Source organism: Streptococcus infantis, from assembly GCF_047464415.1.
Classification (GTDB): domain Bacteria; phylum Bacillota; class Bacilli; order Lactobacillales; family Streptococcaceae; genus Streptococcus; species Streptococcus infantis_AE.
In genome coordinates, this window is the sequence record NZ_JASHBX010000007.1 from 1 (window position 1) to 57671 (window position 57671).

The 57671-nt window shown below is 41.5% G+C and carries 54 protein-coding genes and 1 other annotated feature; of the genes, 47 read left to right on the top strand and 7 right to left on the bottom strand.

Translation table 11 applies throughout. From position 1 onward, the window contains the following. From QM460_RS05220 to trpA, 9 genes are all read left to right on the top strand, one after another. On the top strand, window positions 1–800 hold an 800-nt coding region (locus QM460_RS05220), incomplete at its 5' end, for a UPF0236 family transposase-like protein (RefSeq protein WP_414289442.1). A gap of 382 nt (window positions 801–1182) precedes the next feature. Further along, window positions 1183–1413, top strand: a binding site (T-box leader). Between the two features lie 161 nt (window positions 1414–1574). Continuing rightward, the gene (gene trpB / locus QM460_RS05225) at window positions 1575–2750 is read left to right on the top strand and encodes a tryptophan synthase subunit beta (protein WP_414289443.1); all 1176 of its coding nucleotides are present in this window, start codon (window positions 1575–1577) and stop codon (window positions 2748–2750) included. A gap of 296 nt (window positions 2751–3046) precedes the next feature. Continuing rightward, a complete protein-coding gene (gene trpE, locus QM460_RS05230; RefSeq protein WP_414289444.1) occupies window positions 3047–4408 on the top strand; it encodes an anthranilate synthase component I in 1362 nt (453 codons plus the stop codon). Next, on the top strand, window positions 4405–4971 hold the full coding sequence (locus tag QM460_RS05235) for an aminodeoxychorismate/anthranilate synthase component II (protein WP_049528083.1): 567 nt from the start codon (window positions 4405–4407) through the stop codon (window positions 4969–4971). Before trpE ends, QM460_RS05235 begins: the two co-directional genes overlap by 4 nt. A 10-nt stretch (window positions 4972–4981) precedes the next feature. Continuing rightward, on the top strand, window positions 4982–5986 hold the full coding sequence (gene trpD / locus QM460_RS05240) for an anthranilate phosphoribosyltransferase (RefSeq protein ID WP_414289445.1): 1005 nt from the start codon (window positions 4982–4984) through the stop codon (window positions 5984–5986). Next, the gene (trpC, locus tag QM460_RS05245) at window positions 5983–6750 is read left to right on the top strand and encodes an indole-3-glycerol phosphate synthase TrpC (protein ID WP_000076570.1); all 768 of its coding nucleotides are present in this window, start codon (window positions 5983–5985) and stop codon (window positions 6748–6750) included. Before trpD ends, trpC begins: the two co-directional genes overlap by 4 nt. Next, the gene (locus QM460_RS05250) at window positions 6737–7336 is read left to right on the top strand and encodes a phosphoribosylanthranilate isomerase (RefSeq protein WP_000169930.1); all 600 of its coding nucleotides are present in this window, start codon (window positions 6737–6739) and stop codon (window positions 7334–7336) included. Before trpC ends, QM460_RS05250 begins: the two co-directional genes overlap by 14 nt. Beyond that, window positions 7314–8537, top strand: coding sequence for a tryptophan synthase subunit beta (gene trpB, locus QM460_RS05255; protein WP_000331308.1), 1224 nt, complete (start codon window positions 7314–7316; stop codon window positions 8535–8537). The genes QM460_RS05250 and trpB (QM460_RS05255) overlap by 23 nt, the downstream gene beginning before the upstream one ends. Then, a complete protein-coding gene (trpA, locus tag QM460_RS05260) occupies window positions 8530–9312 on the top strand; it encodes a tryptophan synthase subunit alpha (RefSeq protein WP_001127038.1) in 783 nt (260 codons plus the stop codon). Before trpB (QM460_RS05255) ends, trpA begins: the two co-directional genes overlap by 8 nt. On the opposite strand, the gene QM460_RS05265 is transcribed toward trpA, so the two are convergent. Beyond that, a complete protein-coding gene (locus tag QM460_RS05265) occupies window positions 9281–9943 on the bottom strand; it encodes a prepilin peptidase (protein WP_075228171.1) in 663 nt (220 codons plus the stop codon). The genes trpA and QM460_RS05265 overlap by 32 nt on opposite strands. Before the next feature lie 70 nt (window positions 9944–10013). Between QM460_RS05265 and QM460_RS05270 the strand changes: the two genes are divergently transcribed. From QM460_RS05270 to QM460_RS05305, 8 genes are all read left to right on the top strand, one after another. Beyond that, window positions 10014–10469 (top strand): GNAT family N-acetyltransferase, encoded by a 456-nt coding sequence (locus QM460_RS05270; protein WP_414289446.1) that lies wholly within the window; start codon window positions 10014–10016, stop codon window positions 10467–10469. Between the two features lie 86 nt (window positions 10470–10555). Then, on the top strand, window positions 10556–11305 hold the full coding sequence (gene truA, locus QM460_RS05275) for a tRNA pseudouridine(38-40) synthase TruA (RefSeq protein WP_049503446.1): 750 nt from the start codon (window positions 10556–10558) through the stop codon (window positions 11303–11305). Continuing rightward, entirely contained in the window at window positions 11295–12068 is a 774-nt protein-coding gene (locus tag QM460_RS05280; RefSeq protein ID WP_414289447.1) for a bifunctional hydroxymethylpyrimidine kinase/phosphomethylpyrimidine kinase, read from the top strand. The genes truA and QM460_RS05280 overlap by 11 nt, the downstream gene beginning before the upstream one ends. Further along, on the top strand, window positions 12046–12507 hold the full coding sequence (locus QM460_RS05285) for an ECF transporter S component (RefSeq protein ID WP_000814958.1): 462 nt from the start codon (window positions 12046–12048) through the stop codon (window positions 12505–12507). Before QM460_RS05280 ends, QM460_RS05285 begins: the two co-directional genes overlap by 23 nt. Window positions 12508–12575: 68 nt before the next feature. Beyond that, window positions 12576–12800 carry a YqgQ family protein gene (locus QM460_RS05290; RefSeq protein WP_000646475.1) on the top strand — a complete coding sequence of 75 codons (225 nt, stop codon included), beginning with the start codon at window positions 12576–12578 and terminating at the stop codon, window positions 12798–12800. Window positions 12801–12805: 5 nt separating this feature from the next. Continuing rightward, complete coding sequence (locus QM460_RS05295; protein ID WP_000259322.1) at window positions 12806–13186, top strand: rhodanese-like domain-containing protein; 381 nt, start codon at window positions 12806–12808, stop codon at window positions 13184–13186. 91 nt (window positions 13187–13277) lie between these two features. Next, window positions 13278–13505: a hypothetical protein gene (locus QM460_RS05300; protein ID WP_000660082.1), complete on the top strand. Its 228-nt coding sequence runs from the start codon at window positions 13278–13280 to the stop codon at window positions 13503–13505. 115 nt (window positions 13506–13620) lie between these two features. Then, window positions 13621–13848 carry a hypothetical protein gene (locus QM460_RS05305; protein WP_001156564.1) on the top strand — a complete coding sequence of 76 codons (228 nt, stop codon included), beginning with the start codon at window positions 13621–13623 and terminating at the stop codon, window positions 13846–13848. A 43-nt stretch (window positions 13849–13891) separates the two neighbouring features. Here the strand turns inward: QM460_RS05305 and QM460_RS05310 are convergent, their stop codons facing one another. After that, a complete protein-coding gene (locus QM460_RS05310) occupies window positions 13892–14617 on the bottom strand; it encodes a pseudouridine synthase (RefSeq protein ID WP_414289448.1) in 726 nt (241 codons plus the stop codon). 161 nt (window positions 14618–14778) lie between these two features. Here QM460_RS05310 and typA point away from each other — a divergent pair, with 161 nt between their 5' ends. The 3 genes from typA (at window position 14779) to QM460_RS05325 (ending at window position 22829) form a co-directional block, all read left to right on the top strand. After that, on the top strand, window positions 14779–16620 hold the full coding sequence (gene typA, locus QM460_RS05315; RefSeq protein ID WP_060956097.1) for a translational GTPase TypA: 1842 nt from the start codon (window positions 14779–14781) through the stop codon (window positions 16618–16620). A gap of 19 nt (window positions 16621–16639) precedes the next feature. Then, complete coding sequence (locus QM460_RS05320; protein WP_045763157.1) at window positions 16640–16885, top strand: DUF3165 family protein; 246 nt, start codon at window positions 16640–16642, stop codon at window positions 16883–16885. A 367-nt stretch (window positions 16886–17252) separates the two neighbouring features. Further along, complete coding sequence (locus tag QM460_RS05325) at window positions 17253–22829, top strand: G5 domain-containing protein (RefSeq protein WP_414289449.1); 5577 nt, start codon at window positions 17253–17255, stop codon at window positions 22827–22829. 130 nt (window positions 22830–22959) lie between these two features. Here QM460_RS05325 and QM460_RS05330 read toward each other — a convergent pair whose 3' ends face one another. Both QM460_RS05330 and sstT read right to left on the bottom strand, forming a co-directional pair. Continuing rightward, window positions 22960–23934, bottom strand: coding sequence for an aromatic acid exporter family protein (locus tag QM460_RS05330; protein WP_414289450.1), 975 nt, complete (start codon window positions 23932–23934; stop codon window positions 22960–22962). 64 nt (window positions 23935–23998) lie between these two features. Then, window positions 23999–25204 carry a serine/threonine transporter SstT gene (sstT, locus tag QM460_RS05335; RefSeq protein WP_070461192.1) on the bottom strand — a complete coding sequence of 402 codons (1206 nt, stop codon included), beginning with the start codon at window positions 25202–25204 and terminating at the stop codon, window positions 23999–24001. A 151-nt stretch (window positions 25205–25355) separates the two neighbouring features. On the opposite strand from sstT, the gene QM460_RS05340 reads away from it, so the two are divergent. The 24 genes from QM460_RS05340 to QM460_RS05455 all read left to right on the top strand — a co-directional run bounded on the left by QM460_RS05340 (window position 25356) and on the right by QM460_RS05455 (window position 47595). After that, window positions 25356–25922 (top strand): mechanosensitive ion channel family protein, encoded by a 567-nt coding sequence (locus tag QM460_RS05340; RefSeq protein WP_414289451.1) that lies wholly within the window; start codon window positions 25356–25358, stop codon window positions 25920–25922. 51 nt (window positions 25923–25973) lie between these two features. Next, entirely contained in the window at window positions 25974–26879 is a 906-nt protein-coding gene (locus tag QM460_RS05345) for a magnesium transporter CorA family protein (RefSeq protein WP_045763161.1), read from the top strand. A gap of 16 nt (window positions 26880–26895) precedes the next feature. Next, the gene (locus tag QM460_RS05350) at window positions 26896–27423 is read left to right on the top strand and encodes a YqeG family HAD IIIA-type phosphatase (RefSeq protein WP_414289452.1); all 528 of its coding nucleotides are present in this window, start codon (window positions 26896–26898) and stop codon (window positions 27421–27423) included. 2 nt (window positions 27424–27425) lie between these two features. After that, window positions 27426–28532, top strand: coding sequence for a ribosome biogenesis GTPase YqeH (gene yqeH, locus QM460_RS05355; RefSeq protein WP_414289453.1), 1107 nt, complete (start codon window positions 27426–27428; stop codon window positions 28530–28532). A 211-nt stretch (window positions 28533–28743) separates the two neighbouring features. Continuing rightward, window positions 28744–29055 (top strand): ribosome assembly RNA-binding protein YhbY, encoded by a 312-nt coding sequence (yhbY, locus tag QM460_RS05360; protein WP_414289454.1) that lies wholly within the window; start codon window positions 28744–28746, stop codon window positions 29053–29055. A gap of 51 nt (window positions 29056–29106) precedes the next feature. After that, window positions 29107–29736: a nicotinate-nucleotide adenylyltransferase gene (locus QM460_RS05365; protein WP_414289455.1), complete on the top strand. Its 630-nt coding sequence runs from the start codon at window positions 29107–29109 to the stop codon at window positions 29734–29736. Next, window positions 29736–30329: a bis(5'-nucleosyl)-tetraphosphatase (symmetrical) YqeK gene (gene yqeK, locus QM460_RS05370; RefSeq protein ID WP_414289456.1), complete on the top strand. Its 594-nt coding sequence runs from the start codon at window positions 29736–29738 to the stop codon at window positions 30327–30329. The genes QM460_RS05365 and yqeK overlap by 1 nt, the downstream gene beginning before the upstream one ends. After that, a complete protein-coding gene (rsfS, locus tag QM460_RS05375) occupies window positions 30330–30680 on the top strand; it encodes a ribosome silencing factor (protein ID WP_049508897.1) in 351 nt (116 codons plus the stop codon). A 217-nt stretch (window positions 30681–30897) separates the two neighbouring features. Then, complete coding sequence (locus QM460_RS05380) at window positions 30898–31638, top strand: class I SAM-dependent DNA methyltransferase (protein WP_061863647.1); 741 nt, start codon at window positions 30898–30900, stop codon at window positions 31636–31638. Window positions 31639–31647: 9 nt separating this feature from the next. Continuing rightward, the gene (locus QM460_RS05385; protein WP_414289457.1) at window positions 31648–32745 is read left to right on the top strand and encodes a nucleotidyltransferase; all 1098 of its coding nucleotides are present in this window, start codon (window positions 31648–31650) and stop codon (window positions 32743–32745) included. A 131-nt stretch (window positions 32746–32876) separates the two neighbouring features. Then, window positions 32877–33131: a type II toxin-antitoxin system Phd/YefM family antitoxin gene (locus tag QM460_RS05390; RefSeq protein ID WP_414289458.1), complete on the top strand. Its 255-nt coding sequence runs from the start codon at window positions 32877–32879 to the stop codon at window positions 33129–33131. A 3-nt stretch (window positions 33132–33134) separates the two neighbouring features. Further along, window positions 33135–33389, top strand: coding sequence for a Txe/YoeB family addiction module toxin (locus QM460_RS05395; RefSeq protein WP_414289459.1), 255 nt, complete (start codon window positions 33135–33137; stop codon window positions 33387–33389). A gap of 217 nt (window positions 33390–33606) precedes the next feature. Continuing rightward, window positions 33607–35220 carry a ribonuclease Y gene (locus QM460_RS05400; RefSeq protein ID WP_000404896.1) on the top strand — a complete coding sequence of 538 codons (1614 nt, stop codon included), beginning with the start codon at window positions 33607–33609 and terminating at the stop codon, window positions 35218–35220. 136 nt (window positions 35221–35356) lie between these two features. Further along, on the top strand, window positions 35357–35983 hold the full coding sequence (gmk, locus tag QM460_RS05405) for a guanylate kinase (protein WP_000775049.1): 627 nt from the start codon (window positions 35357–35359) through the stop codon (window positions 35981–35983). Between the two features lie 24 nt (window positions 35984–36007). Beyond that, entirely contained in the window at window positions 36008–36322 is a 315-nt protein-coding gene (gene rpoZ, locus QM460_RS05410; RefSeq protein WP_006146546.1) for a DNA-directed RNA polymerase subunit omega, read from the top strand. Between the two features lie 84 nt (window positions 36323–36406). Then, window positions 36407–38803 (top strand): primosomal protein N', encoded by a 2397-nt coding sequence (locus tag QM460_RS05415; protein ID WP_414289460.1) that lies wholly within the window; start codon window positions 36407–36409, stop codon window positions 38801–38803. A gap of 12 nt (window positions 38804–38815) precedes the next feature. Continuing rightward, the gene (gene fmt, locus QM460_RS05420; RefSeq protein ID WP_414289461.1) at window positions 38816–39751 is read left to right on the top strand and encodes a methionyl-tRNA formyltransferase; all 936 of its coding nucleotides are present in this window, start codon (window positions 38816–38818) and stop codon (window positions 39749–39751) included. Next, window positions 39744–41057, top strand: coding sequence for a 16S rRNA (cytosine(967)-C(5))-methyltransferase RsmB (rsmB, locus tag QM460_RS05425; RefSeq protein ID WP_414289462.1), 1314 nt, complete (start codon window positions 39744–39746; stop codon window positions 41055–41057). The genes fmt and rsmB overlap by 8 nt, the downstream gene beginning before the upstream one ends. A 15-nt stretch (window positions 41058–41072) precedes the next feature. Further along, window positions 41073–41813: a Stp1/IreP family PP2C-type Ser/Thr phosphatase gene (locus tag QM460_RS05430; RefSeq protein WP_070461160.1), complete on the top strand. Its 741-nt coding sequence runs from the start codon at window positions 41073–41075 to the stop codon at window positions 41811–41813. Then, window positions 41810–43699, top strand: coding sequence for a Stk1 family PASTA domain-containing Ser/Thr kinase (gene pknB, locus QM460_RS05435; protein ID WP_414289463.1), 1890 nt, complete (start codon window positions 41810–41812; stop codon window positions 43697–43699). The genes QM460_RS05430 and pknB overlap by 4 nt, the downstream gene beginning before the upstream one ends. An 86-nt stretch (window positions 43700–43785) precedes the next feature. Then, the gene (locus tag QM460_RS05440) at window positions 43786–44544 is read left to right on the top strand and encodes a threonine/serine exporter family protein (RefSeq protein WP_414289464.1); all 759 of its coding nucleotides are present in this window, start codon (window positions 43786–43788) and stop codon (window positions 44542–44544) included. Window position 44545: 1 nt separating this feature from the next. Then, window positions 44546–44995, top strand: coding sequence for a threonine/serine exporter family protein (locus tag QM460_RS05445; RefSeq protein ID WP_049503410.1), 450 nt, complete (start codon window positions 44546–44548; stop codon window positions 44993–44995). 153 nt (window positions 44996–45148) lie between these two features. Then, entirely contained in the window at window positions 45149–46321 is a 1173-nt protein-coding gene (locus tag QM460_RS05450) for a hydroxymethylglutaryl-CoA synthase (RefSeq protein ID WP_414289465.1), read from the top strand. After that, the gene (locus QM460_RS05455) at window positions 46321–47595 is read left to right on the top strand and encodes a hydroxymethylglutaryl-CoA reductase, degradative (protein WP_414289466.1); all 1275 of its coding nucleotides are present in this window, start codon (window positions 46321–46323) and stop codon (window positions 47593–47595) included. The genes QM460_RS05450 and QM460_RS05455 overlap by 1 nt, the downstream gene beginning before the upstream one ends. Window positions 47596–47746: 151 nt before the next feature. Here QM460_RS05455 and QM460_RS05460 read toward each other — a convergent pair whose 3' ends face one another. After that, window positions 47747–48712, bottom strand: coding sequence for a LacI family DNA-binding transcriptional regulator (locus QM460_RS05460; RefSeq protein ID WP_000225981.1), 966 nt, complete (start codon window positions 48710–48712; stop codon window positions 47747–47749). Next, window positions 48693–50147 carry a sucrose-6-phosphate hydrolase gene (locus QM460_RS05465; RefSeq protein ID WP_414289467.1) on the bottom strand — a complete coding sequence of 485 codons (1455 nt, stop codon included), beginning with the start codon at window positions 50145–50147 and terminating at the stop codon, window positions 48693–48695. Before QM460_RS05465 ends, QM460_RS05460 begins: the two co-directional genes overlap by 20 nt. 365 nt (window positions 50148–50512) lie before the next feature. On the opposite strand from QM460_RS05465, the gene QM460_RS05470 reads away from it, so the two are divergent. Together QM460_RS05470 and scrK are read left to right on the top strand one after the other, a co-directional pair. After that, window positions 50513–52396, top strand: a complete 1884-nt coding sequence (locus QM460_RS05470; RefSeq protein ID WP_414289468.1) for a sucrose-specific PTS transporter subunit IIBC — start codon at window positions 50513–50515, stop codon at window positions 52394–52396. A gap of 140 nt (window positions 52397–52536) precedes the next feature. Next, complete coding sequence (gene scrK / locus QM460_RS05475; protein ID WP_075228182.1) at window positions 52537–53424, top strand: fructokinase ScrK; 888 nt, start codon at window positions 52537–52539, stop codon at window positions 53422–53424. A gap of 40 nt (window positions 53425–53464) precedes the next feature. On the opposite strand, the gene QM460_RS05480 is transcribed toward scrK, so the two are convergent. Then, complete coding sequence (locus QM460_RS05480; RefSeq protein ID WP_414289469.1) at window positions 53465–54655, bottom strand: cation diffusion facilitator family transporter; 1191 nt, start codon at window positions 54653–54655, stop codon at window positions 53465–53467. A 270-nt stretch (window positions 54656–54925) separates the two neighbouring features. Between QM460_RS05480 and QM460_RS05485 the strand changes: the two genes are divergently transcribed. Continuing rightward, complete coding sequence (locus tag QM460_RS05485) at window positions 54926–57610, top strand: cation-translocating P-type ATPase (RefSeq protein ID WP_414289470.1); 2685 nt, start codon at window positions 54926–54928, stop codon at window positions 57608–57610. Window positions 57611–57671: the final 61 nt, after the last annotated feature.

Below are 57671 nucleotides of genomic sequence, written 5' to 3' on the forward strand. Positions count from 1 at the left end.
ATTTATCCCATTTTGTAGTCCATACGGGAAGCCAAAAAGTTGGCAGCAATCGATTTGAACTCCAGGACAAAAAGGAATTTATTGGTCTTGACAATCGCTTAGTGAGGGAGCAGGTGATCGATTATCTATTCAATAATTATGAAGTTACGGATAGGACTTTATTGATCACGAACTCTGATGGAGGTCATGGATATACACCCTACGTTTTCAAAGAGATTGCGAAGGTTTTGCGAATTAAACGCCACGAACATTTCTGGGATGAGTACCATGTAAATAAAGAGTTAAAGAATTATCTAAAATTTTACTCTGAAGATCTATTAGAGAGAGCTTTCCAGGCGATTAAGCAACATGATAAGCAGTTAATGAGAACTGTCCTAGATACGACTGAAAGTTATATCGAGACAGAAGAAGAACAAGAGTTGTTTGAGAAGTTCAAGAGTAAAATATTGAGAAATTTCCAATATACCAAACCAGCCGAACAGAGAGGATTCAGTCATGCAGGGATCGGGATAATGGAGAGTCAGCATCGTAAGGTCACTTATAGAATGAAAAAAAGAGGAATGTACTGGACTCTTGCTGGAGCTGAAACGATGAGTCGGATAATTGTTTTGAATTATGAAGATTCTTTGAGGGATCTATTTTTTGGCAACTGGAGAGAAGATTATGAAAAATTTATTTCTTTAGAAGAAGTTTCTGCTTATACCATTAAAAAAAGAATGAGTAAAACGGGTAAAGAAAATACATCTAGATATCAATGTTACCCTGATAGTAAAAGGTTATCATACTTCCGAAAACAATAGAAGTACATAACAAAGTATATAAAAAGTTATATAACAATAACCTTTGTAAAAAAAGGTCTTTTTGTGCTACAATCAAACATAAAATGCTTGCGTGGTGTGTGAAAATGTGTTATAATTTACTTAAATTAATCGAATAAAAAAAGACGAAAAGTGCGCTAACACTTCTCGCCTTACCGAGTAAGAACTCGTCCTTCTTACTCAGTCTTTAATTAATGATACCTGATAAGTGTATCAATGTCAAGACTGAGCAAGAAATTTGTTCAGTCTTTTTTTAAAACTCGGTGACGTTCTCCTAAAAAATGTATGAATTTAGGCATTCTAAAAAATTCTACCGCATACAAATTAGTGAAAACGGTTGACAAAGAAAAAACAATAACATATAATTAACTCAACAAATCAGAAAAGTAATTATTTTTAATCTTCAGGGAGCCTGTGGTTACTGTGAACAGGTGGTTGGAACTAGTGAAATTGGGCTGATTTTAAAAGTGAATTTGAAACAATGAAAATTCGGTAGGCACACCTTACAGTGCAACTTGTTGTTAGACAAGGCAGAGATGTAAAGGGGATATTCTCTTTACAATTGAGGTGGTACCGCGTTACAAACGCCCTCACATGGAAATAGATTCCGTGTGTGGGCGTTTTTCTATCCGTCATTTTGTTTATCTTTTATTAGGGCCTTAAGTAGCTTTGATGAACTTTAGTTCTATCTACAGCTTCTTGCCTACTACCAAAAGCAAACAAAAAGCCGGATTCATACAGAAGGAGGAAAATTTTATGACAACAAAAGGTTATTTTGGACAATTTGGTGGTAGTTTTGTACCGGAGCCGATTCAGGCTTTGTTGGATGAGTTGGAAGTGACTTTTGATAAATACAAGGATGATCCAGAATTTTTGGCAGAATATCGTCATTACTTGAAAGATTATTCAGGCCGTGAGACTCCGCTCTATTTTGCTGAAAGCTTGACAGAGCACCTAGGTGGAGCTAAGATTTATCTCAAGCGTGAAGACCTTAACCACTTGGGTTCACACAAACTCAACAATGTTTTGGGACAGATCCTTCTTGCCAAACGCATGGGTAAAAAACGGGTGATTGCTGAGACAGGAGCTGGTCAGCACGGCGTTGCGACAGCTGCAGCTGCAGCCAAATTTGGTATGGCATGTGATGTCTACATGGGGGCAGAAGATGTGGAGCGTCAACGTCTCAATGTCTTCCGCATGGAGATGATGGGAGCGACTGTTCACGCAGTTGAAACGGGAACTCGTACACTGAAGGATGCGGTTGATGCAGCCTTTGGAGCATGGATGAATGACCTTGATGCTTTCTACGTTTTAGGTTCGGCTGTAGGTCCGCACCCTTACCCAACGATTGTTCATGAATTCCAAAAAGTAATCAGTGAAGAATCACGTCGTCAAATCTTGGAAAAAGAAGGACGTTTGCCAGACTACGTCATTGCCTGTGTGGGTGGTGGTTCTAATGCCATCGGTGCCTTTTCACAGTATGTAACTGATGAAGAAGTTAAATTGGTTGGGGTAGAAGCTGCTGGTCACGGTTTAGATACCGATAAACACGCGGCAACAATGACCAAGGGTAGTGTAGGAATTGTCGATGGAATGAAAACCTATGCAGTCTTTGGTGAAGATGGAAATGTTGCACCTGTTTACTCTATCTCTGCTGGTTTAGACTATCCAGGGGTTGGACCAGAACACGCCTTCTTTAAAGACTCTGGTCGTGTAGAATATGTTGCAGCGACTGATGAAGAAGCTGTCCAAGCCTTGCTTTTACTTAGCAAGACTGAAGGAATTATCCCAGCTATTGAAAGCTCCCATGCTATCGCAGAAGCAGTCAAACGAGCACCAAAACTAAGTAAAGATGAGATTATCATCATCAATGTCTCTGGTCGTGGAGACAAGGACGTAGCTGCTATTGCAGACTACCTTGAAGCTAAATAATAAAAGATGGAAAAATTATAGCTGTTTCTCTCTCAGAGAGCTTGTGGTTGCTGAAAACAAGCAGAGAAAGCTGTAAGGTTGGGTCCATCTCAAACGAGAGAAGAATTCATAATTCTCAAGGGAGTGTCCTTTATCGCACAGCCTGTTACAAGAAGGTTCTGAGACAGGAATGAGAGATAGGAGAAATCCTATAATTGAGGTGGCACCGCGAATTTCGTCCTCACGCAAGTTATTTTGCGTGGGGATTTTTTGTAGAATCACCACAGGATTTATGAAGAACTGAAAGGGAAATTACAATGGAACGAATCATTCATGGAGATGTTTTATCACCAATCTTGGCGTATATGCGCTTGAACGGACAACACAAGGTCATACTTGAAAGTATCCCAAGAGAAAAGGAAAATGCTCGATTTTCTATCTTAGCCTATAACCCAGTTTTTGAGATTAAGTTTGAGAATGGAGTCCTATATCAAAATGGCCAAGTGATTGATCGTGACCCCTTGGATTTTCTCTATGAGGTAACTCATAAGAGCCAGCACCATTCAGACCTACCTTTTGGTGGTGGAGCGATTGGCTTTGTTGGTTACGACATGATTTCTCTTTACGAAGAGATTGGCCAGCTTCCTGAGGATACGATTGGGACGCCAGATATGCATTTCTTTGTTTACGAGAGTTATATGGTATTTGACCACAAGAAAGAAAAAATTCATATCATCGAGGATGCTCTTTACAGTGATCGAAGCAATGAAGAACTAGAAGTGGCTTTAGATCAGGTTTTAGAAGAGTTGAAAATCCCTGCTTCAAATGAATTTGAAGATTTGGACGTTTCTCCACTTCAGTTTAAACCACATATTGCACCTCAGAAATTTGAAGAAATGGTAGAAACAGCTCGCGACTTGATTCGCAATGGAGATATGTTCCAATGTGTACTCAGTCAACGTTTCTCTGCTGAGGTCACTGGAAATCCTTTTGACTTTTACAGAAATCTCCGAGTGACAAATCCATCAAATTATCTCTACTTTTACGACTTTGGAGATTATCAAATCATCGGTGCCAGTCCTGAGAGTTTGGTTTCCGTCAAGAATGGTATCGTGACAACCAATCCAATTGCAGGGACGCGACCTAGAGGCACTAATGACGAAGAAGATGCAGCACATGCTAGTGATCTACTTTCTGATGAAAAGGAAACGGCAGAACACCGAATGTTGGTGGATTTGGGACGAAATGATATCGGTAGAATTGCTGAAACAGCCAGTGTCCAAGTAACTAAGTATATGGAAGTGGAACTTTTCCGTTATGTCATGCATTTGACCAGCGTGGTTAAAGGACGTTTATTACCAGAATTAACTGCCATGGATGCCTTGAAAGCGACTCTTCCGGCAGGAACAGTATCGGGAGCACCAAAGATTCGGGCCATGAAACGCATCTATGAACTAGAAACAGAGAAGCGTGGCGTATATGCAGGAGCTATCGGTTACCTATCAGCAACTGGAGACATGGATTTCGCCATTGCAATTCGAACCATGATTCTTAAAAATAAAAGAGCCTACGTACAGGCTGGTGCAGGAATTGTTTATGATTCCATCGCTCAGAATGAATACCAAGAAACGATTAACAAAGCTAAATCTATGACAAGAATGGGAGAACTAAGACCATGATTTTATTGATTGACAATTATGATTCATTTACTTATAACCTGGCTCAATATATCGGGAATTTCGCAGAAGTTCAGGTTTTGAGAAATGATGATCCAAACCTTTATGAAGAAGCTACAAAGGCAGATGGATTAGTTTTCTCTCCTGGCCCAGGTTGGCCAGCTGATGCTGGGAAAATGGAAGAAATGATTCGTGATTTTGCAGGTAAGAAACCTATTCTAGGGATTTGTTTGGGGCACCAAGCCATCGCAGAAGTCTTTGGTGGTAAGTTAGGCTTGGCTCCTAAAGTTATGCACGGTAAACAAAGTCAAATCCGATTTGAGACTCCATCAGTTCTCTATCAAGGGATTGAGGACAATCGTCCAGTCATGCGTTACCACAGTATTTTAATTGAAGAGATGCCAGAAGAGTTTGAAGTCACAGCTCGTTCGACAGATGACCAAGCCATTATGGGGATCCAACACAAAACTCTTCCGATTTATGGCTTGCAGTATCATCCAGAAAGTATTGGAACGCCAGATGGCCTATCTTCTATTCAGAATTTTATCGAGAAAGTTGTAAAGTGAGGAACACAAAATGAAAGAAATTATTGAAAAATTAGCGAACTTTGAAGATTTATCAAGTGTTGAAATGACAGATGTGATTGAACGCATCGTAACAGGACGTGTGACGGAAGCACAAATCGCTTCACTACTGTTAGCCCTCAAGATGAAGGGAGAAACACCTGAAGAAAGAACAGCCCTCGCCCAAGTTATGAGAGGACATGCTCAACACATTCCAACCAACATTCAAGATGCTATGGATAATTGCGGTACGGGTGGAGATAAGTCATTTAGCTTCAACATTTCTACAACTGCAGCCTTTGTCTTGGCAGGTGGTGGCATCCACATGGCCAAACATGGCAATCGCTCCATCTCTTCTAAATCTGGTTCGGCAGATGTCTTGCAAGCTTTGGGAATCAATATTGACCTCAAACCAGCACAATTGGGTAAGGTATTTGATCAAACAGGTATTGTCTTTCTCTTTGCCAAAAACATGCACCCAGCTATGAAATATATCATGCCAGCACGCTTGGAGTTGGGAATTCCAACCATCATGAATTTGACAGGCCCACTGATTCACCCAATGGTCTTGGAAACACAGCTTCTAGGGATCAGTCGCCCAGAACTTCTGGAAAGTACTGCTCAGGTCTTGAAAAATATGGGCCGCAAACGTGCCATTGTAGTAGCTGGTCCAGAAGGATTGGATGAAGCTGGTTTGAATGGGACTACCAGCATTACCCTTCTTGAAAATGGTGAAATCACTTTGTCAACCTTTACCCCAGAAGATTTGGGAATGGAACGCATTGCTATTGAGGACATTCGTGGGGGAAATGCTCATGAGAATGCAGCCATCCTTGTCAGTGTTCTTAATAACGAACCAAGTCCATTCTTGGAAACAACCGTTTTAAATGCTGGTCTAGGATTCTACGCCAATGGTAAAACAGACAGTATCAAGGACGGAGTTGAAATGGCACGTCAAGTGATTGCTAGTGGTAAGGCCCTTGAAAAACTCAGACTATTACAGGAGTACCAAAAATGAGTCAGGAATTTTTGTCACGTATCTTAGAGCAGAAGGCACGTGAAGTTGAAAAGATGGAGCGAGAGGAGCTTCAGCCCCTGCGAGCAAGCTATCGCTTAGCTGAATATTTGAAAAACCATCAAGAACGTCTGCAAATCATTGCGGAGGTCAAGAAGGCGAGTCCAAGTATGGGTGATATCAATCTGGATGTGGATATCGTTCAACAGGCCCAGACTTACGAGGCTAACGGCGCTGTTATGATTTCTGTATTGACAGATGAAGTTTTTTTCAAGGGTCATTTGGATTATCTTCGTGAGATTTCCAATCAAGTACAGATTCCGACACTGAACAAGGACTTTATCATCGATGAAAAGCAAATCATCCGTGCTCGCAATGCAGGTGCGACAGTTATCTTGCTTATCGTAGCGGCTTTATCAGAAGAACGCCTCAAGGAACTGTATGACTATGCGACAGAGATTGGTCTAGAAGTATTAGTGGAAACTCATAATCTAGCAGAGCTAGAAGTAGCCCACCGCCTTGGAGCTCAAATTATCGGTGTGAATAATCGTAATTTGACTACCTTTGAAGTTGACTTGCAGACTAGTGTAGACTTGGCCCAATACTTTAAGGACGATTGCTTGTACATTTCTGAATCTGCTATTTTTACAGAAGCAGATGCGAAACGAGTTGCCCCCTACTTTAACGGAATTTTGGTAGGAACAGCCCTCATGCAGGCAGAAGATGTAGCCCAGAGAATCAAGGAGTTGCAGATTGACAAAGGTTAAGATTTGTGGACTATCGACCAAAGGAGCGGTAGAAACAGCTGTGTCAGCAGGGGCCGACTACATCGGTTTTGTCTTTGCTCCTAGCAAAAGACAAGTGACCTTGGGACAAGCAGCAAAGCTGGCTGAGATTATTCCTACAAATGTAAAAAAGGTTGGCGTATTTGTTTCACCAAGTCGGGAGGAATTACTAGAAGCGATTGAAAAGGTCGATTTAGACTTAGTCCAAATTCATGGCCAGGTGGCGGATGATTTGTTTGAGAATTTACCTTGTACTAGCATTCAGGCAGTACAGGTGGGTGGAGATGGTCACGTGCCAAGTTCTCAGGCAGATTATCTACTCTTTGATGCACCTGTGGCAGGAAGTGGTCAGACCTTTGACTGGGGTCAACTGGATACGAAAGATCTATCTCAGCCTTTCTTCATCGCAGGTGGGCTAAATGAAGCCAATGTAGAAGAAGCAATTCAACACTTTACTCCCTTTGCAGTAGATGTATCAAGTGGGGTAGAGACAGACGGACAAAAAGATCATGAAAAGATAAGAAGATTTATAGAGAGGGTAAAACATGGCATATCAAGAACCAAATAAAGAAGGATTTTACGGAAAATTCGGTGGACGTTTTGTCCCAGAAACATTGATGACAGCAGTATTGGAGTTGGAAGAAGCTTATCGTGAAAGTCAGGCAGATCCAAGTTTCCAAGAAGAGTTAAACCAACTTTTGCGCCAGTATGTAGGACGTGAAACACCTCTTTACTACGCAAAAAACTTGACCCAGCATATTGGTGGAGCCAAGATTTACCTCAAACGTGAAGACCTCAACCATACAGGTGCACACAAGATTAACAATGCCTTGGGACAAGTTCTTCTCGCTAAACGCATGGGCAAAAAGAAAATTATCGCTGAAACTGGTGCCGGTCAGCACGGTGTGGCAACTGCAACAGCTGCAGCTCTTTTCAACATGGAATGTACTATCTATATGGGTGAGGAAGATGTTAAACGCCAAGCCCTCAATGTCTTCCGTATGGAACTTTTGGGAGCCAAGGTGAAAGCTGTAACAGATGGTTCGCGCGTGCTCAAGGATGCGGTCAATGCAGCCCTTCGTTCTTGGGTAGCAAATATCGATGATACCCACTATATCCTTGGTTCTGCCTTGGGACCTCATCCTTTCCCAGAAATTGTTCGTGATTTCCAAAGTGTCATTGGTCGAGAAGCTAAACAACAGTACCGTGAATTGACAGGTGAAAATCTACCAGATGCGCTAGTTGCCTGTGTTGGTGGTGGTTCGAATGCTATCGGTCTCTTCCATCCATTTGTGGAAGATGAATCTGTAGCTATGTATGGAGCTGAAGCGGCAGGACTAGGTGTGGATACAGAGCATCACGCAGCTACCTTGACCAAGGGTAGACCAGGTGTTCTCCACGGTTCGCTCATGGATGTGCTCCAAGATGCCCATGGACAAATCTTAGAAGCCTTCTCTATCTCAGCAGGTTTGGACTACCCAGGTATCGGTCCAGAACATTCTCATTACCACGATATCAAGCGTGCGACTTATGTGCCTGTGACAGATGAGGAAGCATTGGAAGGTTTCCAACTCTTGTCACGTGTGGAAGGGATTATCCCAGCTTTGGAATCTAGTCATGCTATCGCCTTTGCGGTGAAATTAGCCAAAGAACTTGGTCCAGACAAGTCTATGATTGTCTGTCTATCAGGTCGCGGAGACAAGGATGTAGTTCAAGTTAAAGACCGCTTGGAAGCAGACGCAGCAAAGAAGGGAGAAGCTCATGCCTAAGACACTGACAGAAAAACTGAACGCTATTAAAGCAACTGGAAAGGGAATTTTTGTCCCCTATATTATGGCTGGAGATCACGAAAAAGGATTAGATGGTCTCGGTGAAACAATTCACTTTTTAGAAAATTTGGGTGTGTCTGCCATTGAGGTAGGAGTTCCTTTCTCGGACCCGGTTGCAGATGGTCCTGTTATTGAAGAAGCAGGCTTGCGCAGTCTAGCTCGCGGAACCTCTACCCAGGCTTTGGTTGAAACTTTGAAAACCATTGAAACAGAAATTCCGCTTGTCATCATGACCTACTTTAACCCCCTCTTTCAGTACGGTGTGGAGAAATTGGTTAAAGACCTTGCTGATACAGCAGTCAAAGGTTTGATTATACCAGACCTCCCTCATGAGCACGCCAACTTTGTAGAGCCATATTTGGCGGAAACAGACATTGCTTTGATTCCTTTAGTCAGCTTGACGACAGGAATTGAGCGTCAAAAGGAACTCATTGAAGGGGCAGAAGGATTTGTCTATGCCGTTGCTATCAATGGGGTGACAGGGAAATCAGGAAATTACCGAGATGACTTGGACAAGCACTTGTCCCAACTTCATCAAGTGGCTGACATTCCAGTTTTAACAGGATTTGGTGTATCCACTCAGGCTGATGTGGAACGTTTCAATGCGGTCTCTGATGGTGTTATCGTCGGTTCCAAGATTGTTAAAGCTCTACATGAAGGACAAATAGCAGAAATCGCTGACTTTATCCGAGAAGCAGTAGCTTACCAAAAATAATCACACAAGCAGCCAGTAAGAGGAAAGGCACAAAAGGAAGTCTTTCCTTTTTCTTTAGCAGGAGAAAGGCTAGAATGCCGGTTGAAGAAGCAAATTGAATGAGAATCAGTATTTCTGTAAGTGTAAAAACTAGGGCACAAGAAGATAGAAAGAGAAAATCTCCTGCCCCTATGCGGATATCGATGAAATGAGCAATGATTCCAAGAATCAAGAAAAAAGCCATGATTAGATTCCAACTAGAGCAAGCCATTAGAAGTAGATGAAAGAAAATCCATACCAGTAAAGGATACTCCTGATGGCGAAAGTCGTAGATGCCCAAGGTCAGACCAGCGCTGATTAGGATGACTTGCCCCAAAGTTAGAAAATCCCAAGAGAAAGCTAGAAAGAGCAGTCCTAAGCACAACTCAAAGAGGGCATACCAAACAGGATAGCGAGCCTTGCAATAGCGACAGCGAAAGCGATTGAATATCTGGGACACAATCGGAATCAAATCTAGTGGTCTCAAGCGAGTCTGACAAGAATCACAGTGACTTGCAGGAAAGACGATGGATTGTTCAGGGAAGCGATCGATGACTAAGCCTAGAAAGGAAGCAAGAATCGTTCCAACAAGAAAAAAATAAAGATGAATCATACTTATTTATTCGGAAAAAATAAGAGAAAGAGTATAATAGTTGGATATAGGAGAAGTTTTAGGAACAAATATGAAAATTCACTTTGAAAAAGGACTTCAGTCAGAAAATGCCCAACTCATTTGTCAGTGGTCTAATGCTTTGGGAGAAAGTTTTCAGAAGCAATGGATGGGACCAATGATTCCTTTTCCCTTGACAATTCAAGTCTTGCAAGATTTGGAAGGAATCTTTTCAATCTTTGATGGACAAGAGTTTGTGGGGCTTATCCAGAAAATCAGGCTAGAAGACAGGAATCTTCATATCGGGAGATTTTTTATCAATCCCCAGAAACAGGGGCAGGGGTTAGGTAGCCAGGCTTTAAGGAAATTTGTTAGTTTGGCCTTTGAAAATGAAGACATAGATACTATTTCTCTAAATGTCTACGAGGCAAATCAAACAGCTTATAATCTTTACCAAAAAGAAGGATTTGAAATCGTTCAAATAGTTGAAGTACCTATACGAAAATACATCATGAAAAAGGTCAGATAGAACATAAATAACTTCGAGGAATTGTCCCCTTACAATTTTTAATTCTCAAACTTGTTGCAGAGAAATTTTCTTGATAAAATAGATACATGACTAGATATAAGGCTATAATTTCTTATGATGGCTACGCTTTTGCTGGTTTTCAACGGCAACCTCATGCGCGTAGTGTTCAGGAGGAAATTGAAAAAACTTTAACAAAATTAAATAAAGGACAAGCTATTACCATTCATGGTGCTGGGCGAACGGACAGTGGTGTTCATGCGCTAGGGCAGGTCATCCACTTTGATCTCCCCTATCAGATGGATGAGGAAAAACTTCGCTTTGCTCTTGATACCCAAAGTCCTGAAGACATCGATGTGATTTCGATTGAAATTGTGGCTGATGATTTTCATTGCCGTTATGCCAAGCATAGCAAGACCTACGAGTTTATCGTAGATAGAGGACGTCCTAAAAATCCCATGCGTCGTCATTATGCCACCCACTATCCCTATCCACTAGATGTGGAGCGGATGCAAGAAGCTGTAAAAAAACTAGAGGGAACACATGACTTTACTGGTTTTACGGCATCAGGTACTAGTGTGGAAGACAAGGTAAGAACGATCACGGAAGCTAGTCTTAGGGTTGATGAAACAGGGCAGTTTTTGACCTTTACCTTCTCAGGCAATGGTTTCCTCTATAAGCAGATTCGAAATATGGTTGGAACCTTGCTGAAAATTGGCAACAATCGTATGCCGATTGAACAGATTGACCTCATCTTGGAGAAAAAGGATAGACAGTTGGCAGGACCAACTGCAGCGCCTAATGGTTTGTATTTGAAGGAGATTCGTTATGAAGAATAATCGTATTTTAGCACTTTCAGGAAATGATATTTTTAGTGGTGGTGGATTAGCAGCTGACCTTGCCACCTATACTTTGAATGGTCTGCATGGATTTGTAGCCATGACCTGCTTGACTGCTTTGACAGAAAATGGTTTTGAGGTTTTCCCGACGGATGAGACTATTTTTCAACAACAGTTGGATAGTCTGAAGAGCGTAGACTTTGGAGGGATTAAGATTGGTCTCTTGCCGACGGTCGGTGTTGCTGAAAAAGCCTTGAATTTCATTAAGGAAAGATCAGGAGTTCCAGTGGTCTTGGACCCTGTATTGGTTTGTAAGGAAACGCACGACGTTGCAGTTAGTGAGCTCTGTCAAGAGTTGATTCGCTTTTTCCCTTATGTATCAGTGATTACTCCGAATCTTCCTGAGGCAGAGTTGCTTGCAGACCAAAAGATTGAAAGTATGGAAGATATGAAGGCTGCAGCGCAGAAATTACATGACTTGGGTGCACCAGCAGTGATTATCAAGGGTGGAAATCGCCTCAGTCAGGATAAGGCTGTGGATGTCTTTTATGATGGGGAGAATTTTACTATTCTTGAGAATCCAGTCATCCAAGGACAAAATGCTGGTGCAGGATGTACCTTTGCATCAAGTATTGCTAGTCAGTTAGTCAAGGGAGAGGAACTATTACCAGCAATTGAAACTTCCAAAGCCTTTGTTTACCGTGCCATTGCACAAGCAGATCAATATGGAGTGAGACAGTATGAAGCAAACCAAAACAACTAAAATCGCCCTAGTATCTATCTTGGCAGCTAGTTCTGTCGTATTGGGGTATTTTATAAAAATCCCGACACCAACTGGATTTCTAACACTTTTGGACGTTGGAGTCTTCTTCACAGCCTTTTACTTTGGCAGTCGTGAAGGGGCTGTTGTTGGAGGTTTAGCAGGATTTCTTATTGACCTCATTTCAGGCTACCCTCAGTGGATGATTTTTAGCTTAATTAACCATGGTTTCCAAGGTTATTTCGCAGGCTTTAAAGGAAAATGGCAATGGCTAGGCTTAGTCTTAGCGACTTTATTCATGGTAGCTGGTTATGCCTTGGCATCAGCTTGGATGAATGGTTGGGGCGCAGCTATTCCAGAAATCATCCCAAATCTCATGCAAAATATCGTTGGAATGACTTTAGGATTTCTTCTTTGTCATAGTGTAAAGAAATTCAGATAATAGTGAAAAAAGGAAACCTACCCCGAACTATTAGGGAACTATTGAAAAAACTCTGATTATTTGCTAAAATGAAAGCTATGAAAACACTCTACGATGTGCAACAATTTCTCAAACAGTTTGGTATCATTGTCTATATGGGAAAACGTCTCTATGACATTGAACTGATGAAGATCGAGCTATCTCGAATCTATGATGCAGGCTTGATGGACAAGCTGGATTATCTTGAAGCGGAGGCTGTTCTTCGCAGAGAGCACAAACTAGAATTAGACTATTTAGAAAAAAATGGAGATTAAGTAATATGGTAACTTGGGTATTATGGGGACTTATTATAGCGATGTTGGCTTGGATGGGATATAACTATCTTCGCATTCGTCGTGCAGCGAAAATTGTAGACAATGCAGAGTTTGAGTCTTTGATTCGTACAGGTCAGTTGATTGATTTGCGTGATCCAGCTGATTTTCATAGAAAACATATCCTCGGAGCTCGTAATATCCCTTCAAATCAATTGAAGACAAGTCTGGCAGCTCTTCGCAAGGATAAACCTGTCCTTCTCTATGAAAACCAACGTGCGCAACGTGTCACAAATGCAGCACTTTTCTTGAAAAAACAAGGTTTCTCAGAAATCTATATCCTCTCTTACGGATTGGATTCTTGGACAGGGAAGGTAAAATCTAATTAACAATGTGAAAAAACTTGTCACATATGTTTAATATAAAGTTCCAGCTTTTTATGGTATAATTGTTAGTATAAAATTTAAGGAGTTTTTGAAGATGAAAGAAAAGAAAAAACCATCACTTGTTTTAGGTGTCCTATCTATCGTCCTTGGTTTGCTATCTCCAATCGTAGGTCTCGTTTTGGGGATCATTGGTCTAGTCTTGGCTAATTCACATCAAAAAGAATCTGAGCTTGATTACAAAACAGAACGAATTCTTAATATCGTAGGGATTGTAATTTCTGTAGTTAACTGGGTTGCAGGGCTCATCTTAATGATGCACTAATCAGGATTCTAACAAAAAAAGCTTTATCTTTAAAAGCTTTTTTTGTTTTATCCAATTGATAAAGCTAATTTTTATAGTATTATTCATTTGTATGAGTTTAAGGAGTTTTTAGAATATGCAAGAAAAGAAAAAAGCGTCACTTGTTTTAGGGATCTTGTCTATCATTCTTGGTTTGCTTTCGCCGGTGGTAAGTTTGATTTTGGGGATTATTGGTCTAGTCTTAGCTAACTCACATCAAAAAGAATCTGGGCTTGACTATAAGAGAGAAAAAAATCTGTCCATCCTAGGGATTGTAATTTCTGCACTTCACTTTATTTTAGGTGTCATGGTATTTATACGCTAAAGAAGATTTTAAAAAGCTTTATTTGTTTAAAGCTTTTTTTGTTTTATCCACTGTTTTCTAAGTAATTTTTAATAACCTGCAATTCTTCTTTGTTTAGAAGTCGGAAATCACCTTCTGCTAGTTCAGGGGCCAATATAAAATCTCCAAATTGAACTCGTTTGAGAGCAGTGACCTTGACACCGACTGAGAGGAACATTTTTTTGACCTGATGAAATTTCCCCTCAGAGATGGTAATGGTGGCTTGGCTGAGACTAGGACTTGAGGATAAAATCTCAAGTTGAGCAGGTTTACAGATAGTTCCATCAAGAAAGACAATCCCATCTTTAAACTCTTGAATATGGTCGGGAGTTAGTGGCCCATTGACCTCTACTTGGTAAGTTTTATCCACATGATACTGAGGATGGAGGAGTTGAAAACCTAGGGGACCATTATCTGTTAAGAGGAGGAGACCCGTCGTATCCCGATCCAGACGGCCGATGGCGTAAAGCTGAGCCGACTGGAGGTGTTGAGGAAGTAGATCCATAACCGTTGGGAGTTTCTTATCCTTGCTTGCAGTCACGACTCCATTTGGCTTATGGAGCATGAGGTAGGTGTGTTCATATCCTTGGATTTTTCTATCTTTGAAAATCAGCTCTTGCAACCCTGTATCAACATTCTGTGCAAGGGAAGTAGCAGGGAGTCCATCGACTAAAATTTCTTTTTTCAGAAGAGCTTGTTTCATGGCTTTTCGACTGATTTTTTCCTGGGCTAATAATTTATCTAAACGCATACCAGCCTATCTTATCACAAGTCGGAATTTTTGAAAAGAAAAGAGAAGGAATGAATTTTCTTTTGAAAACATTTACACTTACTTGAATTAAGTCATTTGCTTAAAATTGTGGTATAATCGTTCAGTTAGAAAATAAATTTTTGAATACAATAGAGGAAATCATGACAAAATTAAGAGAAGATATCCGTAATATCGCGATTATCGCCCACGTCGACCACGGTAAAACGACCCTCGTTGACGAATTATTGAAACAATCTGAAACTCTTGACGCGCGTACAGAATTAGCTGAGCGTGCAATGGACTCAAACGATATTGAAAAAGAGCGTGGAATCACTATCCTTGCGAAAAATACAGCAGTTGCCTACAACGGAACTCGTATCAACATCATGGACACACCAGGACACGCGGACTTCGGTGGAGAAGTTGAACGTATCATGAAAATGGTTGACGGTGTTGTTTTGGTCGTAGATGCTTACGAAGGAACTATGCCACAGACTCGTTTCGTATTGAAAAAAGCCTTGGAACAAGACCTTGTGCCGATCGTTGTAGTTAACAAAATCGATAAGCCATCAGCTCGTCCAGCAGAGGTAGTAGATGAAGTCTTGGAACTTTTCATCGAGCTTGGTGCGGATGATGACCAGCTTGACTTCCCAGTCGTTTATGCGTCAGCGATCAACGGAACATCTTCATTGTCAGATGATCCAGCAGACCAAGAAAAGACTATGGCGCCAATCTTTGATACCATTATCGACCACATTCCAGCTCCAGTTGATAACTCAGATGAGCCCCTTCAATTCCAAGTGTCACTTCTTGACTACAACGACTTCGTAGGTCGTATCGGTATCGGACGTGTCTTCCGTGGTAGTGTAAAGGTTGGGGACCAAGTTACCCTTTCTAAATTGGATGGTACAACTAAGAACTTCCGTGTCACAAAACTCTTTGGTTTCTTTGGTTTGGAACGTCGTGAAATTCAAGAAGCCAAAGCTGGTGACTTGATTGCCGTATCAGGTATGGAAGATATCTTTGTCGGTGAAACCATCACTCCGACAGACGCAGTTGAAGCTCTTCCAATCTTACACATCGATGAGCCAACACTTCAAATGACCTTCTTGGTCAACAACTCACCATTTGCTGGTAAGGAAGGTAAATGGGTCACTTCTCGTAAGGTTGAAGAGCGCCTTCAAGCAGAATTGCAAACAGACGTTTCCCTTCGTGTTGATCCAACGGACTCACCAGATAAATGGACTGTTTCAGGACGTGGAGAATTGCACTTGTCAATCCTTATCGAAACAATGCGTCGTGAGGGTTATGAGCTTCAAGTATCTCGTCCAGAAGTTATCGTAAAAGAAATTGATGGTGTTAAATGTGAGCCATTTGAACGTGTTCAAATCGACACACCAGAAGAGTACCAAGGATCTGTTATCCAAAGTCTTTCTGAACGTAAGGGTGAAATGTTGGATATGATCTCAACTGGTAACGGTCAAACTCGTTTGGTCTTCCTTGTTCCTGCGCGTGGTTTGATTGGATACTCAACTGAGTTCTTGTCAATGACTCGTGGTTACGGTATCATGAACCATACCTTCGATCAATACTTGCCATTGATTCCAGGTGAAATCGGTGGACGTCACCGTGGTGCACTTGTTTCTATCGATACTGGTAAGGCAACAACATACTCTATCATGTCTATCGAAGAACGTGGAACAATCTTTGTTAACCCAGGTACTGAGGTTTACGAAGGAATGATCATCGGTGAAAACTCTCGTGAAAATGACTTGACTGTTAACATCACGAAAGCGAAACAAATGACCAACGTTCGTTCAGCTACTAAGGACCAAACAGCGGTTATCAAGACTCCTCGTATCTTGACTCTTGAAGAATCACTTGAGTTCTTGAATGATGATGAATACATGGAAGTAACGCCTGAATCTATTCGTTTGCGTAAACAAATCCTTAACAAGGCAGAGCGTGAGAAAGCAAACAAAAAGAAAAAATCAGCTGAATAAGAGCTAGAAAGAGCAGAAAATGGTCTATTTAATCATAGGGATTTTATTACTCTTACTCTATATATTTGCGACACCTCAAAGTATCAAGGGGACGGTTAATATTGTAATTCTTGTTTTTGGTCTCGTTTCCCTCGTGATTTTGCTTATGTTGTCCATCCTGCAAATCTTTCAGCTACCAACAGAATTTTTTATCACAGTAGCTATGCTGGTTCTCACGTACTTTAGTTTACGAGATATCTCCCTAATGTCGGTGAAAAAGAGATAGGTATGTGGCTTTGGAGTTCTATTAGGATTCGGTAAATATTTTGATAAAACATAACTACCACAAGTGAAGTCAGTAAAACTGAGTTTACTTGTGGTTTTTGCTTTGTATAATCTAGAAATTTAGGCTCTTTAAGCTTCATCGGCCTCCTACTTTCATTCAATAGATTTTTATTAAGTAGCAGATAATAGAAGAACTTCTGGGAGGAAATTACGTTCTTACTGTGAATGTTTACAAAGAATAAGGATACTTTTCTTTAAAAATTGGATAAAGAAGCTAACCATAGCAATTTTATTATTCAAATCCTTTGTAGACGTTTACTATTTTTGATATACTGTGATAAGGAATAGATACGAAATTGGAGTTTATCATGAAACAACATCATTTTAAAGCAAAACAACGCTTTTCTTTGAGAAAGTATGCAGTAGGAACTTGTTCCGTCTTATTGGGAACGAGTTTGTTTTTTGTAGGTACAAGTGGAAATGCTGTGCTTGCAGAGGAAAGGATTCCTCAGCTAGTGTCACACTATGTGGAGGATAAAGACTTGCCTGAATCTTTGAAGGCTGAACTACGTTGGTTTGAAGAAAATGCTATCCAAGTGGAGGAAGGTAAGGATTATTACTTCGTCTACCGTAAGTCTACTACTAAGTTACCTGATACTGGCTTGTTTTCAAATGCTATCCTACCTGTCTTAGGTACAGGTATCTTGTTAGTTTCGCTCACTCTCATTAAAAAGAGAAAAGGCGCCTCTCTCTTTTTAGTGACAGTTTTGGCTGTAGGTGGTACTGCACTATCAGTTTCTGCCTTGGAGAACTTAGTAGAGCTTCGTCCAGCTCTTGTCAAAACAGTTGCAGGAGAATTTTTGCCTAGTCCAGAAAAGATTGAGGGTTATGAATTTACAGGCTATTATTTTGTAAGGGGAAATGGAGAAGTTTCTAGAAATGAAAATACAAAACCTCATTCTCCACAAGCAGATAAGGTAGAATCTACCGCAACTCCAAGTGAAGGAACTCCAAGCTTGGTCGAGGTGAAGCCAGAACTTGAGGTTACGACAGAAGCCGTTGCCTATGATACTGTTTATCAGGACGATCTGGACTTGCTCGAGGGGCAAACACGTGTCATCAGAGCAGGCGTAGCAGGTGAGCGCACTATCTTAACGGAAGTGACGACTGTAGATGGTAAGGAGGTCCGTCAAGTCAAATCCAATACTGTAACTGTGGAGCCGGTTACTGAAATCATCGCAGTAGGCACTAAGGTAGAGTCCACCTCAACTCCAAGTGAAGGAACTCCAAGCTTGGTAGAGGTGAAGCCAGAACTTGAGGTTACGACAGAAGTCGTTGCCTATGATACTGTTTATCAGGACGATCCGGACTTGCTTAAGGGGCAAACACGTGTCATCAAAGCAGGCGTAGCAGGTGAGCGCACTATCTTAACAGAAGTGACGACTGTAGATGGCAAGGAAGACCGCCAAGTCAAATCCAACACTGTAACCTTGGCGCCAGTTACCGAAATCATCGCAGTAGGCACTAAGGTAGAGTCCACTTCTATTCCAAGCGAAGGCACTCCAAGCTTGGTCGAGGTGAAACCAGAACTTGAAGTGATGACAGAAGCCGTTGCCTATGATACTATTCATCAGGACGATCCAGACTTGCTTAAGGGCCAAACTCGTGTTGTTCGAGCAGGAGTAGCAGGTGAGCGCACGATCTTAACGGAAGTGACGACTGTAGATGGTAAGGAAGACCGCCAAGTCAAATCCAATACTGTAACTGTGGAGCCAATTTCAGAAATCATCGCGGTAGGCACTAAGGTAGAATCCACCTCAATTCCAAGTGAAGGGACTTCAAGCTTGGTCGAGGTTAAGCCAGAGTTAGAGGTGACGACAGAATCCGTTGCTTATGACACTCTTCATCAGGACGATCCAGACTTGCTTAAGGGTCAAACCTGTGTCATTCGAGCAGGCGTAGCAGGTGAGCGCACTATCTTAACGGAAGTGACGACTGTGGATGGCAAGGAAGACCGCCAAGTCAAATCCAATACTGTGACTTTGGAGCCAATTTCCGAAATCATAGCAGTAGGTACTAAGGTAGAATCCACTTCAATTCCAAGCGAAGATACACCAAGCTTGGTAGAGGTGAAGCCAGAACTTGAGGTTACAACAGAGGCTCTTGCTTATGATACTATTTATCAGGACGATCCAGACTTGCTTAAGGGTCAAACCCGTGTCATTCGAGCAGGCGTAGCAGGTGAGCGCACTATCTTAACGGAAGTGACGACTGTGGATGGCAAGGAAGGCCGCCAAGTCAAATCCAATACTGTGACTTTGGAGCCAATTTCCGAAATCATAGCAGTAGGCACTAAGGTAGAATCCACTTCAATTCCAAGTGAAGGTGCTCCAAGCTTGGTCGAGGTGAAACCAGAGCTAGAGGTCACGACAGAAGCGGTTGCTTACGATACTATTCATCAGGACGATCCAGACTTGCTTAAGGGTCAAACTCGTGTCATCAGAGCAGGTGTTACAGGCGAGCGTACCATTTTAACGGAAGTCTCGACTGTAGATGGCAAGGAGGTCCGCCGAGTCAAATCCAATACTGTGACTTTGGAGCCAATTTCCGAAATCATAGCAGTAGGCACTAAGGTAGAATCCACCTCAATTCCAAGTGAAGGTACTCCAAGCTTGGTAGAGGTGAAGCCAGAACTTGAGGTTACGACAGAAGCCGTTGCTTATGATACTATTCATCAGGAAGATCCAGACTTGCTTAAGGGTGAAACTCGTGTCATTCAAGCAGGCGTAGCAGGTGAGCGTACTATTTTAACGGAAGTGACGACTGTAGATGGTAAGGAGGTCCGTCAAGTCAAATCCAACACTGTAACCTTAGAACCAGTTACCGAAATCATCGCAGTAGGTACTAAGGTAGAATCGGCGCCAGTTCCAGAACCTAAGATTGAAACCCAAACAATCCCATATAAAACAATCTATCAAGCAGATGACAGCCAAGAAGTCGGTTCTAGAAAAACGAAAACACATGGGGTCAATGGACAAGTAGAAATCACTACCCAATATACAAGAGATCAAACCAGTGGTCAGATTACAGAGGCTAGTACATCAAAAACTCTGGTGGAAAAGGTAGATGAGGTTGTTCTAGTTGGGACCAAACCAAGTGTAGAAACAAGGGTCATCGCAAATAATACGGTTTATGAAGCGGATCCGACACTTCCTTATCAAACAGAAAAAGTTGCTATTTCAGGTAAGGAAGGAAGCGAAAAAACGACTACCACCTACCAAGTAGATGCTCAGACAGGTCAGGTTACAGAAAGAGATCACCAAAAAGAAGTAACAGCTCCGATTGATAAAGTTATGAAAGTCGGAAATGTCGAAACCGTCGTGACACCAATTCCAATCAAGGAGGAACGTCGTCAGGATCCAACACTTGATAAGGATCTTGAAAAAGTAGAAAGCCAGGGAGAGCCTGGCGAGACCACCACTACCAGAGTTTATGAAGTAAATTCTCAAACAGGTGAATTGCTATCACACACGGAAACAAGTGCTGTGACAAAAGCAATGAAGCCAAAGGTCATCTTGGTGGGAACCAAAGAAAACAAACCACATCTTCTTCCAGTGAATACGGAGTTAGAAAATGCTATCGATGTACGACCTGCTAGCCAAGGAATGAAGGCTGTGGATTTGCTTTCCAATCCTTACGTGACAAATGCCCTCAGACCAAATATTTTGGGACGAGATGTGATTAGTAAGAAGATTGAACTCAAAAAGACCAATCCAGCTATCACAGATGAAGAGGTTAAAGAAGTCCTTCGCAAAGAATATCTAGAGAGATTATCTATTAAAGACGCGCTTGAAGAAACGAAAAAGACCCTAGATACAGACCTTAAAAAAGTTGTAGCTCATAGCTTGAGTGTGCTCGGAAATACAGCTGAAACCAGATCTAAGGTTCAGGCAGATCTAGAAGCTAATAAGGAAAAAATTCTCCTAGGTTTAACCTATATCAATCGTTTCTACAATATTGATTTTGGCAAGACCAATATCCGTGATATTCTTGCCTACAATCCAAGCTCCTTTGGCAAGAAGGTGACGTCATTAGAATGGCTAACATCTCTGGGTTCAATGAGCTATGATGAGATGAAGCTGGTCAATAGTCCACGAACATTTGAAAAATACTTTGGAAAGGTAACCGATAAGTCAACCCTATTAGACTTTCTTGACTATAACCGAACTACCTTTACAAATATGGATGGCGATACTTGGTTGAAGGATGCTACAAAAGCTATCGTTGTTGAGAAGAAATCTAAAGAAAAAACAGATGAAAATGTAAGTCTCTACACGAAATTAACCTCTGATCCTGCCAAGTATGGGGCAGAACCTCAACAGATTGATAATCGCAAACAATATAACATGGCAACCCTTCTAGGCCTAGTGAATATCAAGGAACCAAGCATCTATGCCATTACAAATATGGGAACCGTTTCTTACGGGAATATCGGAACTTATATGGATAGCTCACTGGCTCAGAGCAATCCTAGTCAATATAAGACTGAACTAGAAAAAGTGAAGGCTCTGGTTGAATTGACAGCTGAGCGTCAGGCTGCTTATGTTGATACGCTTTATAGAATCACTAAAAAAGACAATCAATCAAAACTAGTAACCAACCGTTTGATTGTGGATACTATGAAAAAGTATACTAGCAAGCAAAATGCAGGTATCAAGGAAACTTGGTCCAAGGAGTTTGGTTCAGAGGCGGATAAGGGAGTCAAGGACTTCATGTCTCCGCTAGGCATGTATTCTCCGCCTCAATCAGTAGGTGCTGAGGCAAATGGTGCTGGTGTGCGTTACTTTATTGATAGGGTCTTGGACGATCGAGGGTCAGCAACCTATTCTCATGAAATGACTCACTTGTTGGATCGCACAGTCCTCTTTAATAATTATGGTCGACGAGATGGTACTGGGGCAGAATTCTATGCACGTGGAATCTTTGAAAATTCCTACACTCCTGAAACAGATACCTACTTTAACTTGAACTTTGTTTATGATGAGAGTGACAAAGAAAGTTTCTACAACAAGACACCAGAGCGCTTTAAATCAGCCACAGATGTGAAAGAATATATGCACGGTAGTTTCGATGTTCTCTATACTTTAGATTATCTAGAAGCTGAGGCAAGTCGAGGATTGTCAGCTGCGGATAAGGCAGTCTACTTCAAGCAACTCTTACCAAGTGCGACAAGTGGTTCAAGAACACCTGTTCCTTATCCAAATCCATCGGTCAAACCAAGCCACCAGAGCGAGGAAATCAAGGCTTTAACCGAGGCAGATGCTAGCAAACTAGGAGATGTTCATAGTTTGATTGACAATCATATCGTGGTAAATCGCTATATCATTAAAGGATTCACGGCTACAGGTAAAGTAGATGCCAATGGTTATTATACCGTTGATATGTTTGATACGATTTATGGTGTCAACGAAAATGATAAGGGAATGAGTGGTGATATCAGCTTTAGAAAACAAGCCTTTGAACTCATGGCAGGTCTTGGCTATTACGAAGGTTTCGTTCCTTATGTCTCTAATCAGTACAAGCAAGATGCTGAAAAAGAGAATCGTCCCTTGTCAGACCAATACATCTTTGAAAAGATCTTAGCTGGTAAGACCTATGCTCAATTCAAGAAGGAACAGATGGATGAACGGATCGCGAATATCAGTAAGTTAAAACCGATTACCATTGATTATCAAGGTAAGCAGGAAGTGATTTCTAGTCCTGAACGATTGAAGCAATTGATGGAAGGAGCGGTAAAAGAAGAACTTGCTCAGATCAAAGCAGGAAATATCAGTCAAAAACAATACCGTTTCATTGAAACTCCTGTTCAGAAGTTGAAAAAAGCTATATACAAAGCTTACCTCAAGGAATCAAATGAGTTTAGAAATTCCATCTATACTTCTTAAGGGAAAGATAAGTCTATCATTAGGAGTTCATAGCAATTTTGCTACTCGGTAAGATTAACTAGTTAGCTAGGTTCGAGACAGAAAAACACCTTTTGAATTGCAAGTTTTCGCAGTTCAAAAGGTGTTTTGTTTATGATGATAGATTGCTTTTTTCTTCAGAATAGCGTTGATAGAAGTCAACTTTTAGTTGGATAAAGTTTTCCAATTCGCGCAGGAGTTGAAGTAAGGTTGCGCGTGTTTCAAATTCTTCCCTTGTTTTAGGGAGATTGCGATTGCGAAATACTTGCAGGTAGCTTTCAATATCATTTAATAAATCGTTGGCAGGATTGGTCTGGCTGAGTTGATCCGCAATTTTAGCAAATAGCTGGGCAAGGATTAGGCTTTCGCTTGCGGCTAGATTACAGGTGTTGATTTGCTGGGCCATATTACGAAGAATGCGACTCTGTCTCTGTCTCATTTCGAAATAGTGGATATGATAGTCGGTCTGATGAAAGAGATGGTCAGAGTGATCAAGATAGACCAGTTTGAGAGCTTCTTCAAGAAGCTGATCCAATTCTTCAACGAGTTGGGCACGGTTACGACCATCGCCCTTTCCAAGATAATATTCAAAACGTTGTAAAATGTGTTTGAGTTTTTCTTCTACCTTGAGATGATAGAGATGGATTTCTTCTTGCCGAGAAGGCATGTAAAGATTGACAATCAAGGCAAATCCCGTACCGATCAGAAATAGGAGGAGTTCATTCACTAGCAGATCAGGTGATGTAGACTTCTGAACCAAGAGATGACTGACTAGGACACTACTCGGAGTAATGCCAATCTCCCATCCCAGTTTATAGGCCAGAGGGACATAGAGGGCCAAATAGAGACCAAAACTCCAGATGTGATAGCCGGTCAGGTGAAAGGAAAGGACACCAATGAAAAGAGCAAGAAGGGTTGAAAATAAACGATTGCGAGCTAGCTTAATGGTGCTTCGACGGGTATCCGATAAGCTCAATAGGGCAATGATACCAGCGGACACTGCTGAAGATAAATCAAGAAAGTAGGCTAGAACACAGGCCAAACAGGTTGCCAGAACGAGTTTAAAAGTACGTTGGGTGATAGACATGAGACATTTCCTATAATAAATGATAGAAACCAGACAAAACAAGCCCTAAATAGGCTTGCCTTGATTATTTATTGCGAGCAGAGGAAAATTCGGCTACTGCTGTAAAGAGGACATCTGTTGAAGAGTTGAGGGCTGTTTCGCAAGAGTCTTGGATAACACCGATGACGAAACCTACACCTACAACCTGCATAGCAATATCATTGGTAATCCCAAAGAGACTGCAAGCAACCGGGATAAGTAGGAGAGAACCTCCAGCAATTCCTGAAGCACCGCAGGCAGAGATGGCTGCAACGATACTGAGTACAAAGGCTGTTGCAAAATCAACTGAGATTCCAAGGGTATTGACAGCAGCTAGGGTTAAGATGTTGATGGTAACAGCAGCTCCAGCCATATTGATAGTTGATCCAAGTGGGATAGAGACAGAATAGGTATCTGGATTAAGCCCTAGATCCTCACAGAGTTTCATATTAACAGGTATATTTGCAGCTGAGCTTCGAGTGAAAAAGGCTGTGACTCCGCTGATACGCAAACATTTCCAAACAAGTGGATAAGGATTTTTCTTGATAAAGAGAAAAGCAATCAGAGGATTGATCACTAGGGCAACGAAAACCATAGTGGCAATCAAAAGTCCGAGTAAGATTCCGTAATTTGCTAAACTCGCAATACCTTGCCCAGAGATGGTTTCGAAGACTAACCCTAGGATACCAAATGGCGCAAGGTTAATGATCCATTCGACGATTTTTGAAGTCACACTGGCCATTGTTTTGAGTAGCTCCTTGCTATTTTTGCTAGCTTCACGCATGGCAACTCCAAAGACGATAGCCCAAGACAAAATTCCGATATAGTTAGCTCCGATGATGGCATTGACAGGATTGTCTACTATTTTTAGTAGGAGATTACTGAGTACTTGTCCGATGCCGTCTGGAGGAGTAACTTCTGTACTAGCACTACTCAAGACCATCTGAACAGGGAAGAGAAAGCTAGCCAAAACTGCTACAAGAGCCGCAGCAAAAGTCCCCAGCAAATAGAGGAAAATGACTTTTTTCATATTGCTATCTTGGCCTTTCTGGTGTTGGGAAAGGGCATTAGCGACTAAAGCAAAAACCAGGATAGGAGCGATGGCCTTTAGTCCTCCTACAAATAAATCTCCCAATAAACCGATGCCAGTTAGATTAGGAACGAGTAGACCTAGAATAGCTCCCAAGGTCATTCCAATCCCGATCCGTTTGATAAGATTTGTTTTGTTCCAAGCACGAATAATTCTTTTCATAGAGGTCTCCTTTTTTGTGTATTGTTTATGATTATAGTATAAATATGCTTGAAAAGCAAGTGAGTTATAAGTTTTATTGAAATAAATGAATATTTATGAAAAGGATGGCGAGGAAGGATTTATGGTATAATGAATAGAAAAGGAGTTTTATATGCAAGAATTTTTTCAACGTTATCTGGATAAATTAGATGTAACAACTGTTTTAGAGAATCTCTTGACCAAGGTGATTTCCCTTTTGCTACTGATTCTTATCTTTTATATTGCCAAAAAGTTTCTCCATGTTGCTGTAAGAAAGATAGTTAAACCTTCACTTAAGTTTTCAAATCGAGATGCTGGTAGACAAAAGACCATTTCTCGTTTGCTAGAGAATATTTTCAACTACACGCTTTATTTCTTCTTGATTTATTGTATTTTATCCATTCTAGGTTTGCCTGTATCTAGCTTGCTTGCTGGGGCTGGGATTGCTGGGGTGGCTATCGGAATGGGAGCACAAGGTTTTCTATCAGACGTCATCAATGGCTTCTTTATTCTCTTTGAACGTCAGTTGGATGTGGGAGATGAGGTTGTTTTGACCAATGGTCCGATTACCGTATCGGGGAAAGTCGTTAGTGTAGGAATTCGGACGACTCAACTGCGAAGTGATGACCAAGCTCTTCATTTTGTTCCTAATCGGAATATCACCGTCGTTAGCAATTTTTCAAGAAAAGACGAGGACTGAAATTTTACCTGATTTATGGTACAATAGAAAGAGTTTGGTAAAGGAGAAACGATGTTTTTAGATAAGCAGTTAGGGAATGGTTGCACCTGGATTAATCTAGATGTGGAAATCATCAAAAATCTTGAAGATTTATCTGAAATCTATGGATTGGATAAAGAAACCATCGAATATGCGCTGGATAGAAACGAACGGGCCCACATGGATTATAACCGTGAAAATGGGACAGTGACCTTTATCTACAACGTTCTTGACTTAGAAAGGGACAAGGAATACTATGAAGCCATTCCTATGACCTTTATCGTGGAAAAGCAACGAATGATTACCATCAGCAATCATAAGAACGCTTATGTCATTGATCAGATGCTAGGCTATCTTGAAAATCATGAAATCATTTCAATCTACAAGTTTCTATTTGCCGGTTTAGAGCTTATCAGCAATGCTTATTATCCTGTCATTGAACAGATGGATAAAAGTAAGGATGAAATCAGTGCCTTGTTGCGTCAAACAACCACTAAAAAAAATCTCTTTGCCCTCTCTGACTTGGAAACTGGTATGGTTTACTTGACAGCTGCGGCTAAACAAAATCGTCTCCTCTTGGAGCATATCCAGGGACATGCGCTTTATCGGAACTTTAACGAAGTGGAAAGAGAGCAGTTTGATGATGCGATGATTGAAGCCCATCAGTTGGTGTCCATGACAGATTTGATTTCTCAAGTATTGCAACAACTCTCCGCTTCTTACAACAACATCCTAAACAATAACCTGAATGATAGTTTGACAATTTTGACCATTATCTCAGTCTTGTTAGCAGTCCTTGCGGTTATTACAGGTTTTTTCGGAATGAATGTTCCTCTACCATTTACAGAAGAGCCCAATGCTTGGATTTATATCTTAATAGCTAGCTTGATTTTATGGGCAGCCTTATCTCAATGGCTGAAGAAAATTACTAGAAAATAAAAGAGAAGGAGCCAGAATGGCGATTGAAAATTACATGCCAGATTTTGCTGTGGAAGCAGTTTATGATTTGACAGTTCAAAGCCTGCAGAAACAGGGAATCAAAGCTGTTTTGGTGGATTTGGACAATACCCTGATTGCTTGGAATAATCCAGATGGAACAGTAGAGATGAAGCAATGGTTGCATGATCTGCGTGATGCTGGCATACGGATCATTGTGGTATCTAACAATACTCCCAAACGTGTCAAACGAGCAGTTGAAAAATTTGATATTGACTATGTTTACTGGGCACTGAAGCCCTTTACTTTAGGAATTAACCGTGCCATGAAACATTTCCACTATGAAAAAGACCAAGTGGTCATGGTAGGCGACCAGCTGATGACGGATATTCGAGCAGCCCATCGAGCAGGCATTCGCTCGATTTTGGTTAAACCCTTGGTTCAACACGACTCTATTAAGACTCAGATTAACCGAGCGCGTGAGCGTCGTGTCATGAGAAAAATCGCTGAAAAGTACGGCCCTATTACTTATAAAAAAGGAATCTAATTATGGAAGAAATTCTCTGTATTGGTTGTGGAGCAACCATTCAGACGGAAGATAAGACTGGTTTAGGTTTTACACCTCAGTCAGCACTTGAAAAAGGTTTGGAAACTGGAGAAGTTTATTGCCAGCGTTGTTTCCGTCTTCGTCATTATAATGAAATCACAGATGTGCAGTTGACGGATGATGATTTCCTCAAACTCTTGCACGAGGTTGGAGATAGCGATGCCTTGGTGGTCAATGTCATTGATATCTTTGACTTCAATGGCTCTGTTATCCCAGGCTTGCCACGCTTTGTGTCGGGAAATGATGTGCTCTTGGTTGGAAATAAAAAAGACATCCTTCCTAAGTCAGTGAAACCAGGTAAGATTAGCCAATGGCTGATGGAACGTGCTCACGAGGAAGGTTTGCGTCCAGTCGATGTTGTCTTAACTTCGGCACAAAACAAGCATGCCATTAGAGAAGTAATCGACAAGATTGAGCACTACCGTAAGGGACGTGATGTTTACGTAGTTGGTGTGACCAATGTCGGGAAATCAACCCTCATCAACGCTATCATCCAGGAAATCACGGGTGACCAGAACGTCATCACAACGTCACGCTTCCCAGGAACAACTCTAGATAAGATTGAGATTCCACTTGATGACGGTTCTTATATCTATGATACGCCGGGGATTATTCACCGTCACCAGATGGCTCACTACTTGACGGCTAAAAATCTCAAGTATGTCAGCCCTAAAAAGGAAATCAAACCAAAAACCTATCAGCTAAACCCTGAACAAACCCTATTTTTAGGTGGATTGGGACGCTTTGACTTTATTGCAGGAGAAAAGCAAGGTTTTACAGCCTTCTTTGACAATGAACTCAAACTTCATCGTACCAAGCTAGAGGGAGCTAGTGCCTTTTACGACAAGCACCTGGGAACTCTCCTCACACCACCAAATAACAAGGAAAAAGAAGATTTTCCAAAACTAGTCCAGCATGTCTTTACTATCAAGGACAAGACAGACCTAGTTATCTCAGGCCTAGGCTGGATCCGTGTAACAGGAACTGCCAAAGTAGCCGTCTGGGCACCAGAAGGCGTCGCCGTCGTCACAAGAAAAGCAATTATTTAAAATAAAATCACCGAGCGAACAAAGTGAGCTCATAAAAAGATAGTTATTGCCGTGGTGTGATTGCCAATCTTTAGATTGGCAAGGGGCACAATTGAGACCTAGGCTCAATTGTGAGGTCAGGAAATCCATTTTTCAAAGATGAAATCATTGAAAAATTAGTTCCGACCGTCCCTCACCACCTAAAATAACTATCAAAAAAGGAAGAAAGAATATGTCATTAACATCAAAACAACGTGCCTTCCTCAACAGCCAGGCACATACCCTCAAACCCATCATCCAAATCGGGAAAAATGGTCTCAACGATCAAATCAAAACCAGTGTTCGTCAGGCACTTGACGCTCGTGAATTGATCAAGGTTACTCTCTTGCAAAACACCGACGAAAATATCCACGAAGTAGCTGAAATCTTGGAAGAAGAAATCGGTGTGGATACAGTCCAAAAAATCGGACGCATCTTGATTTTGTATAAACAATCAAGCAAGAAAGAAAATCGCAAGATTTCTAAAAAAGTTAAAGGAATCTAAGAACGATACTCCCAAAAGCTGTTTTTACAGAAGAGTAAAGGAGATTAACCTATGGCAATTGAATTATTAACTCCCTTTACAAAAGTGGAGTTAGAGCCAGAAATCAAGGATAAAAAACGCAAACAAGTCGGTATTTTGGGTGGAAATTTTAATCCCGTTCATAATGCCCATCTGATTGTTGCAGATCAAGTGCGCCAACAGTTGGGATTGGACCAGGTTCTGCTCATGCCTGAATACCAACCACCTCACGTAGATAAAAAGGAAACCATTCCTGAACACCACCGTCTCAAAATGCTTGAATTGGCTATCGAAGGAATCGAAGGTTTAGCTATTGAGACCATCGAGCTAGAACGCAAGGGAGTTTCCTACACCTACGACACCATGAAGCTTTTAACAGAGAAGAATCCAGATACAGATTACTATTTCATTATCGGTGCCGATATGGTAGACTATCTGCCTAAGTGGTATAGAATTGACGGATTGGTCGATTTGGTTCAGTTTGTGGGGGTTCAGCGTCCACGTTACAAGGCAGGGACTTCTTATCCAGTTATCTGGGTGGATGTGCCTCTCATGGATATTTCATCCAGCATGGTGCGTGATTTCATCGCCCAAGGACGCACACCTAACTTTCTCCTACCTAAGCCTGTACTAGACTATATCGAGAAAGAAGGGCTTTACTGATGGCATACCAGGACTATATAAACTGTTCCCGTGAGGAATTATTGGAAAAAATGGCAGAGCTTCTACCCGAGAAGCGGTTGACCCATTGTTTGGGTGTGGAGCGTGCAGCCATTGAATTGGCTCAGCGCTTTGGTGTGGATGTTGAGAAAGCTGGTTTGGCAGGTCTTCTTCATGACTATGCTAAAAAGCTATCAGATCAAGAATTTCTAGACTTGATTGATCGATATCAACTTGACTCTGACCTCAAAAACTGGGGCAATAATGTTTGGCATGGTATGGTCGGGATTTACAAGATTCAGGAAGATTTGGATTTGAAAGATCCTGAAATTTTACGGGCTATTGAAATTCATACAGTCGGAGCTAGTCAGATGACGGACCTTGATAAGGTTATCTACGTCGCAGACTATATCGAGCACAATCGTGCCTTTCCAGGAGTAGGTGAGGCGCGTGAGATTGCTGAACTATCGCTAAATAAGGCGGTGGCCTACGAGACAGCTCACACAGTAGAGCATTTAGCTCACCAAGGATTTCCCATCTATCCCCAAACCCTTGAAACCTATAACGCCTATGTGCACTATTTGAAAGAGGATTAAATGAACGAAAAAGAATTATTAGAACTAGTCGTGAAAGCGGCTGATGAAAAACGCGCGGAGGATATCCTCGCACTTGATGTACAAGATTTGACCAGCGTGACAGACTACTTTGTTATCACCAGCTCTATGAATAGCCGTCAGTTGGATGCTATCGCTGACAATATTCGTGAAAAAGTAGCGGAAGCAGGCTTTAAAGGCAGCCATGTCGAAGGTGATGCGGCTGGAGGTTGGGTCTTGCTAGACCTCGGCAGTGTCGTTGTGCATATCTTTTCAGAAGAAATGCGTGCCCACTATAACCTAGAAAAGCTCTGGCATGAGGCTAATTCTGTAGATTTATCAGAAACTCTATAGTCTTTTCCTTTATCTTTTATTACGGCGTTAACTCATTTTTCCTAACTCTAGTTATGCCTGCAATTCGTTGCCTAGTACTAAAAGCAAACGAAAAGACTATAGCGTTACAATTGAACTCAGTTGCAGTCAACTGGGTTTTATTTGCTTATTTTAGAAAAATTGATTGAAAGGTAAAGGGCGAGTGGTGTTTGCCATGGACGCTCTTGGTATCATGATTATGGCAACTTATGAAACCTTTGCGGCGGTCTATGATGCGGTCATGGACGATAGTTTATATGATAAATGGACGGATTTTTCTCTGCGTCATTTGCCTAAGGCCAAGGAGAGAAAGAAACTCTTGGAATTGGCTTGTGGGACAGGCATCCAGTCCGTTCGCTTTTCGCAAGCTGGTTTTGATGTGACTGGACTTGATTTGAGTGCGGATATGTTGAAGATTGCTGAAAAGAGAGCGGCTTCAGCCAAGCAAAAGATTGATTTTATTGAAGGCAATATGCTGGATTTATCTAAGGCTGGTAAATACGATTTTGTCACTTGTTATTCGGACTCTATCTGCTACATGCAAGATGAAGTGGAGGTTGGAGACGTCTTTAAGGAAGTGTACAATGCCCTCAATGAAGATGGCGTCTTTATCTTTGATGTGCATTCGACTTACCAGACAGATGAGGTCTTCCCAGGTTATTCTTATCATGAAAATGCGGAAGACTTCGCTATGCTTTGGGATACCTATGAGGACGAAGCTCCTCACTCAATCGTGCATGAACTGACCTTCTTTGTCAAGGAAGCAGACGGTTCCTTTAGTCGTCATGATGAAGTTCATGAGGAACGAACTTATGAAGTCTTAACCTATGATATTTTGCTGGAGCAGGCTGGATTTAAGTCCTTCAAACTCTATGCAGACTTTGAAGACAAGGAGCCTACAGAAACCAGCACCCGTTGGTTTTTCGTCGCGAAGAAGTAGGAGGTTACCATGACCATTACAGGTATTATTGCGGAGTTCAATCCTTTTCATAATGGCCATAAATACCTGCTGGAACAGGCAGATGGCCTGAAAATTGTGGCTATGTCTGGAAATTTCATGCAACGTGGAGAGCCGGCTATCGTTGACAAGTGGACAAGGGCTCAAATGGCGCTGGAAAATGGTGCGGATTTAGTTGTAGAATTACCCTTTTTAGTCAGTGTACAAGCAGCGGATTTCTTTGGTCAAGGTTCAGTAGATATCTTGGATCATTTGGGGATTGATACTTTAGCTTTTGGGACAGAGGAAGTTCTGGATTACCAGCAAATTGCTGATTTATACGCAGAACGTGGTCAAGAGATGGAATTCTTCATGGAAAACTTACCTGATTCTCTTTCTTACCCTCAGAAAACCCAAGCTATGTGGAAGGAGTTTGCTGGTCTTGATTTTTCTGGAGATACGCCCAATCATGTTCTTGCTCTCGCCTATGCCAAGGCGGTTGCTGAACGAAATATCAAACTTCATCCAATTCAACGTCAGGGAGCAGGTTACCATTCTGTGGACAAGGATGTAGACTTTGCCTCGGCGACAGCTCTTCGTCAGCACCAAAATGACCAAGATTTCTTAGAACGCTTTATGCCTTCGGTTGCCCTTTTTGAAAATGCTAGTAAAGTAAACTGGGAAGATTATTATCCTTTGCTTCGCTATCAAATCTTGTCAAATCCAGACCTAACAACCATCTATCAGGTCAATCAAGAAATGGCGGTACGCATCAAGGAGGCTATTAAGACGTCACAGACTTTGGAAGAATTGGTAGAGTCAGTTGCCACTAAACGCTATACCAAAGCACGTGTCAGCCGCCTCTTGACCTATATCTTGGTCCAGGCTAGAGAAAGTGACTTGCCTGAAGCCATTCACGTTCTTGGATTTACTGAAAAAGGCAGACAACACCTCAAGTCTCTGAAAGAGCAGGTCAATCTAGTTAGTAGAATCGGCAAAGAGCCCTGGGATGCCATGACTCAAAAGGCAGACCAGATTTACCAACTAGGACACCCAAGTATCGCAGAACAAAATTTTGGCAGAGTACCAATCAGAATCGAAACAAAGTAAGTCTACTGAAAGGTAGGCTTTTTTAGTTTTTTTCGAATAAATAGATAGAAGCGGGAAAACTTGTACAAGTTCCTGACAATTTTATTCTTTTCGTGTATAATAATGGAAAAGAGGTAAAACGAGGTATGGTTATGGAAGCAGTTCTTTACTCAACATTCCGAAATCATTTGAAGTACTATATGAAGAAGGTAAACGATGAGTTTGAACCTTTGACTGTGGTCAACAAAAATCCTGACGAGGATATTGTCGTTCTTTCAAAGAGTGAGTGGGATAGTATTCAAGAAACCTTGAGAATTGCTCAGAATAAGGAGCTTTCTGACAAGGTCTTGCGAGGAATGTCCCAAGTTCGTGCAGGACATACTCAGGTGCATGTGATTGAGGAGTGATGGATGCTACTCAAGTTCACAGAAGATGCCTGGGCGGATTATTGCTACTGGCAAAACCAAGATAAGAAAACATTGAAAAGAATCAATAAACTAATCAAGGATATTCAACGCGACCCTTTTACAGGAATTGGTAAACCAGAACCGCTCAAGTATGAGTACCAAGGAGCTTGGTCGCGTCGTATTGACGCAGAAAATCGCTTGATTTATATGATGGATGGTGAAAGCATCGCTTTTTTATCCTTTAAAGATCATTATTAAGTCTACTGAAAGGTAGGCTTTTTAACTTATTTTTTTCTAAAAAAATCTTTAAAAATTTACTTAGGGAGAATAGCCTATTTTATTAGGGAAAATAAGGATTTTTAGCCTTGAAATGATCAAAATAACTTCAATTTAAGGTTTGTTAAAAATGATTTTTTATGGTAGAATGTATAAGAATGCATATCATTCGGATAAACAAATAAATTGAGGTAAAAACATGGAAATTATGGCGATTGTTATAGTTGTTTTTGCCGTCATCATTGGTTTAGTCATTGGATATGTCAGCATCTCAGTCAAGATGAAATCATCACAAGAGGCTGCAGAGCTGATGCTTTTAAATGCTGAACAAGAAGCAACTAATTTACGAGGACAAGCTGAGCGCGAAGCGGATTTATTACTCAATGAAGCTAAGAGCGAAAGCAAGTCTCTTAAAAAAGAAGCACTATTGGAGGCCAAAGAAGAAGCCAGAAAATACCGTGAAGAAGTGGACGCTGAATTTAAATCAGAACGTCAAGAACTCAAGCAAATCGAAAGTCGTTTGACCGAACGTGCTAGCAGTCTTGATCGTAAAGATGACAATTTGACGAACAAAGAAAAAACACTTGAACAAAAAGAACAAAGTATTTCTGATAGAGCAAAAAACCTTGATGTACGTGAAGAGCAACTAGAAGAAATTGAGAAACAAAAGCAAGCTGAACTAGAGCGTATTGGAACTCTGACTCAGTCGGAAGCAAAAGACATTATCTTGGCCCAGACAGAGGAAAACTTGACTAAGGAAATTGCTAGTCGCATTCGTGAGGCTGAGCAAGAAGTTAAGGAACGTTCCGACAAATTGGCTAAGGACATCTTGTCTCAAGCCATGCAGAGAATTGCTGGTGAGTATGTGGCTGAGTCTACCAACTCTACGGTTCATCTGCCTGATGATACTATGAAAGGTCGTATCATTGGTCGTGAAGGACGTAATATTCGTACCTTTGAAAGTTTGACAGGGGTTGATGTTATCATTGACGACACTCCAGAAGTGGTAACCTTGTCAGGTTTTGACCCTATCCGTCGCGAGATTGCCCGTATGACGATGGAAACCTTGCTTAAGGATGGACGTATCCACCCAGCTCGTATCGAAGAGTTGGTTGAGAAAAATCGTCAAGAGATTGATAACAAGATTCGTGAATATGGTGAAGCCGCAGCCTATGAAATTGGTGCACCGAACCTTCACCCAGACTTGATGAAGATCATGGGTCGCTTGCAGTTCCGTACTTCATACGGACAAAATGTCTTGCGTCATTCGATTGAAGTTGCTAAGTTGGCTGGTATTATGGCCAGCGAACTTGGTGAAAATGCTACCCTTGCTCGTCGTGCGGGATTCCTTCACGATATTGGTAAAGCCATTGACCGTGAAGTAGAAGGTAGCCACGTTGAGATTGGTACCGAGTTAGCTCGCAAGTACAAAGAGCATCCAGTTGTAATCAACACCATTGCAAGTCACCACGGAGATGTAGAACCTGAAAGTGTGATCGCAGTTATCGTTGCTGCAGCGGATGCCTTAAGCGCAGCCCGTCCAGGAGCTCGTAGTGAGTCACTCGAAAGCTACATTAAACGTCTCCATGACCTTGAAGAAATTGCGAATAGCTTTGAAGGAGTTCAAAATAGCTTTGCCCTTCAAGCTGGTCGCGAAATCCGTATTATGGTAAATCCAGGTCAAATCAAGGATGACAAGGTCACAATCTTATCTCATAAAGTTCGTGAGAAAATCGAAAACAATCTCGATTACCCAGGAAATATCAAGGTAACCGTGATTCGTGAACTTCGTGCAGTTGATTATGCAAAATAAATAAGAAAGAGCAGTTGAAAAATTACTGCTTTTTTGTTACACTAGATAGAAAGATTGTAGCGAGCAGAAATGGCTTTAGATATATAATCTTACAGAAATTTTCAAGTCATTTCACAAACTATCCAAAGGAGATATAATGGCAGACCGAGGCTTACTAATCGTTTTTTCAGGTCCTTCTGGAGTTGGAAAAGGAACGGTTAGACGAGAAATTTTTGAGAGTTCTGAAAATCAATTTCAATATTCTGTATCTATGACAACGCGGGCACAACGTCCAGGTGAAGTAGATGGTGTTGATTATTTCTTCCGTACACGGGAGGAATTTGAAGAGTTGATCCGTCAAGGGCAAATGTTAGAGTATGCAGAGTATGTGGGTAACTATTATGGAACTCCTCTGACTTATGTTAATGAAACGCTTGATAAGGGAATTGATGTCTTTCTTGAAATTGAAGTGCAGGGAGCTCTCCAGGTTAAGAAAAAAGTTCCAGATGCGGTCTTTATCTTTTTAACACCACCAGATTTGGAAGAATTGCAAGACCGTCTCGTTGGCCGAGGTACAGATAGTGCAGAAGTGATTGCTCAGCGTATCGAAAAAGCCAAGGAAGAAATTGCTTTGATGCGTGAGTATGACTACGCTATTGTCAATGACCATGTTCCTTTAGCTGCCGAGCGTGTGAAACGTGTCATTGAGGCTGAACATTTCCGTGTAGACCGCGTGATTGGTCATTATCAGGATATGCTACCAAAGTCTCCGACTATTCGATAAAATTTAGAAAACAGGTACAAACAAATGATGCTTAAACCCTCTATTGATACCTTACTTGACAAGGTACCATCAAAATATTCACTCGTCATCTTGGAAGCAAAGCGTGCTCACGAATTAGAAGCTGGAGCACCTGCTACTCAAGAATTTAAATCTGAGAAATCTACTCTTCGTGCCTTAGAAGAAATTGAATCAGGGAATGTAACCATCCACCCAGATCCAGAAGGAAAACGCGAGGCTGTTCGTCGTCGTATCGAAGAAGAAAGACGATTGAAAGAAGAAGAAGAAAAGAAAATCAAAGAGCAAATCGCGAAAGAAAAAGAAGAAGGTGAAAAAATTTAAGGTTGGGGGGACTCAATCTTATTTTTTCTATTGCAAGAATACTCACTCAAATGAAACGATTTAAGAAGAGAAGGAGGTGAGGAAATGGCTATTGCAAAAATCATTGTGGATGTTCCCTTGATGCAGACGGATCAACCCTACAGTTATAAGGTTCCTGAAGAATTTGAAGGGATGTTGGAAGTTGGCATGCGGGTTCATGTACCCTTTGGGAAGGCCAATCGCTTGATTCAGGGTATTGTTCTTGGAATTGAACAAGAAGTTGCTGCAGATGTGGCGGACGAAGGTTTGAAAGAGATTGCCGAGGTTCTTGACTTTTCTCCAGTTTTAACGGAGGAACAACTCTGGTTGGCAGAAGAACTACGTAAGTCAGTTTTTTCATACAAGATTTCCATTCTAAAAGCTATGCTTCCGGGATTTTTGAATTCTAGCTATGATAAGATCCTCTATCCTCTGGAAGGCTTAAGTCAAGAAGATAGAGAACGCTTATTTGGTTCACAGGAGTCTCTAGCATTTTCATCTCTCGACCTAGAAAAGCAAGCTGAGATGATGCGATTGACTCGAAAAGGGCTCTTGAAATTAGAGTATCAAGCTGTGGATCAGAAGAAGGTTAAGACGCAGTCTTGGGTTGAAGTGAATCTTGACAAATTAGAAAAGCTAGAAATTTCAAATCGTGCCAAGAAGAAATTGGAACTGCGAGAATACTTATTAGTACATCCTGAAACAGTTCCTTTGGCTGATTTGTTAGAACATTACTCACGTGAACAAGTTAATTTCTTTGTGGAACATGGTGCTATCACCATAGTGCAAAAAGAAGTGCAACGTTCAGCGGCTTATTTTGAAGGTATTGAATCTAGCCAATCTTTAGAGTTAAATCCAGAACAAAAAGAAGCCTGTGAGGCGGTTGTTGGAGCGATTGGGAAGAAACACCCTCCCTTTCTTTTACAAGGAATTACAGGAAGTGGGAAAACCGAGGTTTACCTGCAGATTATCCAAGGTGCCTTGGATATGGGAAAAACAGCGATTGTTCTTGTACCAGAGATCTCTCTGACACCTCAAATGACAGAGCGCTTTATTGCTCGTTTTGGTGAGCAAGTTGCCATCCTCCACTCAGGCTTGTCCAACGGTGAAAAGTATGATGAGTGGCGCAAGGTGGAGCGTGGAGATGCTCAGGTAGTTGTTGGGGCTCGCTCGGCTATTTTTGCACCTTTAAAAAATCTAGGTGTTATCATTATCGATGAAGAGCACGAGGCTAGCTATAAGCAAGATAGCAATCCTCGTTATCATGCTAGAGATGTGGCTCTTTTACGAGCCCAGTACAATCAAGCTGCCCTAGTCCTTGGTTCTGCAACACCAAGTCTAGAAAGTCGTGCGCGTGCTGGTAAGGGTGTTTATCAACATCTACGTCTGACGCAACGGGCCAATCCTTTAGCAAGCATTCCTGAAGTTCAACTGATTGACTTCCGTGATTATATTGGGCAAAATGAAACGTCAAACTTTACACCACCACTGATTGAGGCCATTCAAGATCGACTGGATAAAAAAGAGCAGGTTGTTCTCATGCTCAATCGCCGTGGCTATTCTAGTTTTGTCATGTGTCGGGAATGTGGGACCGTGGATACCTGCCCTAATTGCGATATTTCCTTGACGCTTCACATGGATACTAAGACGATGAACTGTCATTATTGTGGTTTTTCCAAAGAAATTCCTCATGTCTGTCCAAACTGTCAGAGTCGCAGTATTCGTTACTATGGAACAGGAACTCAAAAGGCCTACGATGAGCTGGCTGAACTCTTTCCAGAGGCTCGCATTCTGCGAATGGATGTAGATACAACTCGTAAAAAAGGCAGTCACCAAGCTCTACTTGAACAATTTGGCAATGGTGAAGCGGACATATTGCTAGGAACCCAGATGATTGCCAAGGGCTTGGACTTTCCAAATGTAACCTTGGTTGGTGTTCTTAATGCGGATACAGCCTTGAATCTGCCTGATTTCCGTTCTTCTGAGAGAACATTTCAACTCTTGACCCAGGTGGCAGGACGAGCAGGTCGTGCTGAAAAGGCAGGTCAGGTCTTGATTCAGTCCTATAATCCTCAACACTACGCCATTCGTTTTGCCAAAGATCAGGATTATGAAGGCTTTTATGCCTATGAAATGGGTATCAGACGTCAGTTGGGTTATCCACCTTATTATTTCACTATTGGAATTACCTTGTCTCATAAGAAAGAAGAAGAGGTTCTTAGACGTGCTTATCAAGTCATGGAAATATTGCGATCAGGTTTGTCGGATGCTAGTAAAATCCTAGGACCGACCCCTAAACCGATCGCTCGTACTCATAACCTCTATCATTATCAGATTTTAATTAAATACCGTTTAGAAGATGAGCTGGGTCCAACCCTTAACCAGGTCTTGGCCTTGACACAAGAACGGGAAAATAGCGAACTTCGTCTCAGTATTGACCACGAACCGCAACAGTTTTTATAAGAAGGAGAAGATATGACAAAATTAATCTTTATGGGAACTCCCGATTTTTCAGCAACCGTTTTGAAGGGACTTTTGACAGATGATCGCTATGAAATTGTGGCTGTCGTGACTCAGCCAGACCGTGCTGTCGGACGTAAAAAAGTTATCCAAGAAACCCCAGTGAAACAAGCTGCCAAAGAGGCAGGACTTCCTATTTACCAACCTGAAAAATTATCGGGTAGTCCAGAAATGGAAACTATCATGAATTTGGGTGCTGATGGGATTGTAACAGCCGCCTTTGGGCAATTTCTCCCAAGTAAACTCCTTAATAGCATGGATTTTGCAGTCAATGTTCATGCATCCCTCCTTCCTAAACACCGTGGTGGTGCTCCTATCCATTATGCCTTGATTCAGGGTGATGAGGAGGCAGGAGTAACCATTATGGAAATGGTCAAGGAAATGGATGCCGGAGATATGATTTCTCGTCGTAGCATTCCAATTACAGATGAGGACAATGTTGGAACCTTATTTGAAAAATTGGCAATTGTTGGTCGTGATCTGCTTTTGGATACGTTGCCTGCATACATTGCTGGTGAGATTCAACCAGAACCACAGGACCCAAGCCAGGTTACATTTTCGCCAAATATCAAACCTGAGGAAGAAAAATTGGACTGGAACAAGACCAATCGTCAACTCTTTAACCAAATCCGTGGGATGAATCCATGGCCAGTTGCTCATACCTTCCTCAAGGGAGATCGTTTTAAGATTTATGAAGCTCTACCAGTAGATGGTCAAGGGACTCCGGGTGAGATACTCTCCATCGGCAAGAAAGAATTGATCGTCGCAACAGCAGAAGGAGCTTTATCATTCAAGCAAGTTCAACCAGCAGGAAAACCTAAGATGGACATTGCTTCCTTCCTTAACGGTGTGGGACGAACTTTGGCAGTAGGAGAACGATTTGGTGACTAAAGTAGAAACGGCTAGAAGTTTAGCCCTAGAGGTATTGGAGGATGTCTTTATCCAACAAGCTTACTCCAATATCGCCTTAAATAAACACTTAAAAGCAAGTCAGCTATCTCTGACAGATAAGGGCTTGGTGACAGAGCTTGTGTATGGAACTGTAGCTCGAAAACTTACATTGGAGTGGTACATTTCTCACTTTATTGAGGATAGAGATAAGCTAGATAGCTGGCTCTATGTTCTGCTTCTCATGAGTGTCTATCAACTTCAATACTTGAATAAGCTTCCTGACCATGCAGTGGTCAATGAGGCAGTGGAAATTGCAAAATCTCGTAAGAAGGGTAGTGAAAAACTGGTCAATGTTGTTCTGCGCCGTATCTTGCGTGAGGGCTTGCCAGATATTGCAAGTATCAAACGTAAAAACAAGCGTGATTCCATTGCCTACTCTTTACCAGTTTGGTTGATTTCGAAACTCAAGGAAGAGTATGGAGAAGAGCGAGCGCAAGCGATTTTTGAAAGTCTTTTGCAACGGAATAAAGCCAGTATTCGCGTAACAGATTTGAGCCGAAAAGAGGAAATCAAAGTTTTGCTTGGCGCAAGTGATTCTCTTTTATCTCCTGCTGGTCTGGTTAAGGAACAGGGGCACTTTGCAGGCCATGATTTGTTTGCTGAAGGGACTATTACTATCCAGGATGAGTCTAGTCAGTTGGTTGCACCGACACTAGAGTTACAAGGAGATGAGCAGGTTTTAGATGCTTGTGCGGCCCCTGGTGGAAAGACCGCCCATATGGCATCCTATTTGACGACAGGTCAGGTAACGGCTCTAGATCTCTACGATCATAAACTCACTTTGATTCAAGAGAATGCAGAGCGACTAGGTGTAGCGGACCGTGTCCAAACGCAAAAACTGGATGCTCGAAAAGTGCATGAATTTTTTGGTAAGGATCAATTTGATAAGATTCTTGTTGATGCTCCTTGTTCAGGGATTGGTCTATTGCGTCGAAAACCAGATATCAAATATAATAAAGAGACAGCAGATTTCGCGTCATTACAGGAAATTCAGTTGGAAATATTAGGTAGTGTTTGTCAAACGCTACGTAAAGGTGGTATAATAACTTATAGTACCTGCACTATTGTCTCTGAAGAGAACTTTCAAGTTGTTCAAGCATTTTTAGAAAGTCATCCAGAGTTCGAGCAGGTTAAACTAGAACACGAATGTAAGGATATCGTGAAAAATGGTTGTATCCTCATTACTCCGGAATTATACGGAAGTGATGGATTCTTTATCAGCCAATTTCGCAAGATATCCAAGTAGGAAGGAACTGACACAATGGAGATTTCATTATTAACAGATGTGGGTCAGAAACGTACAAATAATCAAGACTATGTCAATCTTTTTGTCAACCGTGCCGGTCGTACAATGATCATCTTGGCTGATGGGATGGGAGGACACCGTGCAGGTAATATTGCTAGCGAAATGGCAGTAACTGATTTAGGTGTTGCCTGGGTTGATACGCAGATTGACACCGTTAATGAAGTTCGCGAATGGTTTGCCCACCATCTAGAAGTTGAAAATCAAAAGATTTATCAAATGGGGCGTGATGAAGCCTACAAGGGAATGGGGACAACTTTAGAAGCCCTGGCAATCATTGATCATCAAGCTATTTATGCTCATATTGGAGATTCTCGTATCGGTCTGATTCGTGGTGAAGAATACCATCAATTGACCAGTGATCATTCTTTGGTCAATGAATTGCTTAAGGCAGGTCAATTGACACCTGAAGAAGCTGAAGCACATCCACAAAAGAATATCATCACCCAATCTATCGGACAAAAAGACGAAATTCAACCTGATTTTGGAATTGTCAGCTTGGAACCAGGTGACTATCTGGTCATGAATAGTGACGGTCTAACCAATATGATCTCAGGCAGTGAGATCTATGATATTGTGACAAGCGATATTTCGCTTGATGATAAGGCAGCCACTTTGGTACGCTTTGCCAACAATGCCGGAGGGCTTGATAATATTACAGTTGCCCTTGTTTCGATTAAGGAGGAGGCGGCAGAATGATCCAAATCGGCAAGATTTTTGCCGGGCGGTATCGGATTATCAAACAAATTGGCCGTGGAGGGATGGCAGATGTCTACCTGGCCAAGGATTTGATTTTAGATGGGGAAGAGGTAGCTGTTAAGGTCTTGAGGACTAACTACCAGACTGACCCGATTGCTGTTGCGCGTTTTCAACGTGAAGCGCGTGCAATGGCTGACTTAGATCATCCCCATATCGTTCGGATAACGGATATCGGCGAAGAGGACGGTCAACAGTACCTAGCTATGGAATATGTAGCTGGTCTTGATCTTAAGCGCTATATCAAAGAACACTATCCCCTCTCAAATGAAGAAGCTGTCCGTATCATGGGACAGATTCTCTTAGCGATGCGCTTGGCGCACACAAAAGGTATTGTCCATCGTGACTTAAAGCCTCAAAATATTCTTTTAACTCCTGATGGAACGGCCAAGGTGACGGACTTTGGGATTGCTGTAGCCTTTGCAGAGACTAGTCTGACTCAGACCAACTCTATGCTGGGTTCTGTTCACTACTTGTCACCTGAGCAGGCTCGTGGCTCTAAGGCAACTGTGCAGAGTGACATCTATGCCATGGGGATTATTTTCTACGAGATGCTGACTGGGCATATCCCTTATGATGGCGATAGTGCAGTAACTATAGCCCTCCAGCATTTTCAAAAACCTCTTCCTTCGGTCATAGCTGAAAACCCATCTGTTCCCCAAGCTTTGGAGAATGTGGTCATCAAAGCAACTGCTAAAAAGCTTACAGATCGATACCAGTCGGTTTCAGAGATGTATGTTGATTTATCTAGCAGTCTATCTTATAACCGCAGAAATGAACCAAAACTTGTTTTTGATGATGCTACTAAGGCGGACACAAAGACATTGCCAAAGGTTTCTCAGACAACCTTGACCTCTATTCCTAAGGTTCAACCACAGACAGAAAGCCATCAGGCAACTAAAGCTAGCCCAGAAGTAAGTGCTAAAAAATCTGTGGAAAAACCAGTGAAAAAACGTCGATTTAAAGCACGTTATCTAGTTCTACTAGCAAGTTTCGTACTGGTTGCCGCTTCTCTGGTGTGGATTTTATCCAGAACACCAGCTACTGTTGAGATTCCAAAAGTTGCAGGTCAAACTGTTGCTGAAGCTAAGGAAAACTTGAAAAAAGCGAATTTTGAGATTGGTGAGGAGAAGACCGAAGCGAGTGATACCGTAGAAGAAGGTCGGGTCATCCGAACAGATCCAGATGCTGGCTCAGCTCGCAAAGAAGGAACTAAGGTTAATCTCATTATTTCTTCAGGTCAACAATCCTTTAAGCTTGGAAATTATGTTGGTCGTAAATCTACAGATGTCATTGCTGAGCTGAAAGGGAAAAAAGTTCCTGAAAATCTGATTAAGATTGAAGAAGAAGAGTCCAGTGAATCAGAACCAGGTGTGGTTTTAAAACAGAGCTTAGCAGAAGGTACGACTTATGATCTTAGCAAGGCAACTTCTATCGTTTTAACTGTTGCTAAGAAGAAAAAGGTGACGACGATAACTATGCCAAACTACATTGGCTCAAGTCTTGAATTTACAAAGAATAACTTAATTCAAATTGTTGGTGTCAAGGAAGCTAATATCGAAGTCGTAGAGGTTTCGACAGCACCTGAGGGCACTGCTGAAGGAACTGTTGTCGATCAAAGTCCAAAACTAGGTGAGAAAATTGATCTAAGTACGACACGTATAAAGATTTCTATTTATAAACCAAAAACCCCACCATCATCTTCTTCGGTTCCATCTTCGAGCCAGCGTAACACTAACAGAGTAGATAGTACAGTGCCATCACAAAGTCAATCGACTCCATCTTCGTCAACACATAATCAAACAGACGAACATAATACAGATAATTAATCAATCTTTGTCACAGTTTTTGTGACAAAGATTTTTTTTCCTTCAAATTTATGATAAAATAAAAGGAGTTTTAGAAGGAGGAAAACATGGACGAAGTCAAACAACTGAATGCAGTGATCGATGTCATTATGCTAGCAGGAACGATACTGCTTCGAAACGGATCTGAGATTTATCGTGTTGAAGATACCATGATTCGGATTGCTCATTCACAGGGCATTATGGATTGTAATGTTTTAGCCATGCCTGCCGCCATTTTTTTCTCCATTGAAAATACAAATATCTCTCGTATGAAGCGAGTGACCTCCTCTGCTTATAATATTGAGAAGGTATGTGATGTCAACCAGATTTCACGGCAGCTTGTATCAGGACAGCTTGATTTGGAGACAGCCTTTATCCAACTAAAGGAATTGAATGCTAAGGCATCTCCCTATACCAATGTTCAACTAACTGCTGCAGCGACCCTCAGTGCTCCTTTCTTTTCAATCATGTTCGGTGGGAATGTCTACGATGCAATAGGGGCAGGAGTGGCGACCTTGTTTGCTTTTACTTTCTCTCTCTATGTAGAAAAGTTTATTCGTATTCCTTTTATGACAGCTTTTGCAGGAGCTCTTGTCTTTGGTTTGATTGCACAATTTTGGGCGCGCTATTCTGGTTTACCATCGACAGCTGATTTGGTCATTGCGGGTGCGGTCATGCCCTTTGTACCTGGAATTGCCCTGACCAATGCTGTTCGAGATATTATGACCAATCACATTAACTCTGGTATGAGCAAGATGTTTGAATCCTTGCTGATTACCCTTGCCTTAGGGGCTGGAACATCAGTTGCCCTCGTACTCATGAACTAATATGACACTAACAACATTTTTATTGCAAGCTCTGGCAAGTTTGCTTGCCATTATTACCTTCTTAATCGTCTTAAATGTCCAGCGTTCCATGCTCATCCCTGGTGGAGTTTTAGGGATGTCTATCTGGCTACTCTATCTGATACTCAAGGAGCCGACTAACGTCATTTTAGCAACCTTTATTGCTGCGGTGATTGGTTCTTGTGTCAGCCAGATTATGAGTATTCTCTACAAAACGCCAGCAGTGGTTTTTGCCCTAGCCATTCTGGCACCACTAGTACCAGGTTATCTATCTTACCGAACCACTTCCTTCTTCGTTACAGGTGACTACGGCCATGCCATTTCTAGTGCCATGTTAGTCATGATGTTGGCCCTTGTTATCTCCATTGGAATGGCCAGTGGGACAGTTTTGTTGAAATTGTATCATTATCTCAAAAAGAATCGAGCTAGCTAAGACTCGATTTTTTGTAGCCCTAAAGTTCTGTTTGAAAAATGAGATAATGAACTTGATTTGGTGAATCAAGTCTTTTTTAGCTCATTTGACCTCAATTGTGATAAAATAGAGGTGAACGATTTTTTACAATGAATGATAAAAATAGAGGTAAATATGACAATCGGTATTGATAAGATTGGTTTTGCAACCAGTCAATACGTTTTGAAATTACAAGATTTAGCAGAAACCCGAGGAATTGATCCTGAAAAATTGAGTAAAGGACTCCTTTTAAAAGAATTGAGTATCGCTCCTTTAACAGAGGATATCGTTACCTTGGCTGCCAGTGCAGGAAATTCTATCCTGACTGAAGAAGATAAGCAAGAGATTGATATGGTTATCGTAGCGACAGAGTCTGGGGTTGACCAGAGTAAAGCTGCAGCTGTCTTTGTACACGGTTTGCTTGGGATTCAACCATTTGCTCGTAGTTTTGAAATCAAGGAAGCTTGCTATGGTGCAACTGCGGCACTTCACTATGCTAAGTTACATGTAGAGAATTCTCCTAAATCAAAAGTTTTGGTGCTGGCTAGTGATATTGCAAGATATGGTGTCGAAACTCCTGGAGAACCAACTCAAGGAGCCGGCTGTGTTGCCATGTTGATTAGCCAAAATCCACGAGTTATGGTATTCAACAACGATAACGTTGCGCAGACTCGTGATATTATGGACTTCTGGCGTCCAAATTACTCGACAACACCATTTGTAAATGGGGTTTACTCAACACAGCAATATCTTGATAGCTTAAAAACGACTTGGGAAGAGTACCAAAAGCGTTATGACTGTAACTTGGAGGATTTTGAAGCTGTATGTTTCCACTTGCCATATCCGAAGCTAGCTCTCAAAGGATTGAAAAAAATCCTAGACAAATCCTTGCCTCAAGAGAAGAAGGACTTGCTTCAAAAGCACTTTGATGAATCTATTATTTATAGCCAAAAAGTTGGGAACATCTATACAGGTTCACTCTTCCTAGGTCTCTTGTCTCTTCTTGAAAATTCTGATAGCCTGAAAGCTGGAGATAAGATTGCACTCTACAGCTATGGTAGTGGTGCTGTATCTGAGTTCTTTAGTGTGGAATTGGTTGAAGGCTATGAAAAACAATTGCAGCATAATCGCTTAGACTTGCTAGACCAACGTCAAGCTTTGAGTGTTGCTGACTATGAACGAATCTTCTTTGAGGAAGCCAACTTAGATGAGTCTGGATCTGCAACGATGTCAGGTTATGAAGGGCAAGACTATGCCCTTGTTGAGATTGTAGAACACCAACGTCGCTACAGCAAGGTTGAAAAATAATGAAAAAAAATTGGAATGGATTTGCTAAAAAATCAATTCAAGAGCGCCTCGAGTTCGTTAAATCTCAGGCGCTTGCTTCTATCGAAGCCCAAGAAAGTCTTGAGCAGAATGAAAATCTCAGTCTAGCAGTTGCGGACCAATTGAGTGAAAATGTGGTAGGAACCTTCTCGCTTCCTTACTCAGTAGTTCCAGAAGTTCTGGTAAATGGTCAGGAGTATACCGTTCCCTATGTGACCGAAGAACCATCTGTAGTTGCTGCAGCTAGTTTTGCCAGCAAAATTATCAAAAGAGCAGGCGGTTTTACTGCTCAGGTTCACCAACGCCAAATGATCGGTCAAGTGGCTCTCTATCAAGTCCCAGATGGTGACCAAGCTCGTCAGGCTATTCTGAGTCAAAAGTCGGAACTGATGGAACTGGCAAATCAAGCCTATCCCTCTATTGTCAAACGTGGTGGTGGAGCGAGAGAGCTAACAGTTGAAAAAATTTCTGGTGAGGCTGACTTTTTAGTAGTTTATCTCCATGTCGATACTCGGGAAGCCATGGGAGCTAATATGCTCAATACCATGCTTGAAGCTTTAAAACCAAGTTTAGAGGCTCTAAGTCAAGGGCAAAGTTTAATGGGAATTCTATCCAACTATGCAACAGATTCTCTAGTAACAGCAACTTGTCGTATTGCCTTTCGTTATTTGAGTCGCCAGAAGGATGAAGCGCGTGAGTTGGCAGAAAAAATGGTTTTAGCCAGTCAGTTTGCTCAGGCAGATCCTTATCGAGCAGCGACTCACAACAAGGGAATCTTTAACGGAATTGATGCTCTCTTGATTGCTACTGGAAACGATTGGCGTGCCATTGAAGCGGGAGCGCATGCCTATGCGAGTCATGAGGGTAGCTATAAAGGTCTCAGTCGTTGGAGGATTGATTCGGAAAACGAAGAGCTTATTGGAGAGATGACCATGCCGATGCCAGTTGCCACCAAGGGTGGTTCGATTGGTCTCAATCCTCGAGTCGTACTCAGTCATGAGTTGCTAGGTCATCCATCTGCCAAAGAATTGGCTCAAATTATCGTGTCAATTGGTCTGGCTCAAAACTTTGCAGCTCTTAAGGCTCTTGTCAGTACAGGGATACAACATGGACACATGAAACTTCAGGCAAAATCGTTAGCACTTTTAGCAGGTGCGACTGAGGCAGAAGTACCTAAGCTAGTAGAAAACTTGATTGCTGAAAAAACCTTTAATTTAGAAAAAGCGCAGACTCTTTTGAAAAAATTAAGATCATAAGAAAAACTCAGACGAATCTAGTCTGAGTTTTTTTGTTTATACTCAATGAAAATCAAAGAACAAACTAGGAAGTTAGCCGCAGGTTGCTCAAAACACTGTTTTGAGGTTGCAGATGGAAGCTGACGTGGTTTGAAGAGATTTTCGAAGAGTATTAAATACTTTTACCTGGTAAGAGACTAACTGGTAAGAAATAACCAGTCGTGGCAACTTCTTTTCCCTCGATTTTTTGGAGTAGTAAATCAACTGTCAGGCGAGCAATTTCTTCCAAAGGTTGTTTAATGGTAGTGAGGTGAGGATAGAAATTCTCGATAAAATAAGTTCCATCATAACCAATAACCTTAAGTTGTTCTGGAACAGAGATACCAAGTTCCTGAGCAATCTTCATTACCAAGATGGCAGTCAAATCATCCGATGCGAAAATAGCATCTGGTTTTTGTTTGGTCAGGATACTTTTGATTTCCATTTCCTTGCGGAGGGGTGAAAAGTCACTGGAAATATTGATGATGGGAGCTTTTGGAAAGATAGAGGCAAAGCCTGCATGCCGAAGTCCAGTTGGTGAATTGGAGTTGTCATTACCTGTAATCATAATAACAGACTTGGCTCCAGTTTTAGCTAAGGTTTGAGCTGCAAGGACTCCGCCAGCATAGTTATCAGAGGAAACGACAGGAATGTCCGGTGATAGGTTTCGGTCAAAAGAAATGATTGGAGCCGTAACGCGATTGTAGTCTTCAATCCCCAAGTTATGACTGCCAGAGATAATACCATCTACTTGGTTGGCTTCTAGCATTTCAAGATACTCACGTTCTTTTTCCGAATCGTGCTCACTATTGCAGATGATCGTCTTGTAGCCTTTTTTGAAGAGTTCGTGTTCCAATTTGTCAATCAATTCAGCATAGAAAACATGGCTAATTTTTGGGAAAATCAAACCGATTAACTTGGCTGATTTCCCTTGGAGGCTACGAGCAAGGTTGTTGGGTTTATAGCCTAACTCTCGCATGGCCTCATTGACTTTTTGAATGGTTTTTTCAGACAGATAGCCTTTTTTATTGATGACACGTGAAACAGTAGTAGGGCTGACGCCAGCTAATTTTGCGACATCAGTTAGTTTTGCGACCATATTCTAATTCGTAGTAAGTTCCAGTTGGGTTTCCAGATTTAATGAAGATTCCATTTTGATCTTCATGAGGGAAGACGCGACCAGAAAATACTTTTTCTCCTTTATTGATGAAAATTTCAAAGACTGAATTATCGATGAAGATATTTACAGTAGTAGCTTGGTTGTCGATTGAACATGAGCGAGTAGTTCCAAATTCTTGAGCATATTGCTCACCTGCTTGACTGCGGTCAACAGTAACTTGACCCTTGACAAGGTCGAAATTGATAGAGAGTCCCTTACCTTCTTTATCAGCAAGAAGAACAATTTCACTTTGGCTATTAGACTCTAAGTTCAGTTCAAGTTCGTAGGTGTTCTTGGTTTCAGAACGATTTGAAAATTCCTCTTCTGAAGCACGGAGTTCTTTGATAGCAGCTACAGGATACTGATAGAGTCTGCCATCTTTAATGGTTAATTCTTTGACCAATGAGAAAGTTCCTTGGTGATCAAAGCGATCAGATGGATAAGAAACATCTGGTAAACCAAGCCAGCTAACTGCCAAGGCACGTCCATCGGGATCATTGAAGGCTTGAGTAGCGTATGCTTCAAATCCATAATCGAGGTTGTGTAGTTCAGACACATCTACCATACGTGCATTTTCAGGATCAAAGGAAGCACCGATTTTATACATATTTGGATAGATGTTGTCATAGTCAAGAACCTTTTTATCCAAACCTTGTGGGCAGTAGAGAAGGACAGGCTGTTCTCCAACAAAGACGAGGTTCGGGCACTCCATCATATAGGCAGTACGGTCATTGGCAAAGTCAAGATCACCAACTTCTTGCCAGTTTGTATAATCATTGTTGATAGCTTTGTAGAGACGAACAAAACCTTTTTTCTCCAAGTCTTGACCACCAACGATTGCGTAGTATTGTCCTTTAAAGTTAAAAATCTGTGGATCGCGGAAGTGGTCAGTAGCATCAGCAGGCTGATCAATCAAGATCTTATCAATCTTTTTAATATTTCCATCCTTATCCATCAAGGCACCAATCTGATAAGGGTGGCGAACCCAATTTTCATCACGGACATTTCCTGTATAAAAAAGGAATAACTGATCACCAAACTGCATAGCAGATCCAGAGTAAGCGCCGTGGCTATCCAGTGGAGTATCAGGCAAGATTTTTACACCTGTTTCAGTAAAGTGCACCAAATCGTCACTCTCAAGTTGAACCCAAGATTTCAAGCCGTGAGCTGCACCAAAGGGGAAGTTTTGGTAAAAGACAATCCACTTACCATCAAAATAAGAAAAACCGTTTGGATCGTTGAGAAGTCCTTCCTTTGGTTCAATGTGATAGCTGACATGCCATGGGGATTGCGCCATCTTTTCTTGGATTTCTTTTCTTTCTTCTTGTGTCCAATCTTCGTAACGTCTGTAACGACGTTCAGTAGTCCATTCCATTTCTATTTCCTCCATAAAATTCTACTATCTTTATAGTAAACGTTTCCTTATAAAAAAGCAAGTCTTTTACACTAAATTAACGAAAAAAATGTCAAACGTTTGACAGAATGTAGAAGCACTATTTTATGAAAAATAATGAAAATATGAAAGTTTTTGAAAATTTAAAAGTAAAAACCTTGAGTTTATAGGGTATTTATTGCTGTATTGATGAAAAAAATAGCAAAAACAATCAAAAAATAAAAATTAGCAAAATTTTTTCTGCAAAACGCTTGACATATTTTTTAAACGTGATAGAATAATATTCGTAGGGCGGATAAAATCGCTTTCAAACATTTTACAAATTTTTTATAAGGAGATTTTTGCAAATGACGAATACAGAAATTGCAAAAAAAGTCATCGAAGCCTTAGGTGGACGTGAGAACGTTAATAGTGTAGCTCACTGTGCGACTCGTCTTCGCGTTATGGTTAAAGATGAAGCGAAAATTAACAAAGATGCTATCGAGAGCTTGGAAAAAGTTCAAGGTGCTTTCTTTAACTCAGGTCAATACCAAATCATCTTTGGTACAGGTACAGTAAACAAGATGTACGATGAAGTCGTAGCTCTTGGCTTGCCAACATCATCTAAGGATGAGATGAAGGCAGAAGCTGCTAAACAAGGAAATTGGTTCCAACGTGCCATCCGTACTTTCGGTGATGTTTTCGTACCAATCATTCCAGTTATTGTAGCAACTGGTCTCTTCATGGGTGTTCGTGGACTCTTGAATGCTCTTGGAATGACACTTCCAGAAGATGTTACAACTTACACTCAAATCTTGACTGACACAGCCTTCATTATCTTGCCAGGTTTGGTTGTTTGGTCAACCTTCCGTGTATTTGGTGGTAACCCAGCTGTTGGTATCGTTCTTGGTATGATGCTCGTTTCAGGTTCACTTCCAAATGCCTGGGCTGTTGCTTCTGGTGGTGAAGTAACTGCTATGAACTTCTTCGGATTTATCCCAGTTGTTGGTTTGCAAGGTTCAGTTCTTCCAGCCTTCATCATCGGGGTTGTCGGAGCTAAGTTTGAAAAAGCTGTTCGTAAAGTTGTTCCAGATGTTCTTGACCTCTTGGTAACACCATTCGTAACACTCCTCGTAATGTCAATTCTTGGTTTGTTTGTGATCGGACCAGTCTTCCACGTTGTTGAAAACTATATCCTTCTTGGAACAAAAGCTATCCTTAACTTGCCATTCGGTCTAGGTGGTTTCTTGATTGGTGGAGTTCACCAAGTTATCGTTGTATCAGGTGTTCACCACATCTTCAACTTGCTTGAAGTTCAATTGCTTGCTGCTGACCATGTTAACCCATTCAACGCTATCATCACAGCTGCCATGACTGCTCAAGGTGCTGCAACAGTAGCCGTTGGTGTGAAAACTAAAAATCCTAAACTTAAAACACTTGCTTTCCCAGCTGCTCTTTCTGCCTTCCTAGGTATTACTGAGCCTGCTATCTTCGGGGTTAACTTGCGTTTCCGTAAACCATTCTTCCTTTCATTAATCGCTGGTGCAGTCGGTGGTGGACTTGCTTCAATCCTTGGTCTTGCTGGTACTGGTAATGGTATCACAATCATTCCTGGTACAATGCTTTACATTGGTAACGGACAACTTCCACAATACCTTCTTATGGTAGCTGTATCATTCGCTCTTGGTTTTGCTCTTACTTACATGTTTGGTTATGAAGATGAAGCAGAAGTGGCTTCAGAAGCTACAACTGAACGTTTGGCTGACGAAGCAGTAACTGGTACTGTTGTTGCACCTAGCGAAGGTGTCATCCAAACACCAATCGTTGGTGACGTAGTTGCTCTTTCAGACGTTAATGACCCAGTCTTCTCAAGTGGAGCTATGGGACAAGGTATCGCTGTAAAACCTAGTCAAGATGTTGTTTATGCACCAGCTGATGCTGAAGTGACAATCGTCTTCCCAACAGGACATGCTTATGGTTTGAAAACTGCAAACGGAGCTGAAATCTTGATCCACGTGGGTATCGATACTGTTTCAATGAACGGTGAAGGTTTCGACCAAAAAGTTGCTCAAGGTGACAAGGTTAAAGCTGGAGATGTTCTTGGAACATTTGACTCAGCTAAGATTGCTGCTGCAGGCCTTGATAACACAACAATGGTTATCGTGACAAACACTGCAGACTTTGCTTCAGTAAATCCAGTTGCTTCTGGATCAGTTGCTAAAGGTGATGCAATCATCGAAGTTAAAGCTTAATAAAACAAAGAAACGAACAAATGTCATGTTTGTTCGTTTTTGATTGAATCTTAAAATTTACAGAGGAAAAACTAAAATATAGAGCAACTTTCCTCCTTGAAATATGCTATAATAGAGAAAATAAAAACTAGAGGTTTATCATGACAAAATTATATGGAAGCTTGGAAGCGGGCGGTACAAAATTTGTCTGTGCTGTCGGTGATGAAAACTTTAACATTGTAGAGAAAACACAATTCCCAACAACAACTCCTATCGAGACAATCGATAAAACTATCGAGTTCTTTTCAAAATTTGATAATCTTGCAGGTCTTGCAATTGGTTCATTTGGTCCAATTGATATCGACAAAAATTCAAAAACTTACGGTTTTATCACAACTACACCAAAACCTCACTGGGCGAATGTTGACTTACTTGGTGCTCTCCGTCGCGCTCTAAACGTGCCAATGTATTTCACAACAGACGTAAACAGTTCTGCCTACGGTGAAGTAGTAGCGCGTAATAACGCAGGTGGACGAATCGAAAACTTGGTTTACTACACAATCGGTACAGGTATCGGTGCAGGAGTTATCCAACGTGGTGAATTTATTGGTGGTGTTGGACACCCTGAGATGGGTCACTACTATGTAGCAAAACACCCAATGGATGAGGAGAAAGAATTTAACGGAGTTTGTCCTTTCCACAAGGGATGTTTAGAAGGTTTTGCAGCTGGTCCAAGCTTAGAAGCTCGTACAGGAATTCGTGGTGAAAACATCGAACTCAACAGTTCTGTATGGGATGTTCAAGCCTACTATATCGCTCAAGCAGCTGTAAACGCAACTGTAACCTTCCGTCCAGACGTTATCGTATTTGGTGGTGGGGTTATGGCCCAACAACACATGCTTGACCGTGTGCGTGAGAAATTCACATCCTTGCTCAATGGTTACCTACCAGTTCCCGATGTGCGTGACTATATCGTAACACCAGCTGTTGCAGGTAATGGTTCAGCTACACTTGGAAACTTCGTTCTTGCTAAGAGCGTAGCAAAATAAGCATAAAAAATGAGGTCGGGATTTGTCCCGGCCTCTTTCTTTAGTCTTTTTCAATTTTCGTTTCCTGATGGAATATATTTTGCCAAGTTTCATGTCTGCGCCAGATACTTGTATGGATGGTGTCACCAACCTGATAGCGGATGAGTTTTGTCTTTTGACTAATGGATGTCAAGTGAAGCTCCTTGATAGCAGAGGTTAATTCTTTTTCCTCCTTATAGGCTTCCTTGTCTAGTTCTAGTCCGTCTTGGCGAATATAAATGAAATCTTCAGCCAGTAATTCTTCCAATTGATTTCCTTGGTCAATTAGTTGCTCTCTCATGAGCAATTTTTTATAGACATTATCAAGAATTTCATCCTCAGGGATTGGGGCTGGTTCGATATGAATGTCAGTATCAAAGACACCAAATCGTTCTGATAACATAGATTCAACCTGGTCCGCAATTTCGTGGCTCTCGAAAACAGAGAGGTCTGGGTTCATCTCAAGTGTAATGTCTAGATAAATATTGCTTCCGTAGGTACGACCCCTTTGAGATTTGACCTTGCTAATCTTAGGAATTTCCATGATAGCTTTTTGGTAATCTTCCAGCAAGTGCTCATCAAAGCCGTCAGAAAGACTGAAGGATGATTCAATAAAAATGTCATAAGCAGTTTTAAGGATAAAGAAGGTGATGATAATCGCGACCAACTTATCCACGATTGGATAGTTGAAGCTACTAGCCAGGATAGCAATAGAAGTTCCAAGAGATGTTACGGCATCTGATAAATTATCCTTAGCGGCTGCCTTGAGGGCCTTTGATTTAGCTTGCTTACTCAGATGGGTATTGTAGAGATAAACGGCAAACATGATGATGGCAGAGATGACTCCCAACGTCGCCCCAAGTGGATCAATGACTGTTTGCTCTCGGCTGAGTATCTTTTGGATGGTATCGCGTAGAACGTCAAAACCAACGTAAAACATGATGATGGAAGTGATGAGACTTGCCAAGTCCTCGATTTTCCAGTGACCGAAGCGATGGTCCCGATCTGCCGGTTGGCGAGCCAAACGAATCCCGATTAGAAGGGCTACATTTCCAACGATATCTGAAACGTTATTAAAACCATCAGCTACCAAACTGGATGAATGAAGGAGGTGTCCGGTCGCTAGCTTAGCTGCAGATAAGAATAGATAGGTCAAAATGCTGATAATGGCACCACGCTCAGCTAATTTTAAGTTTGAAACCGATTGATTCATCTAACTCCCCTTCTAGCATTTTAGTATTCTTTTATTATACTGGTTTTCCAAGGAAAATTCAAATGTGGGAAGTAAGTTAACCCCACCTCAAGGCTTGAAAACTTTTGAAATTCTGATATAATAGAACTACTCAAGGGAGTAGCTGGCGGTTAACCGCGATAGTGTCGTCATTACGAATTATTTCCGGCACTATATTAAACAGCGAGACTTGTTTTTTTAAAAAACAGGTCTCTTTTTTTGTAAAAAGAGGCCAAAAAGGAGGAGACTGTTTTGTCAAAAGAACAAAATAAAGATTTGTTTTACACACAATCTTCTGAGGAAGTCCTAAAGAATCTGGACTCATCTGTTGAAGGTTTGTCAACTGCTCAAGCTCAAGAACGCTTAGCGACTTATGGTCGAAATGAGTTAGAAGAGGGCGAAAAACGTAGCCTACTAGCTAAATTCCTTGATCAATTTAAGGATTTGATGATCATCATCTTGCTAGCAGCAGCGGCACTTTCTGTCATTACAGAAGGAATGGACGGTTTAACAGATGCCATTATCATCTTGGCCGTAGTTGTCTTGAATGCAGCCTTTGGTGTTTACCAAGAAGGTCAAGCAGAAGCAGCAATTGAAGCATTGAAAAATATGTCTAGCCCGATGGCCCGTGTTCGTCGTGATGGTCATGTCATTGAAATTGACTCAAAAGAATTGGTACCTGGGGACATCGTCTTGCTAGAAGCTGGAGATGTGGTGCCTGCCGATATGCGTTTGCTTGAAGCGGCGTCTCTTAAAATTGAAGAAGCTGCCCTCACTGGTGAATCTGTACCAGTTGAAAAAGATATTACTCAAGTAGTAGAAGCAGATGCTGGTATTGGGGACCGCGTTAATATGGGTTACCAAAACTCAAACGTAACTTACGGTCGTGGTATTGGTGTCGTGACTAACACTGGTATGTATACTGAAGTTGGTAAGATTGCAGATATGTTGGCTAATGCCGATGAGACAGAAACACCGTTGAAGCAAAGCTTGGAACAATTATCTAAAGCCTTGACTTACTTAATCGTTGTGATTGCGATTATCACTTTCTTGGTTGGTGTCTTCGTTCGTGGAGAACATCCGTTAGAAGGCTTGATGGTTGCGGTTGCTCTTGCGGTTGCTGCGATTCCAGAAGGACTCCCTGCCATTGTAACCATCGTTCTATCTTTGGGAACAACAACCCTTGCCAAACGTAATTCGATTGTTCGTAAATTACCAGCAGTTGAAACACTTGGTTCAACAGAAATCATCGCATCTGATAAAACAGGTACCTTGACTATGAACCAAATGACTGTTGAAAAAGTCTATACTAACGGTCAATTGCAAAGCTCAGCAGCTGAGATTGCTGCTAGTAACAATACCCTTCGTATCATGAACTTTGCCAATGATACAAAGGTGGACCCATCTGGTAAATTGATTGGTGACCCAACGGAGACAGCTCTTGTACAGTTTGGTTTGGACCACAACTTTGACGTTCGTGAAGTTTTGAAGAATGAGCCACGTGTGGCAGAATTGCCATTTGACTCAGAACGTAAACTTATGTCTACGATCCATAAGGAAGCAGACGGTACTTACTTTATCGCTGTTAAGGGTGCCCCTGACCAATTGCTCAAACGTGTGACTCGTATTGAAGTAAATGGGAAAGTTCGTCCAATCACAGAAGAAGACAAACAAGCTATCCTTGCTACCAACAAAGACTTGGCTAAACAAGCCCTTCGTGTCTTGATGATGGCTTATAAGACAAGCAACGAAATCCCAACCTTGGAATCTGAAATTGTTGAGTCTGACCTCATCTTCTCAGGTTTGGTCGGCATGATTGACCCTGAGCGTCCAGAAGCTGCAGAAGCTGTCCGTGTCGCTAAGGAAGCAGGTATCCGTCCAATCATGATCACTGGTGACCACCAAGATACAGCAGAAGCCATTGCCAAACGTCTTGGAATTATCGATCCAAATGATACAGAAGACCATGTCTTCACAGGAGCTGAGTTGAATGAACTCTCTGATGAAGAATTCCAAAAGGTCTTCAAGCAATACTCTGTTTACGCTCGTGTATCACCTGAACACAAGGTTCGTATCGTGAAAGCATGGCAAAAAGAAGGTAAAGTTGTTGCCATGACTGGTGATGGGGTTAACGACGCACCATCACTTAAGACAGCTGATATCGGTATCGGTATGGGGATTACAGGTACAGAGGTTTCTAAGGGAGCTTCTGATATGGTCCTTGCAGATGACAACTTCGCAACCATTATCGTAGCGGTTGAAGAAGGACGTAAGGTCTTCTCAAATATCCAAAAATCTATCCAATACCTCTTGTCTGCCAATATGGCTGAAGTCTTCACCATCTTCTTTGCAACCCTATTTGGTTGGGATGTGTTGCAACCAGTGCATCTTCTCTGGATTAACTTGGTAACAGATACTCTTCCAGCCATCGCTCTTGGTGTTGAACCAGCTGAGCCAGGCGTGATGACCCACAAACCTCGTGGACGTAAGTCTAACTTCTTTGATGGTGGTGTCTTCGGAGCTATCATGTATCAAGGTATCTTCCAAACCATGCTGGTTCTTGGTGTTTATGGTTGGGCAATTCTCTTCCCAGAGCATCAAGTTCAAAGTGAAATCCACGCAGATGCCCTTACAATGGCCTTTGCAACTCTTGGTTTGATCCAATTGCTCCATGCCTTTAACGTCAAGTCTGTTTACCAATCAATCTTTAAAGTGGGACTCTTTACGAACAAGACCTTTAACTGGTCTATCCCAGTTGCCTTCGTCTTCTTTGTGGTGACAATTTTGGTTCCTGGATTTAATAATCTATTCCACGTGTCACACTTGAGCTTGACTCAATGGATGGTGGTCGCTGTAGGAGCACTAATGATTGTTGTCCTTGTTGAGATTGTTAAAGCAATCCAACGAGCACTCGGAAAAGATAAAAACGCTATTTAAGCACTATGAAAAGTCATCTTCGGATGGCTTTTTGCTTTTATATAAAGATAAACTGACTGAG

What these genes read in the sequence shown, in the direction of transcription:
- trpE (WP_414289444.1), top strand. Translation starts at nt 3,047, where the DNA reads ATGGAACGAATCATTCATGGAGATGTTTTATCACCAATCTTGGCGTAT.
- QM460_RS05470 (WP_414289468.1), top strand. Translation starts at nt 50,513, where the DNA reads ATGACGAATACAGAAATTGCAAAAAAAGTCATCGAAGCCTTAGGTGGA.
- trpD (WP_414289445.1), top strand. Translation starts at nt 4,982, where the DNA reads ATGAAAGAAATTATTGAAAAATTAGCGAACTTTGAAGATTTATCAAGT.
- QM460_RS05440 (WP_414289464.1), top strand. Translation starts at nt 43,786, where the DNA reads ATGGACGAAGTCAAACAACTGAATGCAGTGATCGATGTCATTATGCTA.
- yhbY (WP_414289454.1), top strand. Translation starts at nt 28,744, where the DNA reads ATGTCATTAACATCAAAACAACGTGCCTTCCTCAACAGCCAGGCACAT.
- QM460_RS05430 (WP_070461160.1), top strand. Translation starts at nt 41,073, where the DNA reads ATGGAGATTTCATTATTAACAGATGTGGGTCAGAAACGTACAAATAAT.
- QM460_RS05445 (WP_049503410.1), top strand. Translation starts at nt 44,546, where the DNA reads ATGACACTAACAACATTTTTATTGCAAGCTCTGGCAAGTTTGCTTGCC.
- yqeK (WP_414289456.1), top strand. Translation starts at nt 29,736, where the DNA reads ATGGCATACCAGGACTATATAAACTGTTCCCGTGAGGAATTATTGGAA.
- yqeH (WP_414289453.1), top strand. Translation starts at nt 27,426, where the DNA reads ATGGAAGAAATTCTCTGTATTGGTTGTGGAGCAACCATTCAGACGGAA.
- QM460_RS05480 (WP_414289469.1), bottom strand. Translation starts at nt 54,655, where the DNA reads ATGAATCAATCGGTTTCAAACTTAAAATTAGCTGAGCGTGGTGCCATT.
- QM460_RS05415 (WP_414289460.1), top strand. Translation starts at nt 36,407, where the DNA reads ATGGCTATTGCAAAAATCATTGTGGATGTTCCCTTGATGCAGACGGAT.
- QM460_RS05290 (WP_000646475.1), top strand. Translation starts at nt 12,576, where the DNA reads ATGAAAGCTATGAAAACACTCTACGATGTGCAACAATTTCTCAAACAG.
- QM460_RS05465 (WP_414289467.1), bottom strand. Translation starts at nt 50,147, where the DNA reads ATGGAATGGACTACTGAACGTCGTTACAGACGTTACGAAGATTGGACA.
- QM460_RS05285 (WP_000814958.1), top strand. Translation starts at nt 12,046, where the DNA reads ATGAAGCAAACCAAAACAACTAAAATCGCCCTAGTATCTATCTTGGCA.
- rsfS (WP_049508897.1), top strand. Translation starts at nt 30,330, where the DNA reads ATGAACGAAAAAGAATTATTAGAACTAGTCGTGAAAGCGGCTGATGAA.
- QM460_RS05380 (WP_061863647.1), top strand. Translation starts at nt 30,898, where the DNA reads ATGGCAACTTATGAAACCTTTGCGGCGGTCTATGATGCGGTCATGGAC.
- QM460_RS05340 (WP_414289451.1), top strand. Translation starts at nt 25,356, where the DNA reads ATGCAAGAATTTTTTCAACGTTATCTGGATAAATTAGATGTAACAACT.
- QM460_RS05330 (WP_414289450.1), bottom strand. Translation starts at nt 23,934, where the DNA reads ATGTCTATCACCCAACGTACTTTTAAACTCGTTCTGGCAACCTGTTTG.
- gmk (WP_000775049.1), top strand. Translation starts at nt 35,357, where the DNA reads ATGGCAGACCGAGGCTTACTAATCGTTTTTTCAGGTCCTTCTGGAGTT.
- scrK (WP_075228182.1), top strand. Translation starts at nt 52,537, where the DNA reads ATGACAAAATTATATGGAAGCTTGGAAGCGGGCGGTACAAAATTTGTC.
- QM460_RS05270 (WP_414289446.1), top strand. Translation starts at nt 10,014, where the DNA reads ATGAAAATTCACTTTGAAAAAGGACTTCAGTCAGAAAATGCCCAACTC.
- trpB (WP_414289443.1), top strand. Translation starts at nt 1,575, where the DNA reads ATGACAACAAAAGGTTATTTTGGACAATTTGGTGGTAGTTTTGTACCG.
- typA (WP_060956097.1), top strand. Translation starts at nt 14,779, where the DNA reads ATGACAAAATTAAGAGAAGATATCCGTAATATCGCGATTATCGCCCAC.
- QM460_RS05280 (WP_414289447.1), top strand. Translation starts at nt 11,295, where the DNA reads ATGAAGAATAATCGTATTTTAGCACTTTCAGGAAATGATATTTTTAGT.
- QM460_RS05400 (WP_000404896.1), top strand. Translation starts at nt 33,607, where the DNA reads ATGGAAATTATGGCGATTGTTATAGTTGTTTTTGCCGTCATCATTGGT.
- QM460_RS05325 (WP_414289449.1), top strand. Translation starts at nt 17,253, where the DNA reads ATGAAACAACATCATTTTAAAGCAAAACAACGCTTTTCTTTGAGAAAG.
- rpoZ (WP_006146546.1), top strand. Translation starts at nt 36,008, where the DNA reads ATGATGCTTAAACCCTCTATTGATACCTTACTTGACAAGGTACCATCA.
- QM460_RS05295 (WP_000259322.1), top strand. Translation starts at nt 12,806, where the DNA reads ATGGTAACTTGGGTATTATGGGGACTTATTATAGCGATGTTGGCTTGG.
- QM460_RS05305 (WP_001156564.1), top strand. Translation starts at nt 13,621, where the DNA reads ATGCAAGAAAAGAAAAAAGCGTCACTTGTTTTAGGGATCTTGTCTATC.
- QM460_RS05300 (WP_000660082.1), top strand. Translation starts at nt 13,278, where the DNA reads ATGAAAGAAAAGAAAAAACCATCACTTGTTTTAGGTGTCCTATCTATC.
- truA (WP_049503446.1), top strand. Translation starts at nt 10,556, where the DNA reads ATGACTAGATATAAGGCTATAATTTCTTATGATGGCTACGCTTTTGCT.
- QM460_RS05345 (WP_045763161.1), top strand. Translation starts at nt 25,974, where the DNA reads ATGTTTTTAGATAAGCAGTTAGGGAATGGTTGCACCTGGATTAATCTA.
- trpB (WP_000331308.1), top strand. Translation starts at nt 7,314, where the DNA reads ATGGCATATCAAGAACCAAATAAAGAAGGATTTTACGGAAAATTCGGT.
- QM460_RS05265 (WP_075228171.1), bottom strand. Translation starts at nt 9,943, where the DNA reads ATGATTCATCTTTATTTTTTTCTTGTTGGAACGATTCTTGCTTCCTTT.
- sstT (WP_070461192.1), bottom strand. Translation starts at nt 25,204, where the DNA reads ATGAAAAGAATTATTCGTGCTTGGAACAAAACAAATCTTATCAAACGG.
- QM460_RS05385 (WP_414289457.1), top strand. Translation starts at nt 31,648, where the DNA reads ATGACCATTACAGGTATTATTGCGGAGTTCAATCCTTTTCATAATGGC.
- QM460_RS05365 (WP_414289455.1), top strand. Translation starts at nt 29,107, where the DNA reads ATGGCAATTGAATTATTAACTCCCTTTACAAAAGTGGAGTTAGAGCCA.
- QM460_RS05235 (WP_049528083.1), top strand. Translation starts at nt 4,405, where the DNA reads ATGATTTTATTGATTGACAATTATGATTCATTTACTTATAACCTGGCT.
- trpC (WP_000076570.1), top strand. Translation starts at nt 5,983, where the DNA reads ATGAGTCAGGAATTTTTGTCACGTATCTTAGAGCAGAAGGCACGTGAA.
- QM460_RS05450 (WP_414289465.1), top strand. Translation starts at nt 45,149, where the DNA reads ATGACAATCGGTATTGATAAGATTGGTTTTGCAACCAGTCAATACGTT.
- pknB (WP_414289463.1), top strand. Translation starts at nt 41,810, where the DNA reads ATGATCCAAATCGGCAAGATTTTTGCCGGGCGGTATCGGATTATCAAA.
- QM460_RS05390 (WP_414289458.1), top strand. Translation starts at nt 32,877, where the DNA reads ATGGAAGCAGTTCTTTACTCAACATTCCGAAATCATTTGAAGTACTAT.
- fmt (WP_414289461.1), top strand. Translation starts at nt 38,816, where the DNA reads ATGACAAAATTAATCTTTATGGGAACTCCCGATTTTTCAGCAACCGTT.
- QM460_RS05320 (WP_045763157.1), top strand. Translation starts at nt 16,640, where the DNA reads ATGGTCTATTTAATCATAGGGATTTTATTACTCTTACTCTATATATTT.
- QM460_RS05395 (WP_414289459.1), top strand. Translation starts at nt 33,135, where the DNA reads ATGCTACTCAAGTTCACAGAAGATGCCTGGGCGGATTATTGCTACTGG.
- QM460_RS05310 (WP_414289448.1), bottom strand. Translation starts at nt 14,617, where the DNA reads ATGCGTTTAGATAAATTATTAGCCCAGGAAAAAATCAGTCGAAAAGCC.
- QM460_RS05455 (WP_414289466.1), top strand. Translation starts at nt 46,321, where the DNA reads ATGAAAAAAAATTGGAATGGATTTGCTAAAAAATCAATTCAAGAGCGC.
- QM460_RS05460 (WP_000225981.1), bottom strand. Translation starts at nt 48,712, where the DNA reads ATGGTCGCAAAACTAACTGATGTCGCAAAATTAGCTGGCGTCAGCCCT.
- trpA (WP_001127038.1), top strand. Translation starts at nt 8,530, where the DNA reads ATGCCTAAGACACTGACAGAAAAACTGAACGCTATTAAAGCAACTGGA.
- QM460_RS05350 (WP_414289452.1), top strand. Translation starts at nt 26,896, where the DNA reads ATGGCGATTGAAAATTACATGCCAGATTTTGCTGTGGAAGCAGTTTAT.